Below are 57,671 nucleotides of genomic sequence, written 5' to 3'. Positions count from 1 at the left end.
TGTTCCTTTGCTTTTTCCATAATTTCCGGAATTTGTTTTGGGAAATGATCCATTCCTTCAGCCACCACTGTATCTAGCAACTCCATTCCTAAGAATCCAAGTGCTTTTCTTAAGAAACGGTCACCAAACTCAAAGTCAACCATTGGGCCAGTGGAATAAATGCCGCCACGGGTCTGAATATGAAGTGCTTTTCGGTTTGTTAACAAACCCTTCGGTCCTTCGTGTGTATTGGTAAATGTTTTATTAACTAAGAACAAATTATCAAGGAAGGCTTTTAGAATAGCTGGTGCACCAAGATTCCATAACGGTGTAACAAACACATAGTAATCAGCTGCAATGAAACGATCTGCAAGAGCATGCATGCTCAGGTATTTCGTTTGCTCAGCTTCGGATAATTCGTCAAAGGTTTTTCCCATAAAGGATAATTTTGCACGTGCATATAACAGGTCCATATCAATTTCAGGGATATCCATGTCGTACAAATGCATATGTTCAATTTCTACATCTGCCCGATGCTTCTTAAACTCTTCAAGAAACACTTCCCCAATTTGCATACCTTTTGAAAGTTTACTATCATTCTTTGGATTTACGGTAATATATAGAAGTTTTGCCATTTGCTCCCCGTCCTTTTATATTATTTTTCTCTATTTCTATATTACAACAAATCTTTTTGCTCACTAATGAACAATAAGTGAAGTTTTCGAATAAAGTGTGAACGCCTAAAATGAAAGTGAATAAAATATGACAATTCTAAATAAAACTTAACGAAACTTGATAGAACTTAACAAAAATCACTTTCATAAAGCATTAAACTCCTTTATGATTTACATATATTAGAAAGGGTGGAACCTTGGATGGATGAAAAAGCCTATACCCCCGATGAAGTCGCTCAACTTTTCCAAATCTCTAAACATACAGTATATGAACTAATAAAACGAGGCGAACTGCGGGCGTTTAAGATTGGCAATAAAATGAGAATTGAACACTCCGAGATTGAAAGATACAAAGAAAACACAAAGGCACCTTCGAAAAAAAGTCAGGCTGAACAACAGGTCCCTTCAGCTTCATTACCGATTCGACTTTCTGGAAGCCATGATTTTCTAGTAGAGCACTTTGTTAAACAAACTACGGTTCAGCTTCATCAACAAATACAACCAACATACATAGGGAGCTTAGAGGGTCTGATGATGCTTTACCGGGGACAAGCAGATATTGCAGCCATTCACTTGCTAGACCCAGCTTCACAACAATACAACCTCCCCTTTATCCATCAGTTATTTGTTTATGAAAAGATTGCTTTAGTACGCCTCGCTTCACGTGAACAAGGTTTTATTGTAGCAAAGGGTAACCCAAAGGGAATTACAAACTTTCATGATTTAAGCAGAAAAGAAATTCAATTTGTTAACCGTCAAAAAGGTGCCGGAACTAGATTCCTTCTAGACTCGATGCTTTCTAAGCACAACATTAATCCCTCTGATATTACTGGCTATGAAACTGAAGAATGGAACCATCTATCAACTGCTTCTTATATAAGTAGAGGTATGGCTGATGTAGCTTTTGGTATTCGTTCTGCTGCCAGCCATTTGGGGCTTGATTTCATTCCGGTGGCTAAAGAGCAGTTTGACCTTGTTTTCCGTTTTACAGAGGAGAATACTTCTAACTTAACGGAATTAATGACCTATTTACAGTCTCCCTTTTTTAAAAATAGTTTAGGAAACTTAGAAGGTTACGATATTAGTGATTTAGGTACAATCATTTATCAGACTAGTCAACCGGAGGAAGTCAAGTGAAGAAGAACCGAATTTTTCCTTTACTAATTGTTTTTGTCCTTCTTTTATTATCAGCTTGTGGTAATTCAAATGCAGAGTCGGCAGATGCAAAAAAAACAGTGGTAACAGACCTGATTCTTGCTACAACCACCAGTACCCAAGACAGTGGCTTATTAGATGTATTACTCCCCCTCTTTGAAGAAGAAAATAATGTAAAAGTGAAAACCATAGCTGTTGGAACAGGGCAAGCACTAGAAATGGGCAAAAAAGGTGAAGCTGACATCCTTTTAGTTCATGCCCCAAAGTCTGAAGAGGAACTGGTAAATAGCGGTGATGTCATTAATCGCAAACGAGTGATGTACAACGATTTTATCTTAGTAGGACCTAGCGATCATCCAGCAGAGGTTAGTGATGGAGATATTAAAGCGGCATTTCAAAAAATCCTCGAAGGGAAAGCCAATTTTGTTACGCGAGGGGATGACTCAGGAACTCATAAAAAAGAGCTTGGAATATGGGCGTCGATAAATGTACAACCCGTCGGTGATTCCTATATTTCAACTGGTCAGGGGATGGGTGCTTCTTTACAGGTAGCGAACGAAAAAAATGCCTATATCTTAACAGATCGTGCAACCTGGCTTGCCCAAGAGAAAAACGTAACGAATCTCAAAATCGTGGTGGAAGGTGCAGAGGATTTAATGAATATCTACCATGTTATGCAGGTTAATCCAGAAAAGCACGACATGGTAAACCATACCGATGCAGAAAAGTTTATTGAATTTATGATAAATAACAAAACACAAGCAGCCATTGAAGATTTTGGTAAAGACGATTATGGCCAGTCTTTATTCTTTAAATATACAGAATAGAAAAGGCGGTTAGGTAGAATGGAACTCATCATAGATGGTCTAAAAAAGGCAATAGAGATGATTCTCTCAGGTGATCAAGAGATATTTGATATTACTTGGCTTACTCTAAGGGTCTGCTTTACGGCCATCCTGATTAGTTCCTTAATTGGCTTGCCACTAGGAATGTTTCTTGGCTTAAAAAAATTTAAAGGCAAAAGAATCGTCCTAATTCTTATCAATATCGGAATGGGATTACCACCCGTTGTGGCAGGACTATGGATTACGATGTTCTTGTGGCGCTCAGGTCCACTTGGCCATTTACAATTACTATACTCTCCTACAGCCATTGTCATGGCTCAGGTATTGGTATCCTTACCAATTGTGACGGGATTGACAAGTTCCGCCTTTCAACAAATTGATGAGAAGCTTTTATTACAGATTAAAGCACTTGGGGCAACAAAAATACAAACTTTACTTCTTTTAGTCAAGCAAACCAAGATTGCGATTGTGGCAGCGATCATGGCTGGTTTTGGCCGAGTTATTGCAGAGGTGGGTGCAGCGATGATGGTCGGGGGAAATATAAAGGGAGATACACGAATCCTAACGACCAGCATTGTAATGGAAGTTTCAAAAGGTAATTTTGATGTCGCCTTAGCGATTTCCTTTATTCTATTAACCGTAGCACTATTCATCACGGCTTCCCTGACATTACTTCAGCAAAGGAGACACATACCTTGAGTTCATTGATTGAATTAAAAAACATTACCTATCTATCACAAAATAAGACAATATTGAAGATTCCTGAATTTCAAATTGATGCTGGTGATTTTGTTGGAATTATGGGGCCGAATGGTGCGGGAAAGAGTACGATGCTAAAGGTTATGGCCTTGCTTGAAAATAAAAGCAGTGGTGAGATTCTGTATCGTGGTCAAGTTATTCCAAGTGGTTTACCTCCTTTAGACATGCGCCGAAAATTCTCTGTCGCTCTGCAGCAATCACTGCTTTTAGACGGTACAGTATTTCATAATATTTCTATTGGATTAAAGCTTAGAAAGCTTCCCAAAGCTGTCATTAAGGAAAAGGTACACCTTTGGATGGAACAATTTCAGATTACCCATCTAGCAAAAAAAAACGCTCATTTCCTGTCAGGCGGCGAGGCTCAACGGGTAAATCTGGCAAGAGCGATGATTGTTGAACCAGAAATCTTATTTCTCGATGAACCCTTTTCTGCGCTGGATTTTCCTACAAAAATTAAATTGATGGAAGACTTCAAAAGGATCATTGAAGATGCGGGTACGACAACCGCGTTTGTAAGCCATGATCTGATGGAAATTAATTATCTAACCAGCAAACTGGCTATCATGGTAGAGGGTGAAGTAAAACAATATGGACAGACCCAAAAGGTCATTGAAAATCCAAATTCAGCAACATCCCCTTTCTTAAATGAATGGAAAAAATTCTATCCGCTTAGTTCTTAAACTGTTCCGTTTGTGGAACAGTTTTTTTAAAATTATCAAAGATTGATTAAAGGAAATTGGAACTATAAAATATAGCTATAAACACAGTATTTTAGGGAGGAAGAAAGAATAGATGAAATTTGCAATCGTTACCGGAGCATCTCGCGGTTTGGGAGAAGCCATAGCTGTAAGGCTGCTCCAAGAACAAATGACCGTGATTTCTGTTTCACGTACAGAAAATGAACAATTGAAGAAACTCGCACTCGAAAAGGGCTTTAACTATACGTACTATCATTGTAATCTTTCATTAGAGAAACAGGTTCAGGAGGTTTTTCTAGAGATTGCTCAAAGCATTCTCACTAAAAACCCTGAGGAAATCTATTTATTTAATAATGCAGGTGTAATTGAGCCGATTGAAACAGTGGGCAATTTGGATCAAACACCCATCCTGCGTAATATTCAAGTAAATTTGATTGCCCCTATCTTAATTACCAATATCTTTATCAATAAGGCTGGTCAAACGAATTCCAAAGTAATCGTTACGAATATTACTTCCGGTGCTGCCACCCGTCCAATTGAGGGTTGGAGTGTTTACTGCACTTCAAAGGCTGGCTTAAACATGTTTACCGAAACGGTTGCGATTGAACAAGCTACACAAAACACACAGAATAAAATCATTGCCTTTAGCCCAGGTGTAATGGATACAGATATGCAGACAACCATTCGGTCTTCTTCAAAAGATGCTTTTAAAGAACTTGAGAAGTTTGTAGAGTTCAAAGAAAAAAATAAGCTGTTAAGTGCTGATGTGGTAGGAAGTGCGTTAGTGGATTTCATTCTTAAAGATGATGTGGTAAGTGGTAAGGTTTATCATATTTCAGATTTAATAAGCTAAAAGGCCGTGATGGTTTAATCACGGCCTTTTGTTTTGATTAGTCTTCTTCTGGGAACCAGAGTATCATGGTTGTCCCTTTATTCAATCTGCTTTTTACTTTAATAATTCCTTTATGTGCATCCATTAATGCCTTCACAATCGAGAGACCAATTCCCACTCCACCAGTCTTACGATCTCGAGATTTATCTCCACGATAGAACCGTTCAAATATATGAGGAATATCGTCCTCAGCCATACCCGAACCTTCGTCTTCCACCTTGAAACCGACATAGCCTTCCTTTTCTGTTAAAACAGAGATGGTGACATTTTTATCTTCCGGAGTATACTTCAATGCATTATTTATAATATTTGAAAGAATTTGCATAAATCGGTCTTTATCAGCTGGGAAAAAGAGTTCCTCTTCTGGCTCTTCGATATGCAGCTGTACTCCCTTTTGCTTAAACAACGGTAAAAACATTTCCCATAGTGCTTGCAGGGCACTGCCAGCTTCTAACTCTACTTTCTCCAGACGGATTTGCGGATTCTCGGCCGCGAGCAGCTTCTCCAGTTCGTTTACGAGACGTACTAAGCGCATGAGCTCCTCATGACTTGCCTGAAGTCTATGAGCTGTCGGTTCCCATATTCCATCTTGATATGCCTCAATTTGACTTCTTAAGGTGGCTAGTGGTGTCCTTAATTCATGAGCCAGATCCCCTGTGAATTGTTTTCTAAGCATCTCTTCCTTCGCCAATGATTCTGCTAAATTATTAAAGGAGATGGCAAGATGCTTTACCTCTGTTGGTAGGCCAGACAGCGGAATCCGGATATTGAGATTATGCTTCTGCAGCTCGTTGGCTGCAAAGGAAACTTTATTTAACCCCGAAGTTAGCTTTTTCGAAAATAACATACTAAAAAGGATCGCTAACAAGATGGTTAAGCATACGGCCGCATAAATATATAATTGAATCGTTTGAATAAATGTATATTCATCATCAATCAGACCAACAGGATAGATAGCAACAAGCTTTCCAATGATTTTATTATCGACTCTCAGTGTGTAGGTGGCGGAATGCCACTCTTCTTCATTGGGTGCAGGCTCGGTTAACCCCAGACTGTTGAGCATTCCTCGAATGTTGGAGGAGTCCATTTGCAATTGCCCAAAGCGATCGTACAATTGAAAATAAAGCTGGTCAGTCATCGCATGTTCATGTAGCAAACCAAATACAGGATTACTAGTGAAATGTCCATTTTTCTTAAAGTCTTTCTCAATCTCGGTAATAATTCGATCAACCTTTTTATCACGGTTACGGTCTAAATAGCTTTTAAAGCTTTCTTCAAACCCCCACTGCATAAAAAAACTTACAAATAGAATCCCAATCATCGAGATTAGTAACAAATAAAAGAGGATTTTAGACCGTAGCGTTTGCAGCATCTAGTACCCCTCCAAATTTATACCCCATTCCAAATACAGTCAGAATAAACGTTGGCTGCCTAGAATCCAGCTCGATTTTTTTTCTAAGATTCTTAATATGGGTATCCACGCTGCGCTCATAGCCTTCATAATAGACGCCTTCGTCCTGAATTTTTTCTAGTAAATCCATCCGGCTGTATACTCTTCCTGGATTCAATGCCATATTGGTCAATAGCCTATACTCAATTGGTGTCAAAATCGTATCCTGTCCTTTGACAGTGACCTCTTTCTTAATCAGGTCAATGACCAGCTTTCGATTATTAAATTCTAGTTTCTCAACCTTTTCTGCTTTCTTAACACGCCTTAAGATCGCTTGTACTCGGACAACCACCTCGCGCGGGCTAAATGGCTTGGTTAAGTAATCATCTGCACCCATTACGATTCCATTAATCCGGTCGTCTTCAGCCGACTTTGCTGTTAGCATTAATATCGGAACCTCTGATTCTTTTCGAACTAGCCGGCACACTTCTTCTCCTGAAATATCAGGCAGCATTAAATCTAAAACAATCAAATCAGGTTGTATGTTTTTAACCTTTTTTAAGGCATCAATTCCATTATCAGCACAATGAATTTCATAGCCCTCCCGTTCGAGATAGGCTTCGAGAACTTCGACGATTCTTTTCTCATCATCTACTAGTAAGATCTTCATCGATATTCAACTCCCCTCATCTCAACTATATCATTTACGGTCTGTGATGTTTGTAACTTCACAAATTCACCACAACTTCTTCATAACATCTACAATCTTTTTCGTTAAGATGAGTTTGTAACAAGGTTTACAGGTTCCGAACCGTATAACTTCCCAAATTTTAATCTCTCTTTTTTTAACATAAGGGTGTCCCCGTGGGCACCTCTTCTTTTTTGCAAAAAAAACCTTATCAACGGTTTGATAAGGTGTTTTTTGTTAAAATTAATCTTCGGTTTTTTTAACGGTTTCGGTTAATTCCTGAATGCTGTTTTTGATATTAGCTTTACCGGCATAGCTTTCAATTAATTCTTTCACATCAATGCCACTAGAAGCCTTTAATGACTCCTGTAGTCCTGCCATTAGGTTCGTGGCATATCCAGTGATTCTATTTGCGCCGCCGTTTTCACCAGATCCACCAGTATCAACCACTGTAATTTTATCAATATTAGCTAATGGGCTTGCAACCTGCTTCGCATATTCAGGAAGCATTTTAATTATCATGTCTAAAACAGCAGCCTGACCGAATTGCTCGAAGGCTTCTGCTATTTTTTCCTTCGCTTCTGCTTCTGCTAAACCTTTCAAGCGAATAATTTCTGCCTCGGCTGTACCTTGAGCCTTTTGGGCCTCCGCTTTTGATAGACCATCTAGGCGGATTTTTTCTGCCTCTGCTTTTGCCATTGCTTCAATCCGGTATTTATTTGCTTCTGCCTCAGCAATTTGTTTCGCTTTATCCGCTGCTGCTGCCTGCTCAACGGAATATCTATCTGCATCGGCTTTTTTCTTTACTTCTGAATCGTATTGACGCTCACGGCGAAGGATTTCTTTTTCCTCTAATTCAATTTGCTTTTGTCTTTCAATAATTTTAACTTGCATTTCTTGCTCGGTTACTTCCTGCTTAGCTCTTGCACTTTCCAATTCATATGCCATATCAGCACGAGCTTTTGCACTATCCTGCTCGCGGCGGAATTCGGCAACTTTTAACTGATTAACTTTCTCTGCTTCAGCAATTTCAGTTGCTCGTTCTAATTCTGAGCGCTTCGCTTCCTTCGAAGCTTCGGCTTTCTTAATTCGTGTTTCTTTATCTGCCTCGGCTGTGGCAATATCAGCATCCCGTTTAACTTGCGCAATACGAGGTTTACCAAGAGACTCTAGATATCCATTTTTGTCACGAACATCTTTGATCGTAAAGGAAACAATCACTAATCCCATTTTAGCTAAGTCCTGAGATGCTACCCTTTGGACTTCTTGTGAAAATTTATCTCGGTTTTTATAAATTTCCTCAACAGTCATGGAACCAAGTATAGACCTTAGGTGCCCTTCTAGCACTTCCTTTGCTTCATTTTCACGGTCCTCTTTTGCCTTTCCAAGGAACTGCTCTGCAGCTGTTGCAATCTCACTGATTGAACCGCCAATCTTAATAATCGCCACACCATCTGCCATAACAGGCACGCCTTGTTCGGTATAAACTTCTGGTGTAGTGACCTCAAGCTTACTGGAAAGCAAACTAAGCGGCTTTGCTTGTTGAAAAACAGGTAAAATAAACGTACCACCCCCACGGATGATTTTTATTTTATTACCAGACTCATCCACATGAACACTGCCATTTCCTAAAAAACTTCCCGTTACGATCAGGGCTTCGTCCGGTCCGGCTGTACGATACTTCGTAATAAATACTCCAATGAGTGCAATTAAAATAAATGCTACAATCCCAATGACGACTAATACACCAAATTCCATTTACTCGACCTCCCTAAAATGTATACCTATCTTCTTGGTGGACCGTTACTTGTAGAATGCCATCCTTTACGTCAACCACCAGTACTTTTACACCATTTGCAATTTGTTGATCGTCAAAGCTGGATGCAGGCTTGGCAATCCGGCCGCTGATATTTTCAATCATGACCTCTCCATAGCCATCTAATGGAATGGCTGTTATAACCGTACCAATTCTTCCTCTTAAATCTTTTTCTCGATAAACAAGTGATTCCTCAGCAGCAGCCATTGGAACCAAAACAAAAACATTTAATAATGTAACCAAGATCAAGGCAAGTACAGCTGAAATCGCAATGATCATCAAGAAATGAATCGATGATAGTTTTTCAAAGAGATAGCTGCTGGCCGAGAAAATCGTCACGAAGGCTAGAATTAGAACGGGGTTAAGGATATCTGGTCCATCAAAGTCCAATAAATCCCCAAATAGAACATACAAAACTGTTAAAATAGCAGAAATGATTAAAGCATATAAATAGATGACTTCTAACGGTTGGTTAAATAGTTCCATTGGCATCCATCCTTAATTGGTAAGGTAAGTTTAGTGCAAACTAACCACTCCTCTTCCATAAGCATCCGTCCTTTCTATGTACACGACCATTAATACGATCACTTAATGGAAAAGTTTCACTTTTTAATTAAATTTTACCTGAATAATAAAGAAAATTCGCCGTTAGGCGAAGACAGAGGGGGAGTTGCACTTATGCGTAATAGGAAAGTATAAAATTCGGTAAAAATTTTATACTTTCCTTCCTATTAGCTAATAAACGTGTATGACTTTTGCCATAACACCTTTTACCTCATTGAATCATATTCAAAAACATCCTTGTTCGTTTTTCTTTTGGATTAGTAAAAATTTCTTCCGATTTGTTTCTTTCGACAATAACTCCTTGATCCATAAAAATTACTTCATCCGCAGCTTCCCTGGCAAAGCGCATTTCATGAGTGACTACAATCATCGTCATACCATCACCAGCAAGATCTTTCATCACCTTTAGTACCTCACCAACAAGTTCAGGATCGAGGGCAGATGTTGGTTCATCAAACAGCATGACCTTAGGTTCCATAGCTAATGCCCGGGCAATACCGACACGTTGCTGCTGACCACCCGACAACTGGGAGGGATAGAAATCCACCTTATCATCAAGACCAACCTTTTCAAGTAGTGCCATTGCTTTTTTTCGGGCTGATTCCTTGTCTTCATTTTTTACGACAACCGGCCCCTCCATCACATTTTGGATGGCTGTTTTATGAGGGAACAGATTATAGCTTTGAAAAACCATCCCTGTTAAACGCCTAAAGCTAGAAATACTTTTCTTAGAGACACCCTGCGAGAAATCCAATCGTTGATCATCAATTGAAACCAAGCCCTTAGTTGGTGTTTCCAAAACATTTAAACAACGGAGCATCGTGGTTTTACCTGATCCAGATGGTCCAATTATCACAACAACCTTACCTTTTCCTACCTCAATGTCTATACCTTTTAACACTTCTAGCTTGCCGAATTGCTTATATAAGCCTTTAATTGATATCACCGGAAACCTCTCCTACACATAGCGTTCTAGTCTTGCTTCCATCATTTGTTGGATGATAGATAACAGGAAGCATATAACCCAGTAAATAAATGCAGCCTCAGTATACACCAACAAAAACTCATAATTTCTAGATGCAATCTCCTGAGCACGGCGAAACATCTCCGTCACTAGCACTAGTGATGCAAGAGATGTATCTTTTACAAGGCTAATAAATGTATTAGAAAGGGGCGGGATTGACACCCTGGCTGCCTGTGGAAGAATAATCCTTCTTAATGCTTGAGAGTAAGACATCCCAATTGAATAGCCTGCTTCCCATTGTCCCTTTGGTATTGAAAGAATAGCTGCACGAATAACTTCAGATGCGTATGCCCCGACATTAAGTGAAAAACCGATAACTGCTGAAGTAAATGGGCCGAGAATAACCCCAACCGTAGGTAGACCATAGAAGATGATAAATAACTGGACCAAGAGTGGTGTTCCACGTATGATTGAGACATAGACCCTTGCTACTATTTGTAATATCTTTATATGAGAAATGCGGGCTAGTGCGGTTAAAACGGCTAAAATCAAACCAGCAATAAAAGAGATAATCGTTAACGGTATGGTATATAAAACAGCTCCCTCCAGCAGCGGCTGGAGGGAACTTTTCGCTATTTCAATAAGCTTTGTTGTTCTTACTGGGTCGGCAAAAATACTATTTAAGTACATCTTCGCCAAACCACTTCTCTGAAATTCTACTATAGGTGCCATCCTCAATCATTTCGTTTAACGCTTTGTTCACTTCATCAACCAGTTTCTCACTGTCTTTTCTAAACATAAATCCACTTGCAGAAGCATCTTCACTTGTAGCCACAACTTTAATCGGGGCATCCTCTCTCTGCTTTTTAAAATCTAAAAACGATAGCTTATCGTTTATTGTTACATCCACACGTTTTGAGGCAATGAGCTCTGCAGATTGATTAAAGCCCTCAACACCTACAATGTTTGCACCTAAATCTTTCGCCATGTCAGCATAGTTACTGGTAAGAGATTGTGCTGAATTTAATCCTTTTATATCTTCAAAAGCTTTTACCTCATTGTTATCGTTATGGGCAATAAGTACAGCTGCAGAGGTAATATAGGGATCCGAAAAATCATACTTTTCCTGTCGATCGGGGCGGATACCAACCTGATTTGCAATCATATCAAAGCGTTTAGCATCAAGCCCTGCGAACATGGCATCCCATTGCGTCTCCTTGAATTCTGGTTCAACACCGATACGTTTTGCAACCTCAGTGGCAATCTCGACATCAAAACCAGTTAAGTTTCCACTGGTATCATGGAAAGTAAAGGGCGGATATGTACCTTCCGTACCTATTAAAATCTTATCATCATCTTTAATTTTAGCTAATAAATCCTTGCCATCACTCTGCTCAGCTGCCTTTTCATCAGTTTTTTTATTTTTCTCTTTCTCTTTCCCTTCATCTTTTCCACATGCTGCTAAAATTAAGATAAAGCTTAGTAACAGCGCTAATAAAACCGTTAGTTTCTTCACAATTTAACCCCCAGATCCAATAATCTATTTGAGAAAAAAGATATTTCCAGCTATATATTGCCCTTTTTTACAAATTAAATGTAAAAAGCCTGCTTGGAAACCAGCAGGACTTAGAATATCGTCTACATTACTATTCGAACATTTTGATCTCTTTGTTATCAGTTTTATGAATTTTTGAAAAAAGAAAACTCAAAAAAAAGAGAGGCATATACCTCTCCTACTATTTCCACCAGCTGTCAAACATCGATGCAGGCAGCTGGCGTTTATGTTCTGTCATTCTATAGCGCTTTTCGATGATTTCAGCGACATCCTTCGATACTTCTCTTCCTTCAAGATAATCATCAATTTCATCATAAGAGATACCGAGCTCTGTTTCGTCCGCTTGTCCTGGTTTTACATCAAGCAGGTCTGCTGTTGGAACCTTTAAATAAAGCCTTTCATCAGCTCCTAGTTCTTTTAGCAGGGCTTTACCTTGACGTTTGGTCAGACCTGTTAACGGCAGGACATCTGCTCCACCGTCACCATATTTCGTAAAAAATCCAGTCACTGCTTCTGCTGCGTGGTCTGTGCCAATCACTAGGAATCCCTCCATACCACCAATCGCATATTGGGCAATCATTCTCATCCTCGCCTTCACATTACCTTTATGGTAATCGCTTAACGGTTCGCCTGTTGTCACAGTATCATACTCTTCCTGTACAGCATCAACAGCAGCCTTCACATTAAAGCTATATTCCTGATCAGCATGAATGAACCTGAGTGCAAGCTGAGCGTCTTCTTCATCCCCTTGAACCCCATACGGGAGTCGGACAGCAATAAATTTCGCCTCTCTTCCTTCCGCTCTCAGTTCCTCTACTGCCAGCTGGGCAAGGCGACCAGCAAGACTAGAATCCTGACCGCCGCTAATCCCAAGCACATACCCTTTCGCCTTTGCAACTTGCATATATCTTTTTAAAAAATCAATGCGTTTTCTAATCTCTTCCTTTGGCTGGATAGCAGGATTTACATTTAAAGCTTCCATAATTTCTTTCTGCATAGGTAACTCATAACCTCCAAACTTCTTTTACATTAAAATTACTGTATCACACACATGATAAATATTACCAACATAAAACCAGGTCCGCTTTTCTTTAGCGGACCCTTGATATACCTTTATTGTTTATTTTCAGATGAGTTCTTATTTTCCCATGTATTAATATGGTCCTCTTCATCAAATTCAATTGTCACATGCTTAACGCCTTTTTCAGCCATAATATCTGCCTGAAGCCGGTCTTTAATATCATCTGCTTGTGCAACGGTTAATTTCGGATCAATCTCAACTTCCAGCTCAACATGTACATCTTCTCCTTCTTTCACTACTACAAGCTCCTGTATATCCTTTACATCAGGGTCAGCCATTACCATCTCGCCAATTCTTGCTTCCATTTCTTCATCTGACCTACCGATCACTCCTGCAGCGTTATCTAAAAATACTCTGCCGACAACAAAGAACATCATGAATCCAATTATAATTGAAGCAGCACCCTCTACCCAGTGGATATCGGTAAAGTTTGAAATGACAACGGCACATATAGCTAATAACCCACCGCTAGTGGCTACTAGATCTTCCATAAAGACTAACTTGGTTGCGGGCTTCGCTCGATTTAAATGGGTAAAGCTAGTTACAAAAATTTTGAAGCCCCCAGCCTCAGCCCCCACTTCATGCAAAACCTCCTTCATTGCCTTATAAAGAACATATATTTCAAGGATTAAAGCAAAACCGAGTACACTTACATTTATCAAAAAACCACCTGATTCTGCCGGATGAAGGATATGATGATAGCCTTCTTTAATCGTTTCGTAGGCCATAATTCCGACAATTAATACAGCAAAAAGCAGGACTAAGTTGACAAGCCTCCCAAATCCATTTGGAAAACGCTTAGTCGGTGATTTCTTACTTAATGCTGAACCTACAAACACAAAGAACTGATTTGCAGCATCGCCTACACTATGCATCGTCTCTGCAAATAATGCCACATTTCCTGTAAAGCTATAGGCCACTCCTTTGGCAATCGCAATAATCGTATTGACAATCGCTGCAATAAGAGCAGATTTATTCCCTTTTTTCAATAAGCGAAATAATTCTCCCATCAAATTCCTTCCTTCTGTTTCATCTTTACTACTCTTAATATTTTCTAAATGGAATCAAATCATGATAAAATCCTTGCCTTATTGTTTTATTTCCTCATAAGGTATTTAAAGGAAAGGCTGTGTTAATGGATACTGTTGATTTTAGAACCTGTTGATTGGAGTGTGAGGCGCTTGACTCCTCGAAAATGAAAATCTCATTTTCTTCGTGCGATGTTTCGCTACCGTAGCCTTCCTTGTCCTGCGGGATGTACGAGCTGAGTGAGACCCCACAGGTGCGAAGCTGTAAGGAGGCTCACGGGCGAGCCCGCGGAAAGCATAGCGCCTGTAGCGTAAATCAACAGCCTAGTTTAACACAGCCAAAGGAAAAAAAAGCATAACCCCTTACTGGGATTATGCTCTCTCCATTAGACATTTCTTAAGATTAGATATAACCGGTTATTTCTAGTGTCTTTTTCCTCTTCAGCAGCTAAATCATACTTTTTCAACAAATGAAATACTTCATTTAATAAATCCTGACTGTGTTCTTTCGCAAAGAACTGTTCAAACAGAGCTTTCATATCATCGGGTAAATATGCTTCCTGTGTACTGTACTTGCTTTTTACATCCGCATGGGTATGATCAAGTTTGCATTCACTCATAAAATCACCTTTCTTCTACTAATAATGAAACCCATCCATTGCAGGATGGGTTTCAATTTATTCCTTATTATTATCTGTTACCTCTAAAACATCCAAAATAAACACAAAAACAGGAATACCAATAATTAATCCCCATACACCAAAGAAGTGCTCTGAACAAATGAGAACGATAAAGGTGTAAAAAACCGGTAAATTTGTCTTTGATGACATTAACTTTGGATTAAGGATATACGCCTCAATTGCATGAATAATCATGATCGCGATAAAAACATAAAGAACGGTCATGATTCCACCGATGCTGTATGCAATAATCGTTAAAGGAACCAACGATATAATAACCCCTGCAACAGGAATTAACCCTAAAAACAAAATCATGATCGAAAGTCCACCTAGCTGCGGGAAACCTAGTATCCACAATGCTATGGTTGTTAAGATACAATTTACAATGGCGATGATAATTTGGGCTTCAATCACCTTACCAAATGTACGGACAAATTTACTTGCAAAGAACTCAATTTCAGCATGTATGGAAGCAATCTTACTCGTTTTAAATTTTCTGGTGAATTCTATTAAACGAGGCTTTTCCAATAAGAAAAACAAGCTTAACAATAGTGCTAAAAGGATTTGTAAGGTAAAGGTACTGATGTCGGTAAAATATGTTATTAGGAAGGTAAAGCCTCTTTCTAAATAGTTAGAGATCTGAATTTCCTCAAGTCGGCTTACGATAAAATTCAATATCATATTGTCATGCTTTGAGGTATAGAAAGCCGTAATCTGTCTAATTAATTGTGTAATTTCAGTAATAATCATAGGCAAGTACTTAACGATTGCATACGATAACAAGCTGACAATCGTAGCATACGAGGTGATGACTAGTAATTTCCGGTTTAGGGGAACCTTCTTTGATAGGAAAAAGACTAAACGATCCATCAGAAAAGTAAAAATAAACGTAAATAATAGTAGATTAATCATATCGTGAAGGGCATATATAACAATTGCAATAAAGATAAAAATTAAAAGCCTCTTAAAGCCGCTGCTTTGAAATAGTTTATTTATCATCTGTAAATACCAAACCCCATTATGTATCTGATTTATTTTTCTCTTTTTATTATACCAGTTTATAGTCTATAGAAAAGGATAAACCTTTAAAAATTTATTAAAAGTTGTACGGGCATTTTGTCATGATTAACCCTTTAATAATACAAGTACGGGAGAGACATTTTCTGCTCTGACTGTTCATACATTTAAAGTGAAACTTCCATTAGTCGGGGTTTTCTTCAGTCCCCACTAATGGTTAGTTGAACTTATCGGGCTTTTACGGGCAGATATCCCCCCCACATAGAATTTCTCATTGTAACTCATAACCTTGAGGTGGGTGTCTTGCTGCCCGTTAATGCGGGATAAAAGGAATGTAATGTGCCTTATTCAACTTAAGAACGGAGGGAAACCATGTCGGGAGGCCAAAAAGTCCTTTTATACATTTTATCGTTTTTCATTCCCGTTGTTGGCATTATTTTAGGTATTGTTTGGATGAATGACCAAGATCTTGAAAAAAAGCAAATTGGAAAGAACTGCTTAGTCATTGGCATTATCAGTATTGTTCTAAGCTGCATTTGTTGGTTTGCACTTTCCGCACTCTCGATTGCACCAGCTTTTATGGTGGGATATTAATCATTCTAATAGAGTTTTTGAACCTAATTCAACTTGAATTAGGTTTTTTTAAAGAAAGGCGGAATACATTTTGTTACATTCTTTATTAGATTTTTTCGGAAAAGCAATTTGCCACCAACTTGAGGAACGTTCCTTAGTGGCTTCTGGTGAGGCGTTAGCCGTGTGTGCACGGGATACGGGGATATACATAGGGATCTTCTCGACACTTATCTACTTACACATGGTCAAAAGAAACAAAGCCATTACAATCCCTTCAATTCGAAATAGTTTCCTGCTTCTCCTACTCCTTGTTCCACTAATAGTGGATGGTGTTGGATCTTATACGCATCTATTTGAGACAAGTAATATTCGAAGATTGATAACAGGAATAGGATTCGGAATGGTCCTGCCATATTTTCTCTATCCTTTACTCCACAAAGAATCCGTTGAACAAAATTCAGAACCCGTCATTAAGGGGAGTAAAGATGTGTATATACCACTGTTTCTCAGTAGCATGATAGGAAGTATTTTTTATATAGGAATCTTTTCACATCTCCTTCTCAATAGTTTCATTATCATTACGGTAATTGCTTGGTTCAGTATTTGTGCCTCATTTTTATTTGTATCAATCAAGAAACGGTATATAAAGTGTCTTCTGTCCATTTCATTTTGTTTTGTTTTCCTAACAGCGCTTTCTGCTTTACACAGAGTGTTAATAGGTTAATACTAATATTTGCAAGTATTATAGATAGTTTGGTAAGTTTTAGGTAGAGAGATTTATGTTTTAAGGGGGCGTGCATCCTCATGAAGGATAAAGTAACAAATATGGTGAAAAATCATTTATTTCAACCCATGACTTTCATTGTGGCAATTCTTTTCATAAAATTATATGCTTTTCAGATCGTTGTTTTTGATAACCAATCAGTGCTTCACAACCTACTAATTGAATTCCCACTTTGGGCACTTTTATTACTGGTACAGATGTTCATTTTCAAAAAGCACACCTGGTCGGCTGTATGGGTCTATCACTTTAGTTTGTCCGTTCTTTTTATTGTGGTGATTTATTATACAAGGTACTTTTCAACGGTCCCTTCCTATTACGATGTCAAACAAATTTACCAATCCAACTCTGTTGGAGGTACTGTTGCACTGCTTGGGAGTCCCTTTGATTATTTATTTTTCTTGGACGTTGTTTTAATCCTGCCGCTTATATGGTTTTTTTCGAAATCAAAAAAGATTCTTAGAGCACCTATAATAAGAACCTGGGTTGTAGCCTTTACCTGTATCGGGTTGATTATGACACTTGCTGCCTTTCGACATCCATTAATTGATGTTTCTTATTTTGCCAAACAGCATGGATATATCCAATCACAGTTTGTTCAGTTGTTCGAGCGAAGTTTTGGTACTGCCTTTGCAAGCAGCGATTTTTCATCAGATCAGGAGCTTGCAAAACTTAAGGGAAATGCTTACGTTCCAAATCAGGAGCAGCCTACATATGGTGTAGCGAAAGATCGGCATGTATTTATTATTCAAGTTGAATCTTTACAAGAATTTGTGATCAACAGCCGGGTTAATGGAACCGAAATTACTCCCAATATGAATGCAATGCTAAAAGAAAGCGCCTATTTCAATCATGTATATCAACAAATTGGTGCAGGAAATACGTCCGATGCAGAATGGCTGATGCATACTTCATTATATCCAGAAGGGATGGACCCCACTGTCAATATCATTGACGGCAGTGACTTTCCTTCTCTAGTTCGTACTTTAAAAAAGAATGGCTATGGGACTTCTACCTATCATGCGGATGATATTACCTATTGGAGCCGGGATAAATTATATCCTGCCCTTGGCTTTGATTATGTTTTTACCAGTAATGAAATACCTAATGAAAAAGAAATCGGATTCGGCCCTGCTGATGAGGTATTGTTTGATTTCGTCTCAGAGCAATTGCCAAAACAGCTAGAAAATCATCGCAGGGTGTATTCCAATATTATTACGTTAACGAGTCACACCCCTTTTGAGATGCCTGAAGAGTTTGAATATCTTAACCTTCCAGAGGAATATAAAGACACCTATGTTGGTAACTATCTACAATCGGTAAGATATACAGATGAACAGATTGGCAAATTTATTGAGTCCCTTAAACAATTGGGCATTTACGAAGAATCCATTTTACTCATTTATGGAGACCATTCCGGAATTCACGGGGCACCCGTCACAGATCAAGACCAGCTTCTTTTAAAAAAACTGTTAGGCCATACATACAATCTGCATGACCGCTTTGTGGTCCCTGTATTGTTTACAGCACCAGGAATTTTCACTGGAGAGACCTATTCTCATCTCGGCGGCCAAATTGATTTGATGCCTACTTTACTTAATTTATTGGGAATTGAGCACGATGCCCAAATGATTGGACACAACTTATTTTATTACACCAGTAATTTACTTGGAATGAGATACTATATGCCAGGCGGTTCATTCATTAGTAATAACACGCTATACACAGCACCAAGTGCGAAATTACCTGCCTCCTTATATGACCGCAAAACAATGAAGAAAACAAAAAATACAAACCGACTAGAAGAAAACGTCAACAATACCATAAAACTCATGGAGTATTCAGACTTTTTACGAAAAGCACAATTAGAAAAATAATACATGCTGCAAGGGACAGTCGAAGCTGTCTCTTTTTGGACATGACTTTACTCTTTATCACATGAATAACTCTAAAATATCGATACATAATAACTATGGTTATGTTCAATTAACACTAGGAGGAGATATTATATGATGCAAAATAATCAGCAAGGACACATGCACCAAAATATGCATACTGGAATGATTCCAGCTCAAATGAACCATGGAGGGCATGAGATACTCGATGTCCAGGAAGTACTATCTGCAACTGTTGGAACAATGGATCAGTACCTTTTACTGCGCCAATACGCAAAAGATCCTGAATTAATTGATATGATGATTCGCCAATATCAGTTCATGCAGGAGGAATACAACATTACATTAGAATGCTTTAGAACTGGGCAAGATCCATCTATGCATACAAAGAAATATAAAATGAAACAGGATAATGATTTTACCTACGGGTTAAAGCAATCTCAGCCTAAAAAACCTATGCAGTCACTATCTGAGATTTCAGATGAATTCATTTCTGGATGCATGCTCGGTGCAGCAAAAGCTAGTGCAACGATGAAAACGATGGCTGCGCTTGAATCAACCAATCCTGTAGTACGCCGCGTACTAGCAGATTCTGTTCCCAACTGCATTGAAATGGCTTATGAAATCAGTATTTATCAAAACAAACACCATTACTATCAAGTTCCTCAGCTTGCACAGCAGGATATGACTCAAATGCAAAATGCCTATGCTCCAGCACAAGGTGAAATGCCAATGGCTAATATGGGCATGAACAACAACAATATGAATAACATGAATATGAACATGAGTGCAATGAACACAGACAATAGGAATCATTAACCAAAAAAGCTATCCTCTGCTGAATGAGAGGATAGCTTTTTTTAGAGTATAAATTATTCGATCTTTTTTGAGCGTTCACTTAACCATTCTGTTAATATTGCAGTGAATTTTCCTGATAACGCTAATGCCACATGACCTGTCTCAACTAGCATATACGTTTTATCTTCACTCGCTACAGCCTCCATCAGTGGAAGGCTTTGACTTTCAGGAATAAGATGATCATACTTAGCACTCACAGCCAGTAAACTCATATCGATATTTGCTAAATCTGCTTTTTTACCATGGATGGTAAAAAAGCCCTTTATAAGTTTATTTTCCTTATGAAGGTCCTCGTTCAACTGTTTCAACGCTCCACCGGTTAATGGTACATGGCCTTTTGTCCAACTATTCATTCGATGCCATTTTTCAACAAACACTTCGTCATCGGCACGGGATAATAACAAAACATATGGACTATAGTAGACGGGTGTAGTGATGGAAAGGAACATGTTTTCAACCACGTCGGCGGGAATTGTACCGTATGCGTCTACCAAGCCTTCCAATTGATTAGAACCATCGCTTCTTAAGCTTTCCGCCCATTTATCAGGCATTGCCGCCTCTGTATAATCAATCGGAACAGTTGCGACAACCAGATTCTTAATCGGCTCTTCTGCGATTGCTGCGTACATGGCCGCTAAGGTACCACCCAAACAATAGCCTACTACCGAGATTTCTTTTGCACCAGCATGACGAATTGCTCGTTTTACAGCATTTCTAATATAGTGATCCACATAATCTTCAATGGTAAGGTCTTTGTCCTCGTATTCAGGAATTCCCCAATCTAACAAGTAGACATCATAGCCGCTGTTAACTAACCCTTCAATCACACTTGAACCTGGCGCAAAGTCAAGGATATTTGGACGATTAATAAGCGAATAGACAAAAAAGACAGGAACCGCATATTTTTTGTTAACAGCTGGATAATGGTAAAGGGTTGCCTTATTCTTTTTCCAAACCGCTTGCCTTGGGGTAAAATCCTTACGTGGTTCTGGAGCATTTACTGTTTTTATAAAGTTACTCCAGCGTTTTAGTTCATTTTTATATTCCAATGTGTTTGTAGTTGCCAATTTTCATTCCTCCCCCGCCTACTTAGTTACTGCAGTAAGCTCTAATACTTCGTTTTTTTCCTTCATCAATTCTTTTAGTTCTCCAAGTTCCTCTTTTAAGCTGTAAATCTCTGCTAATTCTCTTGTCACATCATTCAGACCAGTATGAATTTCATCTAATTTCTTTTGATCAGTTTTTAGCTGCTTTGTCAGCTTAATCATGTCTCTTGCTGCATCGGCAATGATGCTAACATTTTTATTCGTTTGATCTATCTTCTCTTCTAGCTTCCAAAGCTGTTCTTCTAAGAGATCAATCTTTTCCTCTGTCTGCACCGTTAGTTTGGCTGCCTTAGCCACATCATATTTTGTAGGAATATTATAAAACTTCGCAAAGTACTCCTGATTCTTTTTAAACATTTTGAGATAGGGTTGCTGCATCATCGTACCCCACTTCATAAGCTCGACAAATTCATGATGATTCGTCCAGCGGTGGATGGTATCATTCACCTGCTTTTCCCACTGATCACTTATCTTTTTAAAGGTCTGGTATGGTTCATACGTATTACGTTCTGTCATTTTTTTATTCCTCCAGTTTATTAAAGCTTTTTTAACACATTTTTTAAAATTTTCCCTGCAGCATTCCGAGGAAGCTCCTCAACAATTTCTATCAGTCTAGGAACCTTATAATTTGCTAATCTGTCAGCAACAAAGCCCCTTATTTCTTCCACATCAATTGTTTCTTGGTTTTTTGGGACAACTACTGCTTTCACTGCCTCTCCGAAAATAGGATCTGGGATTCCAACAACCGCTGCCTCTAACACCTTCGGATGATCATAAAGGACATTTTCGACTTCAATTGAAAAAACCTTTTCACCGCCACGGTTAATTAAGTCTTTTTTGCGGTCTACTATGTAGACAAAGCCCTCTTGATCGATTTTCGCTAAATCCCCGGACCGCCAATATCCATCTAAGAAACTAGTTTGATTAGCTGCTGCATTTTCCCAATAGCCCTCCACAACCATTGGACCCTTAATTAATAACTCTCCTACTTCCCCTGGAGGACACGGTTCATCTTGGTCATTGACAACCTTCAGCTCTCCGACAGGAACTGGCATGCCAACTGAGGTAACCTTATCTTCAGGAAAACCTTGTGGCATGATCGTAGCTGGGGAGGATGTCTCTGTTGCGCCGTAGGCATTATGAAGATAGGCATTTGGAAAATACTTTTTTAATTTATAGATCGTCTCTGAAGACATTGGGGCACCACCATAGGCAATGCAGTTAATCTTTAAATAATGGTGTAAAGGAAAATCAGCATGTGCCATCATCATGATGTAGATCGTTGGGACATTGAACAAAAAGCTGATCTCTTCCTCTGCTGCTAAGCGAATGTATTCCTCTGTCTTAAATCTCCTCATAATGACAGAGGTCCCCCCCACTCTAACCATGTGTAATAATTGACCAATTAAGCCTGTTACATGAAACAGTGGGACTGCAACTAAAGTTCTAGATTCATGGTTAGTCTTTAACACATATTGATAATTCATCGAACTATGGATTGCCCCTAAATGACTTCCTACCGCTCCTTTTGGGAGACCCGTTGTTCCAGAGGTATACATAATAAATAATGGATCATCTTCCGATAAGTTGGTCTCACTAATGGAAGAACTTTGTTCTAAAATTTCGAATGGCAGATAGTCCTTCCGTTTACAGATTTGATTTCCGATTAAGAAAAAATGCTGGACCTGCTTGATGCTCTGTTCATCTCTCATGTTTTCAATTTTTTCAAGGAATTCATCATCGACAAATAAGATTTTGCTTCCCGACTGATTCAGCATATACGAAAGTTCGGTTTCTTTTAAACGTGTGTTTAATGGAACAACGATAGCTCCAAGCTTTGCGCAAGCGAAGACGAGTAGGCAAAATTCAATGTTATTTCCTAGTAGAAGTGCAACCCGATCACCCTTTTTTAAACACAAGGAATTTTGCAGATTTCCAGCAATTTGTTCTACCTTCTTCAGCATTTCACGATAGGTTAGTCGGACATTATTCAAAACAAGAGCCTCTTTATCTCCATACCTTTGAACGGTTCCTTCCAGCATTGCAAAGAGATGTTTCGGCCTATTCTCAAATACCTGTATTTCTCTATTAAAATGATTTTCTTTCATCATCTTCATTTCAAAAACCTCCTAAAGCTTTTCCTTACCTTGCCGTCCAGCCACCATCGACATGTAAGATCTGACCGGTAACATACTTTGAGGTATCAGAAGCCAAGAATACAACTGGTCCAGCAAGATCGGATGTTTCGCCAATTCTTTTAATCATGGTAGAATTTGTTATATTTCTTACTCTTTCGGGGTCTGAAAGCCATTCTTCTGTCATCGGCGTTTTTATATATCCTGGTCCGATCGCATTTACAGTAATATTAAAAGGCGCTAATTCATCCGCCCAAACCTTTGTTAACTGGTTAATGCCACCTTTACTGGCTGCATAGGATGTTTGTAACGGCAGACCGATACTACCTAAAATCGAGGAAATGTTAATAATCTTTCCGTAGTTTTGTTGGATCATCTGCTTGGCACAGGCCTGGCCTACTAAGAAAAGTCCTTTTAGATTTACATTCAGAACTTGATCCCAATCCTTTTCTTCTACTTCTACTAGAGGCTTTCGGATGTTCATTCCTGCGTTGTTTACTAAAATATCTAAAGAACCAAATTGAGTAGCAATTTTACTTACTAGCTGTTCAACCTGCTTTTTATCCGTCACATCGCACCGTATATAAGCTGCTTCGATTCCCTTTTCGATTAATTTCTTTACTGCCTTTTCCCCTTCTTCCACACCGCGGCTAGATAGTACAACTGTCGCACCGTAAGACCCTAGAGCATAGGCCATTGCAAAACCAATTCCTTTGCTTCCGCCCGTAACGAGTGCAACCTTTCCCTTCATTTCAAAAGATGGTACGTCCATTCCCTACTCACCCTTTCCTTTCTTCGTTCACCTACAGTTTTACAATGCAAGAACCATGCCAGTTAACCACAGATTCCAACTATTCGACAGACAGTACCAAATTTAGTGGGTTTCCAACATGAAAATAAGGAAAAATAGTAAGGTTTCGTATGCAATCAAAAAAGCCAACGAAGTCTGCGTTGGCTTTTTGATTCCCTTTTTCATCAAATGTTTAATTTCTGCATTTTTTTTACGAGGGCTGATTGGCTGATTCCCAATTCCTTTGCTGCACGGCGGGTTGTTTTTGATTCCGCCATTTGCTCAAGGATTATTCTTCGTTCTACATTAGCGAGTATCTCTTTTAGTTTCCATTTTTCTTGATTTATCTGGTCATTTCCTTGAACAAATCCATCAGGCAAATCATTCAATGATATCTCCTCGCTGTCAGAAGTAACCACTAATCTCTCCACTAAATTCTCTAACTCTCTAATATTTCCGGGCCATTCGTAGTTTTCAAAAAAGTTTATGATGTTAGGATGAAATCGCTTATTAAACTTATTCTTTTTATTGCTCTTATTTAAAAAGAAAAAGGCGAGTGAAACAATGTCCGTTCTCCTTTCGCGTAAGGACGGAACCTTAATGGGAACTATATTTAACCGGTAATACAGGTCCCGTCTAAATTCATTCTTCTCAACCATTTCCTCTAAATTCTTATGGGTAGCTGAAACGACTCTTACATCAATTTTTATAGTTTTTGTACCGCCAACCCGCATGATTTCAAATTCTTGCAATACCCTCAGGAGCTTAACTTGAAGGTCAATCGGCATATCGCCTATTTCATCTAAAAAAATCGTCCCTCCGCTTGCCAATTCAAAAAGTCCTGGCTTTCCTTGACTATTTGCACCTGTAAAAGCACCTTTCTCGTAGCCAAACAATTCCGACTCGAGCAGATGTTCAGGAATTGCTCCACAATTTACTTTTATCAAAGGGTACCCTGAACGATCACTTTCTTGGTGTATATAGTTGACGATGACTTCTTTTCCCACACCTGATTCCCCTAAAACTAATACCCCTGAATCTACCTTTGCTACTTTTCTCGCGAGATGAAAAACCTTCATGATTTCTTGGCTTTGGGCAACAATTCCATCTAGATGCATATGGATGAGTTCTCTTTTTTTGAAGTCTTCAATTTCACTGATATATCTCTCTGCTAACTTTTTAGACTGCCGCAGCTCGTTCTTCATTTGATTTAAATCCGAAATATCTCTTACATTTGTAACAACATAGCTAATTTCACCGTTCTTATCAAAAACAGGGCTTCCTGTCACTAATACTTCTTTCCCTCTGACATTCTGTACGATCGTATGTGGTTTTTGATCTTCAAGTACCTGCAGCGTCACTGAATCTGAAACAATTCCTTCTTGTACCACCTTTTTCATCGTCTTGCCGAGCAGCTCATGGCTCCCTACACCAGTTATCCTCGTATATGCCTGGTTGACCATGATGCCTATACCCTTTTTGTCGGCCACAAAGATACCGTCATAACTAGATTTAAAAATTGAAAGAAAAAGCTCTTCCATTTCCCCCTTTGTTACTCCATTTCTTCTCATCTCGTCAGATATATATAGATCTTTCATTAATTTCCTTGAGGCCCCCTTTTGAAAAAGATAGCTTCTAATGATTGATTCTGTTTAGAATCACTTTATTGTTGTGATTCCAAATGTAATCGCTCTCACCTAATTGATTCGCTATTTTCATAGGATTACCTTTAATTTTTTTATTTAAGTAAAACTCTCGGTAAACGGGTTACGTTGCCTTTGCAATAACTGAATTTGCAGTTAAAAATGTAAAGTAAGTTGAATTCTAGATTCACTACATTTTTTCTAAGCATAGATATATAGCAAAATTTGGAGATGCTTTTTATGGAAAGTTATTCAACCCAAAGCATAATTGTACTTGGTACGGGAATACTCCTGTTAGGTGCACTGTTGGTTTTCATTGGTGAGTATAGAAAACTGGTTGAAATGGACTAAAATATGAATATGGTGATGAAATGTTCCAGGAACGTTTAAGAAAGCTTTTAGAGGCTGAATTTAAGGAAGTTAGTGAATTTAAATCATGCGAATTAAATCAATTTGAGGTTTTTTTCATTTCTTCTTTAGTGAATATCGAGGGTGTAAACAAACTTATTCTAACATCAATTTTGAAAGGAGATAAAAGTGAAGTTAGATTCCCTGTAATTGATTCGAAAAAAGAGTACTCTATATCCAAAGCGGCAGATATGTTGTTACGTGGCGCTGTTATTGTAAGCAACAACAAGGATTCTTTTTTTCTGTCCATTAACCTTCCAGCTGAAATCGGAAGAAGTGTTGAGCCTTCTGAACAAGAAACAACTCTTTATACCTCATTGGAAAGCTTTACAGAGCAAATAGACCAAAATCTTACTCTAATTAGAAGGTTTCTTCCTACATCAAATCTAAAATCTGAAATGTTTACCATAGGAACGCTGTCAAAGAGTAGGGTTGCCCTTCTATTTTTAAAAGGTTCTGCCAAGGACAATGATGTCCAACTAGTAAAAGCAAGAATTAAAATGATTGACGAAAAATTCATCATAAATTCCCCTTTTCTGGGACGGTTATTTAGTTCGTCTAAAAGCAGCTTTCCGCAATATCAAATGACTGATAAACCAGATCTAATTAGCCTTGCTTTAGCTCAGGGTAAAGTAATTGTTTTAATTGACCAAAATCCTTTTGCAATAATTAGTCCAAGTTCTTTCTTTGATTTTTTCCTCTCTGCAGAGGACTACATACATAATAGTTGGACAGCATATTTAATCCGATTAGTGCGTCTAATAGGTTATTTAACTTCTTTACTATTAGTACCATTATATGTTGCAATAACAACCCATAACTATGAGGCATTCCCTTTGGAATTATTATTTATCGTCATTGAATCAAGGTCTGATGTCCCATTTTCTCCTTTGTGGGAATCAATCTTGATGTTACTCACTTTGGAATTTTTAAGAGAAGCTAGTAAGAGAATGCCCACTAAAACAGGTAATACCCTTGGTGTAGTAGGTGGAATAATAATTGGAGATGCTGCTGTCCAAGCAGGGATTGCCAGTAACATCTTAATTGTTATGGTCGGTATAACAGCAGTTTCTTCTTTCGTTGTTCCTAACTACATCATGGCTACTTCGTTAAAAATAATCCGCTACCTTTTTCTTATTGTATCCTATCAATTTGGTCTCTTTGGGATTGCAGCAGCTTTTTGTATTTTAATTATCCATTTAAACTCTATTAAGTCCATGAATAAACCTTATTTAATGCCCAATTTATAAAGTTAGGGAATGGTTAGTATGAAAAGTGAATTATTCTATAAAGAGTTATCCCTAATGAATAGTAATGAACCTGGTATAAATGGTATACAATTGATGTTTTTAGTAAATCGACTTCAAATTGGGTACACCGTATTATTGTTACCAACCCAACTTATCAGTGGTAGTAATTACTGGATTATAGCTACCGCTTTTTTTGTATCCCAGTTAAATTTATTTTTAATTAGTAAGTGGTTATACAATAGTAAAACTCCAAATGATAAACAATTGCAAAATCTATTTCCAAAGATCATGCTATATCCAATGGTTTCAATTGGTCTAGCTATATTAATGCTTAAATTCTCGATTATTATCATTGGTTATTCCAAAGTTATCCAGTTATATGTATTAAGAGAGGATCGGTTAATCAGTATAATAATTATATTAATTGTAGTAGTTGCTTTTTCTACTTATCAAGGCATTTTAAATGTTTCAAGATTTTCTGTATTAGCGTTTTTATTTTCCGCTTGGATTATCCTAGCTTACATAGAAGTTTTGTTATCTCCCAATTCAATTTATCGAGACTTTCTTCCTTTAGTAAATGGGTTTGAAAAAGGTCAAGATATTAAGAGGTTCTTTTATTTATTATCGTCCTTTTCAGGACCTGAATTATTATTGTTATTAAAAAGATGGATTAAACCAGAAGTGAATGTTTACAAATATACGACAGCCGGTAACTTTTTTACGTTATTAGAGTATTCCCTGTTGTTTTTCATAGCCGTTGTATTTTTTGGACCAGACTACCTTAAGAAAGTTGAATATCCCCTAGTCACCATTGCAAGGTACATACAATTACCAATAATAGATCGCTTGGAAATGATCATTATTCCATTTTTTATGTTCCCATTAATACTCTCTTTATCATTAATAAATCTTTATTTATATTCAGGGATAAAGTTCCTCTTTCAGTTCAAAGAAAACAACCTATCTTATGGATTATTTGTACTTTTTTTAGCGCTTTTATTGACATTTATTCAGCATGAATATTGGATGGAAAGAAGTCAAGAGTTTATATGGTTAAATGTCTATATTTATCTTACTGCTATATTTTATACAGCCATTCCTCTTTTGTTCTATATTATAAAGAGGGTGAAAAAAATATGAGAAGCAAATGTTTTTTTATTTTGTTGTTACCATTTATTTTAACTCTAACATCTTGTTATGGAGGAGAGAATACTATTGAAGAGATTGCTCCTTCCATTTTATACTACTACGAAAAAGGGGAAAATGAAAAATACAAAGTTACTACGATGGTGCCTCCTGTAAGAAAAGAGAAACGTGTCGTTTTAACTACTGAAGAAACCCTTTTAAAGGATATTAAAACAAAACTTAATGCACAATATTTCAGAGAAATTAAAGATGGACAGTTAAGAATAGTTATCATAAATGAAAATCTTGCAAAGGAACAAGGAATAAAGGATATTGTTACTGGATTATATATGGATACTGCCATATCTGATAGGATCTACCTAGGGATTGTTAATGGAGACTTAAAGAGGTTATTAAATTCAAACAATAGTGCGGATTATCTTATTTATAGACAATTTAAACATAATCAAACTAAAGGGGAGTTACAAGTTGTAGATTTACATATGTATTTAAAGGCAGCTAACTCAAGATTTGGAGACCCTTATGTACCACTTTTTTCAATGGTGGAAAATGAGCTGCATTATACAGGAATTGGCTTAATGAAAGATTATAAAATGATTCATGAACTTACAATAGAAGAATCAAGGATGTTTGATCTTTTAAAAAGCCAAGTAAAATATCATGATGTTCTCTCCCTAGAGACATTACAAGTAAACCTTGGACTCGTAAATTCTGATATAGATATTAAAATGAATGCCGAGGAAAAAAGGATAAAAATATCAATGCGACTTAATGGAATTATTAATGAGTATCAAGGAGACAAAGACCTTACAAATCCTATTGAGCAAAAGGAATTGCGCAACAATATTAAAAATGAAATTCAAGATAAAATGGCCAAACTATTAGAAACTTTTCAAAGCAAAAAGGTTGACCCTTTGTATTTAGGGCTATTCTCTAAAAAGTTTTTTTCCCAAGATTATAAAGATGATGAGTGGAGAGAAGAATGGCCAAAATATGATATAAATATGGATTTAGATTTAAAAATTAAGGACTATGGAACCTATCAATCAAAGGGTGAAGTATAGCTACTCGAACACTTTTATCTAAGAAAAAATGGAGTTGGTTCATTTGGATGAGATGGCAAAGGAGATAATTTCATTACAACAAAAATACGCGACTTTAGCTATTGAAAATTGGTTATCGGGTGCGGTATTAACTTGGAATTGGTGGGTTCTAGTTTTCATGTTTATATTTCCATGGTTAATTTTCCTTAAATATCTTGATAGAGAACGGTCACTTCAAATTTGGTGTTTTGGACTAATAGTAATCCTTATTACAAGTTTTACTGACGACTTAGGCAGTGAATTAAGTGTTTGGATTTACCCTATAAAGTTTGCTCCTTTTGGTCTTCTGGCATTACCGTTTGACTTTTCAATGATTCCAGTGGCGTATATGTTGATATATCAATATTTTAAATCATGGAAAACATTTTGTATTGCTCTTGTTAGTCAAGCCACCATTTTTGCATTTGTTGGTGAGCCTTTTTCTGTTTGGCTAGGATTTGTTACTTATTTAAAATGGGAATACATATATTCCTTTGTTTTTTATATAGTTACTGGACTTGCAGCTAGATTTTTTATACAAAAATTGACACCTTATTAGTTTGTTTAATTATCTTTTTTTCTTCTACTACCTTAGTTTAATACTCTTTTTATGCAAATTGTTGCTTATTCGCAGGATTTCATGCGAAATCCTGCGAATAAGTGAGTATGTGAGAGTTATCATAAATGGAAGTTCCTAAACCAATAAAGACTGACTATGAGATAGAAATGTATTTTGATAATTGTAAACCGAACCTGTTACCAATATGGTCTTTAATAGAATGTTTTAGAGAATAAGGTTAATTCGTTTATTTCCTCGATGTTAGGTTCAAAACCGATCCCTGCACCTTGGGGCAAGTGGATGTATCCCTTATTCATCTTGACTTCCGGTTGAATAATATCCGCTTTCCAATAATGTGCAGAAGGCGCGGTGTCGCCTGGTAAGCTGAAATTGGCTAGGGACGTGATGGCAAGGTTATGTGCTCTGCCAATTCCCGCCTCGAGCATTCCGCCGCACCACATCGGGATATCATTCTTCACACATACGTCATGGATTTTTAGTGATTCAGTTAAACCACCCACTCGGCCTATTTTTAGATTAATAATCTTACAGCTACCTAGTTCGATTGCTTTTCTTGCATCCTCCGCGCTATGAATACTTTCATCCAGACAGATGGGCGTTTGCAGTTTTGCCTGCAGTTTAGCATGGTCAATGATGTCATCATGTGCAAGCGGCTGCTCAATCATGGTTAAATTATATTGATCGAGTTGCTGCAGATGCTCGATATCATCAAGTGTATAGGCACAATTTGCATCCGCCATAAGCGGAATATCTGGAAACTGTCCGCGTATGAGCTTTATTAGATGAATATCCCAATCAGGTTTTATTTTCACCTTAATTCTCTTATACCCTTCAGCTAAATATCCTTCAATTTGCTTCAGCATCAGGTACTCAGACTCCTGGATGCCTACACTTACACCCACTTCAATTTTATCCTTTACACCGCCAAGAACCTTTGCTAATGGCAGGTTCTGTTCCTTTGCATAAAGATCCCATATGGCACATTCCAGAGCCGCTTTTGCATTAAAGTTTCCACGAATGGGCTTAAAGCGTTCTGCTATTTCATGAGGATGCTGGATCGGTTCTTTTAAAATTAGAGGTATTAGAAAATCACTCAACATATGCCAATTGGTTTTTGTAGTTTCTTCATTATAAATAGGTTCAATAATGGAGACAGATTCTCCCCAGCCGGATAAACCAGTCTTTGATTTCACTTCGACTAAAACAAAATCTTTATCATATTCAGTTCCTACGCTTGTTGTGAACGGATTTAAAAGATCCATTTTAATATGCCTTAACACAATGCTCTTAATTTCCACCTATGTATCCCCCTTTTATTATTTATCTAAAGGCTGTGTTAATGTACAGTGTTGATTTTTGCGAAATCCGCTCCCTTTCCGCGGGCGTTCCGGGGAGCCTCCTCGGCGCTAAAGCGCCTGCGGGGTCTCCCCCAGACCCGTAATCCCGCAGGACATTGAATAAGCTTCCTCGAATCTGCCCACGCACGAAAAAAATGCGATAGCATTTTCGAGGAGTCTCGCAGATTTCGCAAAAACCGTTCAATATCAACATTTATCTTATCTAAAAAAAGAAGCCGCCGTTTTTCACAGCGGCCTTTCCTGTATCCTTATTAAAAAATAATGTGTGCAATTGCTACTACAATCGGTAGTGTAATAATGGTACGCAGTAAGAAAATCAATACTAAATCTTTGATCGAGATTGGCAGTTTTGAACCAAGAAGCAAGCCGCCCATTTCTGACATATAAACTAGCTGTGTTACAGACACACAGGCAATAATAAAACGAGTCATTTCACTTTCAATTCCGCTTCCGATAACTGCTGGCAAGAACATATCAGCAAAGCCAACTACCATCGTTTGCGCTGCTTCTGCTGCTTCTGGAACCTGCATCAAAGCTAAGATCGGCTCAAATGGCTTACCAAGAATCGTGAACACTGGTGTATATTCAGCGATTACCAATGCAGTGGTTCCGATCGCCATAACAATTGGCAATACACCCATCCACATGTCTAAAACATTTCCAAGACCTTCTTTGACCGTTTTTGAAACACTTGTATTCTTTTGTGCTTTCTTTACCGCCAAGTTTAAGCCCCAGCGTGCTGGTGTAAACTCAGCTGGAATGTCATCTTCAACCTTAAATTCTGTACCTTCATAACCTGTATCAGGCTTTCTCGACAATGGCGGTATACGCGGCATAATGACAGCTGCCACTAAACCGGCAAAAATAATCGTCGCATAATAATGCATGAAATACTCACCTAAGTCTAGGTATTGAGCAATAACAATCGTAAAAGTTATCGATACTACAGAAAAAGTCGTTGCTACAACTGCTGCTTCACGTTTTGTGTAATAGCCATCTTCATACTGCTTCGTTGTTAATAATACTCCAATGGTTCCATCGCCCACCCATGATGCCAGACAATCTAATGAAGAACGTCCAGGTAATTTAAAAACTGGTCGCATGAACTTGATTAATAATGCTCCAACAAATTCAAGCAAGCCAAAATTCAATAGTAGCGGTAAAAGGAAACCAGCTAACAAGAAGGTGGTAAATAAAATCGGCATTAAGTCGTAAATCAAAAGTCCACCGGTATTTTCCGAATAAATCCACTCAGGACCCATTTCAAAAATCGTAATGCTAGCAAAAACTAATCCTAAAAAGCGTGCAATTAGCCAGAACAAATTAACATTCAACAGTTTATTAAGAAGTTCATTTTTGAGTATAAAGCTTGGTTTAAAAACAAATGCAATAAATGAACCTATTACCGATAGGGCGATAACTGCCAGTGTAATCGGTGGAATCAAGTCACCTAATAGACCATTGATTTGGCCTGCTAAATAGGCAACAGGGATGGTGATTCCGTCCTCAGCTTGGAACGGAATCATGAATAGTAAGACCCCAAAAAGCGATGGTATGATAAATTTCAAATAATCTACGAATGATTTCACTTCTTCTTTGTTTGCTGCTAACTCTTTTGAATTTCCATTCATGAAAGTGCCTCCTAAATTTATACGTTTTTATTCAAGAAATAATTGTAGGTCTGTATAAAACATTTCTAATTTTTTTTGCCTATTGCTTATCTTATCCTGATCCTTCTGATGGATTCCTGCAATGATGACTTCAAGCAAGGTAATCACAGAGGCAATCGAGTGATGTCCTGATTCCATAAACTCTTCTGTTGTTAAAGTTGTGTCTGACACTTGGCCAATCGGTGATAGCTGCCTGTTTGTTATGGCAATAATGTTGGCTTTTTGTTCCCTTGCAAATTTCGCTAGTTTCATAGATTCTTTCCGATAACGCGGGTATGAAAAAATAATAACGGCAGACTTTTCTGTAAGGTCTGTCATATCCTCCGTCATAAAACCAGTAGGATTACTGATATACACATGATCCCTAAGCTGCTTAAGCGAAAAATAGAACCAGTAGCCTGCACTATACGAACTGCCAAATCCACCAATAAAAACGCGGTCAGCTTTTATGATTTGATCAACAACCTTCCAAATTTGAGTTGGATCCTGCTGCTGAAATAATTGCTTAAGGATTAGCTTTTCTTTTTCAATCACTTTGGTGAACAAATGAGTGTTGTTATTTTCATTTTTGGAATTTGATATTCTCTCATCCATTTGAGTATCTTTACTCGAAAGCCACTCTTTACGCAGCTTTTCCTGCATTTGTGAAAAACCACTAAACCCCAGTGCATACGCCAGTCGAATCACGGTCGTTTCACTGACTCCTACCTTCTTTCCTACCTGAAAGGCGGTAAGCAGTGGAGCTTCGTTTTTGTGTTGGATGAAAAATTCAGCAACCTTTTTTTGGCCTGGAGAAAGTATCGTTATATTTTCTTTTATTAATTGATTCAAAGATTTCTGCCCCATAATACCTCCTTTTTCAGCAACGAAAGAAATACTTCACTATAAAGTATATAAAGTATCCCATCCTTCATGCCTAGCAAAAAAAAAATGCCTAGAGTTAGTAACAATACAATCATGTTGAATGATAAACTTCATAGATAGAATCATACAGGATAATATACTTCATAGGCAAGAGAAAAATGTATTTTTAGTTTAAAAAGTTTATATTTATGCATAAAACTGTTAACTCTTTCTATAACTATAAGGCAATCAACTAAAATCAATCAAAGGGCAGTTGATCATTATAACTAAAGACTGCACCCATGCCGGGCACACACAAACAAAGGACTGGATGCACATCCAGTCCTCTTAAACCCTTATACTTCTCCAATTACTTCTTCTGCAATATTAACTGCATGGTCACCTATTCTTTCTAAGTTACTAATAATATCAACATACACTATTCCTGCTGTTCCTGTGCATCTGCCTTCATTTAACCGTGCTATGTGTTTTTTACGAAGGTCACGTTCCATTTTATCGATCCTATCTTCCTTTTCTAGTACAGATTTTGCCTCGTCTATATTGCCTGTATCAAGAGCATGAATAGCCTGCTTAATAGTAGAAACTGTTAGGTCAAACATGTCATCTAAATCTTTGTTTGCTGATTCAGAAAACTCTACTTTGTTTGCAATTTTATGATCTACTAACTCCATAATATTCTCCATATGATCCCCAATTCGCTCTATATCACGCACTGTACTCATAAGTGCCGAATGTAGTTTGGAATCATTATCAGATAAAGAATGGGAAGAAATCTGGATTAAATACTCGGTAATTTTCCGATCTAGATTATTAATTGCATCTTCAAACTGTGGAATCATTTCACCATGTTTTTTCTTATGTGTTTTCAAATAATTCCTTGCTTCTTCAAGACCCTTTTCTGCTAAATCTGCCATTCTTATCACTTCTTTTTGCCCTTGCCCCAATGCAATAGAAGGTGACTGTCTAATAAACTCCTCGTCCAAATGAACCGCCTTATATTCTACTACTGAATCTTGACCAGGTATGAGTTTTATTACAATCCAAGCCAATACAGCTATGAAAGGAAATTGAATAATAGTATTAGAAACATTAAAAATTCCATGGGCGAAAGCGATCGTCATTTCAGGATTCAAACTCCAGGCATCTCTTATTAATTCAATTAAATACGTAAAAGGTTTTAATAATATGAGAACGAGTGCTGTACCAATAAGATTAAAAATAACATGAGTTGCAGCTGCCCTTTTGGCAGCTACTGAAGCACCTATAGCTGCTATTATAGCTGTGACAGTTGTTCCAATGTTATCACCAAATAAAACGGGAAGTGCAGCGTCTAAACTCAGTGCACCTTGGGCATATAAGGTTTGTAATAATCCAATTGCTGCAGACGAACTTTGGACCGCAATCGTAAAAATCGTTCCAATAACAACACCTAAAATTGGATTATCACTCATGCTGACAGTTAAATCAGCAAATGCCTGTACTTCTCTCAATGGTTTTAGGCCAGTACCCATTAAATCTAAACCGTAAAATAAAGCTCCAAAACCAAAGATAACCTGACCATAATTGTTAATTTTGTGATTTTTAAAAAAGAAAATAAGAAATGTTCCTACGGCAATAATCGGTAAGGCATACTTAGAAATTTTAATTCCAATGATAAATGCTGTCGCGGTTGTGCCAATATTAGCCCCAAGAATAACTCCAATGGCTTGCTTTAAACTCATAAATCCTGCATTTACTAGACCTACTGTTAAAACGGTCGTTCCTGTACTTGTCTGTAAAAGTATTGTGACTACAATCCCAGAAAGGATCCCCATAAGTGGGTTTGTTGTGAATCGGTCTAAAAGGTCCCGAAGTCCATCACCAGCAACCTTTTGAAGTCCATCACCTAAATATTTTATTCCAAATAGGAAAATACCTAATCCACCAAAGAACATAAATAATAATGTTTGTAAGTCCATTTTCCGTCATCCTTTTTAAGTCTATTTTGAACAAAAAAAAACCTCCAAACGTAAAGTTGAAGGTATCTTTTTAGAAAAATTAAGTAAAAAATGTACCTTTTTTATTTATGAAAAGCTTCTCGAAAATGTAATTCTTAATTAGGGTATATACGCTTTAATGCTTCTTTCATTTGAGGTTTCACGTTAATCTTAGGACGAGCAGTCTTAGCCATTTCTTCTGCTTCCTCAATTGTCTTAGCTTTACCTAAAGACAATAAGGTTCCAACTGCAACCGTCCCCGTACGGCCACTTCCACCACCACAATGGAAATAAATCTTTTTCCCCTCGTTATAGGCACTTACAACATCGTCTATTGACTTCTTAATAGATTCGTCCTGGTGCTCTCCATCATCAACGATGGGACTATGAATCCGATTATACTCAACTTTATTCTCAGGTGCTTCAGCTCGTAAATCAAATATAACATCCGCTTTTTCATGATCCATTACATCTTGCACATCATCGACTCCACCAATATAAATCCGGTCTTTAATTAACTCATTATAATTCTTTGTTGTCATCCTTAATCCACCTTTTAAATATGTTTCTATTTAAAGCTATTGTTTATATAGAAAATTAAATAAGCATATCCTTATATCGCATAACAATAATTGGCCAAGAGGTCAATCCTGGCTTTTAATGATCTCTTACTCCCCTGTATCTGCGAAGCGCTTGATACGTTCTCCAACATCATCACGAACTCGCTGGAAAACTGTCCATTTTTCTTCTTCTGTTCCTTCAGCCTTAGCAGGGTCGTCAAATCCCCAGTGTACTCTTTTCACTTTTGGCGGTGTAATAGGGCATTTATCTGCCGCATCACCGCACAGTGTAACCACTAAATCCGCATTATTTAAAATCTCAGGATCGATAATATCAGAGGTTTGATCGGAAATATCTATTCCAGCCTCTTTCATTGCCTTTACCGCATTCGGATTCAATCCATGGGCTTCAATTCCTGCACTGCGAACTTCCCACTCATCACCTAAATGTTTTTTTGCCCACCCTTCTGCCATTTGGCTTCGACAGGAATTACCTGTGCATAGGAAATATAATGATTTTTTTGACATTTTAAACTCTCCTTTTAATAAATAATTAACAACCAAATATATAGACCAACTAATGTAATAAATAGTGTTGGAATGGTTAATACAATACCTGTTTTAAAGTACGTTCCCCAAGAGATCTTGACCCCTTTAAGGGATAAAACATGCAACCATAATAAAGTGGCAAGTGAACCAATCGGAGTGATTTTAGGACCCAAGTCTGACCCAATCACATTGGCATAGATAAGGGATTCTCTGATTACCCCGCTAGTATCGGTATCGGCAATCGCTAATGCATCAATCATAACTGTTGGCATGTTATTCATGACAGAGGACAGAATGGCAGCGATGAATCCCATGCCGATTGTTGCAGCAAATAACCCTTTATCGGCTGTCGCTTGGATTAAGTCCGATAACACATTCGTTAAACCAACATTCCTTAATCCATATACCACGACATACATACCAATTGAGAAGAAAACAATTGCCCATGGTGCACCCTTGATAACCTTTTTCATTTCAATCGCTGGACTTCTTCTTCCCATGAAAAGGAAGAAAATAGCTACTATACTAGCTACAATGGAAACGGGAACCATTAAAAACTCACTAACGAAATACCCGACTAGAAGGATTCCTAAAACAATCCAGGACAATCGAAACATTTTTACGTCTCGAATGGCTTCTATTGGCTTTTTTAACTGTGTAAGATCATATTTTTTTGGAATGTTCTTACGGAAATATAGGAATAACACCAAGATACTTGCAACTAATGAAAAAAGGTTTGGAACAATCATTCTTGAAGCAAATTCAGCGAATCCAATCCCAAAAAAGTCAGCAGACACAATATTTACTAAGTTACTCACAACAAGTGGAAGCGAGGTTGTATCAGCAATAAATCCACTAGCAATGATGAATGGAAATACCATCTTTTCTTCAAATTTTAAGTTTCGAACCATTGCTAAAACAATTGGAGTTAAAATAAGTGCGGCACCATCATTAGCAAAAAATGCAGCAACTAGTGCACCTAATATCGAAACATACACAAACATTACAACTCCATTACCCTTTGCTGCTTTTGCCATATGAAGAGCAGCCCACTCAAAAAATCCAATTTCATCTAAGATGAGTGATATGATGATGATTGCAATAAATGCTAATGTTGCATTCCAAACAATGGATGTTACATCTAACACGTCATTAAAATCAACCACACCTGCGATAAGTGCTATGATCGCACCTCCACAAGCAGACCAGCCAATCGACAATCCTTTTGGCTGCCAAATGACTAAAATAAGTGTTAGTAAAAAAATGACGGATGCTACTATTACAGATGTCAAAATGGACTCCCCCCAATTACTCACACGAGATACGTAACCCCAGTTCTTCTAGTTCTTGTATTTTATTGTTTTGGTTAGGAAGATGCTGCAGTAGGTTTTGGATTAAGGGATTGTATTCACTATTCACATTTAATGAATAGATAATCCATTGTCCTCTTCTAGTTTCTCTTACTACCCCTGCATCTTTTAGCTTACGTATATGTTGACTAATCGCTGGTTGACTGGTTTTAAATATCTCTACAAATTCACACACGCAACAATCGTTTGTTTGTAGAATTTTCACCATGGTTAACCGTGTTTTATCACCTAACAATTTTAAAATAGATGCAGTTTTTTCAATATCTACCGTCGATACTTGCATGAATGACACCTCCTCAGTCCAAGTATTACTGTATAACCATTTACTAATATCCTTTGGTTATTTTTTAAATAAATTCATCATTTTATGCAAGTAATTAGAGATAATCGAAGGTCCCTTGTAATAACGTAAGAGAAGCATTCCAATAATTAAAACTAATAAAATAAATCCTATTGCAGGAATGGATTGGAATAACATGTTTTTCCCCCCAATGCATTATATTACATAATTGATTTACAATATAACGATTTGCTTATATATGGTATTTAATGAATATAAACAGATAATAATTTACCTATATATATTAGATAATTTTATTTAATACGTAGTTAGTTCCGTTAATTAATATATAACTATTTACTTATATGATATGTTAAACAATAAATAATTTCAATAGGTTAATTATAAAGTTAATGTAAAAAAGTAAAAACTGATAGCCGTAGCTAGCAATCCAGATGGTTACAATAGTTTTTCCATTACCATAACATCAACGAATTTACCACCTAGGATCCCCTGTTTTTGAAATACCCCGACTTCACGAAACTCCATTTTTTTATATAATCCCTGTCCTGATTGATTGAATGGAAATGTAAACAAGATGATTTTATGAAAGCCATTTTCTTTAGCAAGGGATTCAAGTCTTACCAGCAGTTTCTTTCCAACACCCTTACCTCTATACTCCCTAGATATATAAACTGATAAATCAGCGACCCCATCATATGCACACCGATTATTGTATTGATTTAAAGAAGCCCAACCAACAATTTGTCCCATTTCTTCTGCCACGATTACCTTATATCTGCCCCGATGATTTTCAAGCCAATTCCTCATGTATGTTTCATCTTTAATTTCTGTTTCTAACGTTGCAATCCTAGCCTCAATTCCTTGATTGTAGATAGTTTGAATTGACAGAATGTCCGAATCCATTGCTTCTCTTATGACTACATTTATCACGTCTTATTATCCCCTTTATTTTGTCACAAGATATTATACAAATTCCGAACGACCTCTACTTCTAGGATATGCTTTCCTTTTTGTCTCAATCAGGAATTAAAAAGTACATCATTCTTTAAAACTGTCGCTATGATTATTATATCTAATCAGAAATATAATGTTATCCCATTTATCTTTATCTATGAGGAAAAACACACTTTTTAGTAACCTCCATTTTTTATGATAGAATTAACCTAACAGTTTAAAATGGATGGAGTGAGTATATGACGTTTGGAAAAGAAAATAACATAGAAATTTTTGCACTCGGTGGTCTTGGGGAGATTGGTAAAAACACCTATGTTATAAAATATCAAGATGAAATTATTATAGTGGATGCAGGTATTAAATTCCCGGGAGATGATTTGTTTGGAATTGATTATGTTATTCCAGATTACTCTTATTTGATTGAAAATGAAGATAAAATAAAAGGTTTATTCATTACACATGGGCATGAGGATCATATCGGGGGGATTCCTTTTTTATTAAAGGAAATAAACATACCAATTTACGCTGGAAAATTGGCCATTGAGTTAATTAAGGAAAAACTAAAAGAGCATGGACTAGTGGATAAAGCAAGGTTTTATGAAATTGAAGAGGACAAAATAATTTCTTTTAAAAACTTGTCAGTAGATTTTTTTCGAACAACACATAGTATTCCCGATTCATACGGCATCGTTGTAAAAACACCGAAAGGGAATGTTGTTCATACAGGTGACTTCAAGTTTGATTTGACTCCTTTAGGTCATCCCCCCAATATTTCAAAAATGGCTGAAATCGGTAATGAAGGGGTAATCTGCCTGCTTTCGGATAGTACAAATAGTGAAATTCCCGGTTTTTCAATGTCTGAAAGGAAAATCAGTCAAACGATACACGATCTTTTTAACCATATTTCAGGGCGGATTATTTTTGCTACTTTTTCGTCCAATATGTATCGGTTTAAACAAGCAATTGATGCAGCAGTCATTAATAAAAGAAAAATTGCTGTTCTTGGAAGAAGTCTTGTAAAAGCAGTGCGAATTGGACAAGAACTTGGTTATTTAAATATTCCTGACAACACATTAATTCATGAGACTGATATTAACAAATATTCTGATAAACAAATGCTTGTCATCTGTACTGGTAGCCAAGGAGAACCTTTTGCTGCCTTATCAAGAATTGCTACTAAGAGGCACCCCCAACTATCAATAAAGAAAGAGGATACTGTCATTTTTTCTTCTTCCCCAATACCAGGTAATGTAATAGGTATTAATAAAATTATTGATCAATTAAGTCGTGCTGGTGCAAATGTAATCCATCATAAACTAACTGATATTCATACATCAGGTCACGGAGCTCAAGAAGAACTGAAACTTATGCTTCGATTGATGAAACCTACTTTTTTTGTGCCAATACACGGAGAATTCAGAATGCTAAAGAAGCATGCAGAGTTAGCACAGGAATGTGGTGTACCTATCTGCAATTCATTCTTAATGGATAATGGGAACATACTCGAAGTCAATGAAAAAACTGCCGAGGTGACTGGTAATGTACAAGCAGATCCTGTTTACGTTGACGGTGAAGGAATAGGTGACATTGGGGCAATTGTCCTTAACGATCGTAAAAAACTCTCAGAGTCTGGCATTTTAATGGCAGTTATAGCTATTGATTTTAAAAATAAAACCATCATTAGCGGTCCTGAAATTATTACGAGAGGATTTGTCTTTATGAGAGAATCTGAAGAATTATTGGGGAAAATTAGAGATGCTGCATCTACAGCTACATTAAAGGCTTTCGAAGCAGAACGACTTCAGTGGGTCACCATTAAGAAGGAGATATTAACTCAGGTTGAGCCATTAATTTATAAGGAAACCAGAAGACGACCAATGATATTACCAATTTTGATGGAAGTCTCTACAACTTAAAGTAAAATGAAAAGCTACCAATCGGTAGCTTTTTGTTTTTATTACTTTTGCTATAAGGATGAAACCAATGAGCAAATTTTTTTAAAAGTCGATAGACTTTCGGAGTCCTTCCCTAAGCCGAAGTCAGACACATTCAACTATATTATTCCTTGGTCTATAAATAAAAATGCGTTTGTTGGAGTTAAATCAATGCCCTGATACCTGTTAGTTTTTCTAATTGTAAAATTTTACATAAAGTAGTAGAATGAAATTAGAACACATGTTTCATTTAGGAGGTTTTCTAATGGAACCCTGGGAAGCTGCGTATGTAGCTGGAATTATTGACGGTGAGGGATCAATTACATTAACAACATTACATCATAATGAACACAGGCGGCCTTGTATTTCAATCGCCTCGACTGATAGAGACTTATTAGAATATGTATTATCACTTACTAGAGGTACTATCACTGATAAAAAAAATTATAAACCAGACAAACATAAAAAATCATTCTCATTGAATATCAAGAATAAGGATACAGTTCTGTCAGTATTAAAACAGATAACCCCATATCTCAGAGTAGATAAGAAAAGGAACCGTGCTCTATGGATTATCTGTAATTACGAAAGGGTAACACCAAGAAATGGTAAATATAACGGAGAATTACTAGAGCAAAAGGTAAGGTTTGAGGAGGATTTTTTTAGCATATAAAAAAACCAGCATTTCTGCTGGTTTGTTATCCACCTTATGTATGGTGGAGACGGCGGGACGTGCGTTTCCATGCTTTCGCAATGGCACTGACTATATCTTGAACCTGTTAATTTCACAGGTCCTTCGGCGTCTTATGCGAAACATATATTTTACCTCTTTAAGGAGGCAGGATTTCGCATCCTAGTACTACCATTCAATAATGGCAGCCTATGAGTCGATACACGGCTGTTGGATTACTCCACATACCGCTCGGCATTGCCTTATCGCACTTTAGCGCGACGTAGGTTTCACCGATAAAGCCGAATTTTCACTTATGTGTTACCACATAAGGCGACTAAGTTACTAATCGAACCCGCGTCCAAAGATATCGGCACTTAAGCTTCTACGAGTGTAGTCGACATATTGGCGCTTCGCTGATCCTTTTGCCTGTCGACAGGCTTCCGGTCAGCTAGTCTGGTTGTTCTCTTCCTTCGCCCTCAGACGGTGAGCTCCGGTGTAGCCTACTAAGAGTGAGTCCGCTACCCTACCACATAGGCGATGGAGGGGCGAACAGCTATGCAGTTATTAAGCTGCGAAAGCTAGGTTGTTGTTAGTTTTGCCAGTTATAGGCGTTGACGTTTTAACGAGGCCGATCCCCTCGACTCGCCACCCAAGCTCGAACTACCCCTGTCGAATCCGTAGCGCCCCCATATAAAATGTGCTGAAATCTAGTTAAAGATTTAAGCAGCAGACGTTAGGATGCTCAACAATAGTTTGAGCAAAAGTTTTCATCGCTCCTTAGCGACAAACTTATTATAACATACTGAGCGCATATTTCAATTGTAAGTATTTGTAATTACATCTTTTGTCGCTCACGGAAAGCTCGTTCGATATCTCGCTTAGCCTCTTTCTGCTTCAAGACTTCACGTTTATCATAATTCTTCTTACCTTTTGCAAGACCTAATAAAACTTTTGCAAATCCATTTTTCAAATAAATCTTTAAAGGAATAAGCGCATAGCCGGCTTCCCTTGTTTCACCAAATAATTTATGAATCTCGCGCTTGTGGAGTAATAGCTTTCTTTCTCTTAGTGGATCATGATTAAAACGATTCCCCTGCTCATAAGGGCTCACGTGCATATTAATTAAATGCATTTCACCGTTATGGATTCTAGCATATGAATCCTTTAAATTCACTTTACCAGCGCGGATTGACTTAATCTCAGTTCCTTGAAGAACAATTCCTGCTTCATACGTTTCTTCAATATAATAATCATGATTCGCTTTCTTATTTTGAGCAACCACTTTACCTACACCTTTTGGCATTCGCTACACCTCTTCTCTAGGCTTTTATTGTAGCAAAAATAAGCCTGCATCACAATTGAAAGAGAGCCTTATTAAGGCCCTCTCTTATACTATCTTCTCTTTTTGCGTTTTGTGCTTTTATTTTTAGGGACATTGTCGTAGAATTTTCGCTTCTTTCTTGGACCCTTACCATTTTCACTGCTCTCGGATTTTTGACCTTCACCTTGGCCTCGTCCTTGACCTCCAGCTTGCCCTCGTCCTTCTGTTGTCTTGTTCCGACGTGGTTTTTTCACATCACTGCCGGTTTGGAAAACTCTCGGCGTATCTGAACGCTCGCGGCGAGTTCCTTTCATTCCAACAATTTCAAAGTCGATTGACCGTTCATCTTTATTCACTTTTACCACTCGAACGGTGATTTCATCACCAATTCTAAATACATTTCCTGTTCGCTCACCAATCATTGCCAAATGTCGCTCGTCAAACCGATAGTAATCATCGGTCATATAGCTGACATGGACAAGACCTTCGATGGTATTTGGCAGCTCAACGAACATCCCAAAGTTGGTGACAGAGCTAATGATGCCATCATACTCAACACCAATCTTATCCTCCATGTATTCAGCTTTCTTTAATTCATCCGTTTCCCGTTCCGCATCAACGGCGCGACGCTCCATTTTGGAGGCATGCTGAGCAATCTCAGGCAAGCGGACATTCCACTTCTCCCTCGTCGTTGCATCTAGCTTTCCTTCTATTAAATACGTCCGGATTAAGCGATGAACGATCGTATCAGGAAAACGCCTGATCGGTGAAGTAAAATGTGTATAGAACTCAGTTGATAAACCAAAATGTCCTAAGCTTTCTGGGTCATACTTAGCCTGTTGCATCGAACGGAGCATAACGGTTGAGATAACCATCTCCTCAGGCTTCCCTTGGACCTCTTCAATAATTTCTTGAAGCGCTCTTGGATGTACCTCATTGGCCGTTCCTTTCACGATATACCCAAAGTTTGTAATGAATTCAAAAAACCTTCTCAGCTTATCTTCCTTTGGATCTTCATGGATTCGGTAAATAAACGGAACTTCCATCCAATGAAAGTGCTCTGCAACGGTTTCATTTGCTGCCAGCATGAACTCCTCAATAAGCCTTTCAGCTACTGACCGTTCCCGGAGGACAACATCCGTTGGTTTACTTTCTTCATCAACCAAAACCTTTGATTCCTTAAAATCAAAATCGATGGCACCTCGCTGCATCCTTTTATTTCTTAGAACGGAAGCCAGTTCCTCCATCAATTCAAACATCGGGACAAGCGACTCGTAACTTGCTCTTGTTTCTTCATCTTTATCAACTAAGATTTTATTAACATCAGCATAGGTCATCCGCTCTGTTGTTTTAATTACACTTTGAAAAATTTCATGATTAACAACACGACCTTCGTCATTAATCTCCATATCACATGAAAGCACTAACCGATCAACCTTGGGATTTAATGAACAAATTCCATTTGATAGACGATGCGGGATCATTGGAATAACCCTGTCTACTAAATAAACACTTGTCGCTCGGTCTTCTGCTTCTTGATCAATCGGGGTGCCTTCTTTTACATAATAACTAACATCAGCAATATGAACACCCAGCTTATAGTTACCATTCTCTAGCTTTGTAACCGTCACGGCATCATCTAAGTCCTTAGCATCGGCACCATCAATGGTTACGATGACTTCATTCCGTAAATCACGACGGTTTTCCAATTCACTCTCTTCAATCGTATCAGGTGTTTCGTTTGCCTGCTTCAATACATCCTCTGGGAACGACATTGGCAGACCATGCTTATGTATAACAGAAAGAATGTCGACGCCTGGATCATTTTTATGACCAAGTACTTCAATTACTTCACCTTCAGCACTTTTCCTGCCCTCAGGGTACGTGATGAGTTTCACTACAACCTTATGTCCTTCAACCGCTCCCTTAGAGGCAGCCTTAGGAATAAAGATATCGCCGGCAAATTTCTTATCATCTGGAATCACGAAACCAAAGCTCTTGCTTTCCACATAGGTTCCAACGATTTGCTGAACGCCTCGCTCGATAATGCGAATGATGCTTCCTTCTCTGCGCTGGCCTGAAGTTTCAGATGAAACTCGTGCGAGAACGGTATCGCCGTGCATAGCGGTATTTGTTTCGTTTGGCGGGATAAAAATATCATCCATTCCAGGTTCATCTGGAGCGACAAAGGCAAAGCCCTTGGCGTGTCCAATCAATCTTCCGCGAATTAAGTTCATTTTTTGCGGCAAACCATATCTGTTACTGCGGGTCCGAACAACCAACCCTTTTTCTTCCATTTGGACAAGAGCTTTTACAAATTCCTTAAAGTCACTCGAATCAGAAATCCCGAAAGCTTCCTCAAGTTCTTGGACTGTTAGCGGCTTATAAGCCTCGTCCCTCATATATTGTAATAGCTTATCAACATGCTGTTGAATATTTTCTTCCAACATAATCCCTCCTTAATAGGGCTATTAATCTTGCCAGTCTAATTTTTCTAAAAAACGGTAAATATCTTCATGAAGCTGGTCACGCTCTTTATCAAAGGTAATGACATGTCCTGATTCTTCATACCATTTAATTTCTTTTATCGGTGACTCTACTTCATTGTAAATAATGTTTGCACTCTCTGTGTTGATCATCTTGTCATGACGTCCTTGAACGACGAAGGTTGGAGCATAAATCAGATCAACATGGTTGCGAACATCCGAAATTACTGCTTGGAGAGCCTTTAGCGTTTTCATAGGTGTTTTTTTAAATTGTTCCATTTCCATTTCGACTTGTTCTTCTGATTTTCCTTCACGGCTTTTATAATCACGAGCATATTCAAGAATTCCTTGATACATTACCTCTTCACTTTTGATATACATGGGTGCACACATCGGTACAATACCCTTTATAGGTACAGTGTAACCCAATTTCAAGGAAAATACGCCACCTAGTGAAAGACCCGCCACTGCGATCTCTTCAAAACCCCTATTCTTTAAAAAGTGGTACCCATTCAAGGCGTCCTGCCACCAGTCTTCTGGTCCGGTATGAACAAGCTCTTCAGGCGGGACACCGTGACCTTTATATTGTGGTGCATGGCAGGTGTAGCCCTCTTTCTCAAGGTAACGTCCAAGCATCCGAACATCGGCTGAATTCCCCGTGAAGCCATGAAGTAATAAAACGGCTCTTTTTCCTCCTTCAAAGGTAAAAGGCTTTGGTTGTGCGATTTTCATATAAATAACTCCCTTATTTCAATTTCACTAATTTTAGTTTTAGCAAAGGCCGAGAGAACATGCCAGAAATAAGACTTGATGTTTACAAATTAATAAAGATGTAACAACGAAAAAACCCGACCTGCTGGCCGAGTTTGGGTATTTTTTATTAAACTTCGAAATAAGCAACTGCAATTGCAAGGATAATAAATAATACTGATAAAACGATAGTGATACGGTGTAGAATCAAATCAAGTCCACGTGCTTTTTGCTTACCAAATAATGTTTCTGCTCCACCTGAAATGGCACCAGATAATCCAGCACTTTTACCTGATTGAAGTAATACAACTAAAATAAGTCCAATGCTTACAATAACTAATAATGTTACTACGAATGCATACATGAAAGGCCACCTCCTGTTAAGTCGTACATTTCACAGTATTCTTAATGTACCATATTATTCTTCATTAAACAATACCAGTTATTGTGTCAGCTTTTAGGAGGTTTTATCCATTACCGTAATATAGAGGATGCCATTCTAACGTATGTATGTCTTTTTCCTCTGACAACGATGGAGTAGGCAGTAATATTTTCCGGAAGGGCAATCCCTACTGCACCTGCATCACCTATATGAAATAAGTCTGCCCCCGCCATTTTACTATTAAGAGCAATTTGTTTAATTGTTGCTTCATCTGAGCCTTCTTGACTAGTTCCTGTAGTAAGAATGGCAAGAGCTCCTTTTTCATGGACTATGTCTACTAATTTGGCTGTTTTTTCAACGGTAAAGCCAGGTACAGTCCCTGGAGATGGGATGAGGATAATATCCGCACCTGCTTCGATAAATGTATGCAAGGTTTCTTCCGACATTAGGCTGCTTCCCGCTTCTCCAGATACACCTGCACTGTGCATTTTACCAGATATAATCAAGCCGTCTTCACCAAAGACCCTTCTTGCAACCTGAATTGCTTTTGTGATTTCAGCGTTTGATACACCTGTTTTAGGGTTGCCCGTTAAACAGACAAAATCAAAGCCGAGTTCCTTAGCCCTTTGAAGCGACTTCTCCGTAGCAATCCTTCCCTCTGGAAGCTCAATTAGGGTTTCCATCTGTTTGGCACTCAAATCAACTGGCTCTAAATTCAACCCAATTGGCCTACCAGTAAGCTGCTTTAAGGTCCTTACGGTTGATTCAGGATCTTCAACTTTTAACCCCTCTATACTAGGGTTAGAGACGTCAAAGAAGTTTAATAATATTAGGTCTGCCCCAAATGCCGCCGCCATTTCAGCATTGGTAACTGCCGGATAATAAGGTGTAAAACTCCCAATTACCTCTGCTAAAATCGTCCTGCCCTCTGAAGCGATAATTGCCTGCTTTAACTCTTGACCATTCATCCGAGCAAAATCTGACGCCGAACAATCCAATAAACGCTTCATCAAATAGACCCCCAAGAAAATATTATTCTTCCTATATTTTACTATTTCTGGATGGTACCTGTCACTCCTCAAGGTATAGCGAACATCAGAGCAGAGTAAAAAAAACGCCCATTCGTCAATGAGCGCCTTTTTGTAAGAAATTATTTTTTTAGGTTATAGAAAGATTTTAAGCCATTATATTGTGCTGTCTCACCTAATTGGTCTTCAATGCGAAGCAATTGGTTGTATTTCGCAACACGGTCTGTACGTGAAGGAGCACCTGTTTTGATTTGACCAGCGTTTGTTGCAACTGCGATGTCAGCAATTGTATTATCTTCAGTTTCACCAGAACGGTGGGAAATAACTGCTGTATAGCCTGCACGCTTCGCCATTTCAATTGCATCAAATGTTTCAGTAAGAGTACCGATTTGGTTAACTTTGATTAGGATCGAGTTACCTATACCGTTTGCAATCCCTTCAGAAAGCTTTTTAGTGTTTGTAACAAACAAGTCGTCACCCACTAATTGAACTCTGTTACCAATCCGCTCAGTTAATAGCTTGTGGCCTTCCCAGTCGTTTTCATCTAATCCGTCTTCAATTGAAAGGATTGGATATTTAGTTGAAAGCTCTTCGTACCAATCAACCATTTCTGCAGAAGTCTTTACAACTCCTTCACCTTTAAGATGGTATTTGCCGTCTTCTTTGTTGTAGAACTCAGATGAAGCAGCATCCATTGCTAGGAAAACTTCTTCACCAGGCTTGAAGCCGGCTTTTTCGATTGCCTCAACAATTGTTTGAAGTGCTTCTTCGTTTGAACCTAGGTTTGGAGCAAATCCACCCTCGTCACCTACAGCAGTGTTAAGGCCTTTTGCTTTTAGAACCCCTTTAAGGCTGTGGAAAATTTCAGTACCCATACGAAGAGCTTCACGGAAGTTTGGTGCACCTACAGGCATAACCATGAATTCCTGAATGTCTACGTTGTTATCTGCATGCTCACCGCCGTTAACGATGTTCATCATTGGGACCGGAAGCTGCTTAGAGTTAAAGCCGCCTAGGTATTGATATAAAGGAACATCTAGGTAATCTGCAGCAGCATGTGCAACAGCCATAGATACACCAAGAATAGCATTAGCACCTAATTTACCTTTGTTTTCTGTCCCATCAAGCTCGATTAACGCATGGTCAACACCTACTTGATCAAGAACACTGAACTCTTCTTCAACAAGGAATGGAGCGATGATTTCATTTACATTACTTACAGCATTTAAAACACCTTTTCCAAGGTAACGTTCTTTGTCGCCGTCACGAAGTTCAACTGCTTCGTATTCACCAGTAGAAGCACCGCTTGGTACCATAGCGCGTCCAAAAGCACCTGATTCAGTAAATACTTCAACTTCAATTGTAGGGTTTCCACGGGAATCTAAAACTTCACGAGCATATACATCAACAATAAATGGCATTTGTATCTCTCCTTAAGATTGGGTTATTTAATTAATGTTTTTCCTGTCATCTCAACTGGCTGTTGTACATTTAAAAGGTTTAGCATGGTGGGTGCCAAATCACCTAAAATACCACCTTCACGCAATTCCACGTCCTTCTTCGTCACAATAACAGGAACAGGGTTGGTTGTATGGGCCGTCATCGGCTCACCTTCTAATGTGATTACCTCATCGGCGTTGCCATGGTCAGCAGTAATAATCGCTGTGCCACCTTTTTCAAGAATTAAGTCAACAATTTTACCTAGGCACTCATCTACCGTTTCAATTGCTTTAACGGTTGGTTCAAGCATTCCAGAATGTCCAACCATATCTGGATTCGCGAAATTTAAAAGTATCGCATCAAATTTATCGTTTTGAATTTCATTTAATAAGGCATCTGTCACTTCATACGCGCTCATTTCTGGCTGAAGATCATAGGTTGCCACCTTTGGAGAATTGATTAAGATTCGCTCTTCTCCAGGGAACTTATCCTCACGGCCGCCGCTCATAAAGAAGGTTACATGTGGATATTTTTCAGTTTCTGCAATCCGTAGCTGCTTCAAACCATTTTGCGATAAGACCTCACCAAGTGTGTTGTCAAGGTTTGATGGCTTAAACGCAACATACCCATTTACCGTTTCACTAAAATGGGTTAAGCAAACGAAGTGTAAATCTCTTGGATGCTTCTCACCACGATCAAATGCGCGGAAGTCTTCGTTTGTAAATACGTTAGATATTTGAATCGCCCGGTCAGGACGGAAATTGTAGAAGATTACAGCGTCATTATCTTGGATGGTTGCAACTGGCTGACCATCTTCTTTTGTGATAACAGATGGAATAACGAATTCATCAAAGATACCATGCTGGTAAGAATCTTCTACTACATCTAACGGATTAGAATAGGTAGGACCATCTCCATAAACCATGGAACAGTATGATTTCTCAACACGTTCCCAGCGCTTATCTCGGTCCATAGAATAGTATCGACCAGAGATCGTAGCAAATTCTCCTACGCCATACTCATTCATTTTATCCAAAGTCTGCTGAATATATGTTCTCGCAGTTTTTTGACCAACGTCACGGCCATCCAGGAAGCCGTGAATATAAACGTTCTCAACGCCCTCTTCTTTTGCCAGCTTTAATAGCGCAAACATATGGTTAATATGGCTGTGAACACCGCCATCAGAAAGTAAACCGAAAAGGTGCAGGTTTGTACCGTTCTTCTTAACATGATCCATCGCATTGCAAATGGTTTCATTTTTCACAAATTCGCCTTCACGGATGCTGATATTAACACGTGTTAAGCTTTGATAAACGATACGGCCGGCACCAATATTCAGATGTCCCACTTCTGAGTTACCCATTTGTCCTTCAGGAAGTCCTACCGCTTCACCTGATGCTATTAGATTAGAATGCGGATATTCATTCCACAAACGATCAAAATTAGGCTTTTTCGCATGATAAACTGCGTTCCCTTTTTGTTCATCCCTGCATCCAAATCCATCTAAGATGATGAGGGCAACGGGAGACTTACTCATAGCTACCTGCCTCCAATAACTGTAAGAACGATCCTGCCTCTAGGCTTGCACCGCCGACAAGAGCACCATCGATATCTGGCTGTGCCATGTATTCTTTGATGTTTTCAGGCTTTACACTGCCGCCATACTGAATTCTTACAGCATTTGCTACATCTTCGCTAAACTCTTGGGCAACAACTAGACGGATGTGAGCACACACATCATTTGCATCCTGTGAGGTAGATGATTTACCAGTTCCAATCGCCCAAATAGGCTCATAGGCAATAACGGTTTGTTTAACTTGCTCTTCGCTTAAACCAGCTAGTGCTTTTTGCACCTGTGCAGCCACTAATTCATTCGTTTCGCCATTTTCACGCTGCTCTAGCGTTTCACCACAGCAAACGATAGGTGTTAGATTGTATTTAAACGCAGCAAGTGTCTTTTTGTTAACAGCTTCATCCGTTTCATTGAACATTTCGCGGCGTTCTGAGTGGCCAAGAATAACGTATTGTACGCCAATTTCAGCAAGTGGTTTTGGGCTGATTTCCCCCGTGAAAGCACCGCTTTCTTCGAAGTGCATATTTTGTGCCCCAATTTTCACATTAGTACCTTCTACTAAGTCAACAAGTGTTTCTAAAAATAATGCCGGTGCACAAATGACTGAATCCATTTTTTCATTAGATGGAACTAGTCCCTTCACTTCTTCAGCAAAACTCTTTGCTTCCGCAAGTGTTTTGTTCATTTTCCAGTTACCTGCAATAATCGGTTTCCGCATGCTGGCACTTCCTTTCTAATAAAGCAATTTGTTGATATCGTCCTTTAATTTGTTGATATCGATGTTAAATTTGTTGATATCGCATAAAAATTTGTTGATATCGATGTTTATTTTGTTGATATCGCACAAAAATTTATTGATATACCGCAAAAAGTTCTATTTATCGTTCAAAGCAACTACACCTGGGAGTGTTTTACCTTCCATAAACTCAAGAGAGGCACCGCCACCTGTTGAGATATGGCTCATTTTATCTGCTAAATTGAACTTTTCAACTGCTGCTGCTGAATCTCCGCCGCCAATGACTGAATATGTACCTTCTGATTCTGCAAGTGCTTCAGCAACTGCCTTAGTGCCGTTAGCAAATGTGTCGATCTCGAACACGCCCATTGGTCCGTTCCAGATGACTAGCTTAGAATTTCGGATAACATCACTGTAGATTTCTCTTGTTTTAGGTCCAATATCAAGTGCTTCCCAATCTGCAGGAATTGCATCAATCGCAACCACTTGAGTATTTGCATCCGCTGAAAAATCATCAGCAACGATTACATCGACGGGTATATAGAAATTAACACCCTTCTCTTTTGCCTTTTCAATAAATGAATTTGCTAAATCAATTTTATCCGCCTCAAGCAATGACTTACCCACTTCATGTCCCTGCGCTTTTACAAAAGTATAAGCAAGACCTCCGCCAATAATCAGGTTATCAACTTTCTCTAAAAGATTTTCGATAACACCAATTTTATCCTTTACTTTCGCTCCACCGATAATCGCAGTAAATGGACGCTCTGGATTAGAAAGTGCCTTGCCTAAAACATCAAGTTCTTTTTCCATTAATAGACCTGAAACTGCTGGTAGGTGATGTGCAATCCCTTCAGTTGATGCGTGTGCTCTGTGCGCTGCACCAAATGCATCGTTCACATAAACATCAGCTAGTTCAGCGAAGGCTTTTGCTAATTCAGGATCATTCTTTTCTTCACCTGGATAGAAACGAACATTCTCAAGAAGAACGACATCTCCCTCAGACATGTCAGCAATCAAAGCTTTCACTGTGTCTCCGTATGCTTCATCTGCATTTTTCACTTCTTTACCAAGAAGCTCAGCAAGTCTAACACCAACTGGAGCTAAGCGCATTTCTTCAACCACTGTTCCTTTTGGACGGCCGAAGTGACTAGCTAAGATTACCTTTGCACCTTGTTCAATTAAATATTGAATCGTTGGCAGTGCTGCACGAATACGCGTTTCATCGGTAATTTTTCCATTCTGCATCGGAACGTTAAAATCCACCCGGCAAAATACGCGTTTTCCTTTTACATCAATATCTTTTAATGTCTTTTTGTTCATAGAAAAAGCCTCCTAAGGAATAATCACTCGATACTAGTAATGCTTTTTGCTCAAAAAAAGGGAAGGGGGAATGTTCCCCGTCCCCTTTGACCTGCCATAACATTAAGCTTGATTACTAATTGTTATTAAAGACCTTTAGACGCGATGTAATCAATAAGGTCAACAACACGGCTAGAGTAACCAACTTCATTGTCGTACCAAGATAATACTTTAACCATGTTATCTTCAAGAACCATTGTTGATAATGCATCAATAGAAGAAGATGCCGGGCTTCCGTTATAGTCTGTAGAAACTAATGGAAGGTCGCTGTAGTGAAGAATTCCTTTTAATGGACCTTCTGCTGCTGTTTTAAGTGCTGCATTTACTTCTTCAGCTGTAACATTTCTCTCTAATTCTGCAACTAAATCAACAATAGAAACGTTTGGAGTTGGAACACGTACTGCCATACCGTTTAATTTACCTTTTAGCTCAGGAAGAACTAAAGAAACCGCTTTTGCTGCACCTGTTGATGTTGGAATCATGTTTTCAGCTGCTGCACGTGCACGACGGTAGTCTTTGTGTGGCAAATCAAGAATTTGTTGATCATTTGTATAAGAGTGAATGGTAGTCATCATTCCACGCTTAATTCCAAAGTTATCATTTAGAACCTTCGCAAAAGGAGCTAGACAGTTAGTTGTACAAGATGCATTTGACAATACATGGTGGTTAGCTGCATCGTACTGATCTTCGTTAACACCCATAACGATTGTAATATCTTCGTTATCTGCTGGAGCAGAGATGATAACTTTCTTAGCACCTGCTTCAAGGTGCTTCGCTGCATCTTCACGCTTTGTGAAACGGCCAGTTGATTCAACAACTACATCAACACCAAGGTCACCCCAGCCAAGTTGTGCAGGATCGCGCTCAGCAAGAACCTTCACCTTTTGACCACCAACGATTAAGTATTGACCATCAACAGTAACCTCTTGTTGTAGAGTACCGTGAACAGTATCATATTTTAAAAGATGCGCAAGCATATTAGCATCTGTTAAATCGTTAATTGCCACAATCTCAACATTTGAATTGTTTAATGCTGCACGGAAAACGTTACGTCCAATACGACCAAATCCATTAATACCAACTTTTACTGCCATAATAATTTCCTCCTTATTTGGAAAAAGCTTATTTTTTTATTTAAAAAGGAATTAACCTTTTAATAACCTTCTTGCGGCACCTTCATCTGTAATCAATATGGTTGATGATGGTGCTTGTTTCATATACGACCTAATAGCCTTTGCCTTAGATGTCCCTCCAGCAACCGCGATGATATTAGGAATCTTCGCAAGATCGTCAAGCTGGAGTCCAATCGTTAATACCTTATGAACAATATCGCCTTTTTCATTGAAATAATAGCCAAAGGCTTCCCCAACTGCAATACTATTTTCTAGTTTTTCCATCACCTCAGGGCTAGTCTTTCTTCGTTCAGCCATTGTGATAGCATCTCCAATACCGTGAAGAACCATGCTTGCTGATTTAATTAAATCTAAAACTGCATGAATTTCAGGTTCTTTAATGAGTGATGCATAGATTTCAGGACTAACCTGGTCTGGAACATAAAAGACGCGATGTCGTGAATGGGTGTTTTTTGACATAATTGAACTAATTGTATTTGCTTGGTTGTGAACATCCTCACCGATGCCCCCTCTTGCTGGAACAAACAGTAATTCCTCATTTGTTAACTCAGGTGTTAATGCATCTGCGACAGCAGCCATTGTAGAACCGCCAGTTACTGCGATAATATTTTTTCCGTTGAGTAACTTTTTCATGCAAGCGGCACAGGCTTTACTTAACTCATTTTTCACTAGCGGAGATTCATCACTGTCACCTGGAACAATCACTGCCTTGTGAATACCAAGACGGTGCTTTAGTTCTAACTCCATTACATCCATACCCTTTAGCTCCCGCATTAAACCTTCGAGGTCTTCTAGTAAATTTTTTCCTTCAACCGTTAAACTCATCCCAATGTTGTTGGCAATAATGAGGTTTTGTTCTTTTAGGAAATCAACTTCACTTCGCAGGACTCTCTCAGTAAACCCAAGGCTTGTAGCAAGGCTCCTTCTTCCTACCGGCTGCATAAAACCGATATGTCTCAGGATCGTATATCTTTTATGTAATACTTGAAGAAGATCGGGTAATAATCTTTTTTGGATATCAATGAATGACTGCATGATGAGCAAGCTCCTTTATAAATAGTAGTTGGTCAAAAAATGTCCACCATAGACAAATTATGTCCCACTACAACTAAAAAAAATCACCCCTGCTAACAATTTACATTCTAACAGGAGTAAAAACCTATTTCAACTTATAAATTTAAGGTTTTTTCTTGTAAACGGTTACTTATGTCAAATTTGTTAATAATCCCAAAACCAATTTCTTCTCCGTTCAAAAGAACAACAGGAATCATCATTCCATATCGCTCGGTTAGCTCATCACTTTTGGCGATATCGATTTCCGCTAGTGTAAAAGGATAGGAATCTTTTAGTTCTAAAATTTGTGCCTTTGCTTTATCACATAAGGTACAGCCTTTCCTTGTATAAAAAGTAATAATATTCTCGGACATCGGTTCGTTCCTTTCAATCAAATCTTTTTCTCTTTGAAGAGGACAGGATCCCCAGCTGTTCACGATATTTTGCTACCGTTCTCCTTGAGACCACCATTCCTTCTTGGTTCTTTAAATGTTCTGCAATTTCTTGGTCCGAAAGCGGCTTTTGCTTATTCTCTCTTTCTATTAAGGAGTGGATTGCATTCTTCACCTGGGAAGAGGAAGTACTCTCATTGGAAACTGTTTGAATTGTACTAGTAAAGAAATATTTTAAAGGGAAAGTTCCCATTGGAGTTTGGACATATTTCTCCCTTACTGCACGACTTACCGTCGATTCATGAATATCAAGTTCACTTGATAGGTCCTTCATAGTCATAGGCAATAAGTAGTTTGGCCCTTTTTCAAAAAACATAGTCTGTCTTTCTACAATCTTGGTAACTACCTTTATTAATGTTTCCTTCCTTTGTTCAATACTTTTCATAATCCATTGAAAGTCCTGCTGTTTTTCTTGTAAAAACTTCCCTAGCTGAGCATCCTTTTTGGATGAAAATTGTTTATAGTATGAGGCGTTAAACCTAATCCTAGGCAGGAGGTCATCACATAACCTAATAGAAAATTGCATATCTGACTTTTCAACAATAGCATCTGGAATGATATATTTCGTTTCGTCCTGTTCCAAGCATGCACCTGGACGCGGATTAAGCTTCTGAATCCAATCAGAAACCTCTTGGATTTCCTGTAATGTTACGTGAAGCTCCTTTGTGATCTGTTTCCATTTCTTCTCAGCAAACGGAACAAAGTAATTCGTTAAAATCGTCTGTGCCAAGTCATTAGCTGAATTTTCCCGTTCAATCTGTATCAATAAACATTCTTGAAGATTTCGTGCACCAATACCAGCAGGTTCGAGAGTCTGAATGGCGATCAAGCAATCTTCTACTAGTTCAACAGAAAGTTTCATCTTCTCCGCTATTTGTTCAAGGGTTTCAGTGATGTAACCGTTTCCATCCATTGTTTGAATTATGTAACGAATAACCTGTAATTGCTTTGATGAGAATGCATTTATATTTAACTGAGACATCAGTTGCTCTTCTATCGTTGTTGACTTCGAGGCAATTTGTTCAATCCACTTGGTCTCTGTATTTTTTATGTTACTACGGGTCCGATTTCGGTTGCGATCAACCAATGGATTAATTGGTTTAATATTTTGATGATCTATTTCCAAAAGGGGATTTTCTAATGCTTTACTATCTAAAAACTCAGTCAGTTCTTGAGATGAATACTGGAGAAGCGCAATTGCTTGCGTTAGCTCTTGAGTCATCGCTAATTTTAATGTCTGCTGCTGCCATAACCCCGCCTTTAAATCCATTACATCTCCCCCCTTTTTCTATTTTACATGAAGGAGACGATTTATTGTATTGAAAAATTTATGCTGGACGTGTTGATTGGAGCAGAAGGCGCGAGACTCCTGTAGGAGCAAGGGGCAGGGGAGACCCCGCAGGCGCTTTAGTGAGGGCACTGAAAAAGTCCTTTGTTTTGAGGCAGTTGAAGGTTGATTTTATCAACCCTTCAACTGCTTTTTATTTTATAATTAAGGTAACAAGACTTTAAAGGTGGTACCGAAATGATTTCCTTTCAAGATTCATTTAATCTTAGCCCATATATAGGAATTTATGATCTCATTGTTCCAAAAGATAATATGCTTCGCCAAATTAAAAAACTAGTCGACTTTTCATTCATAATTGAAGAATTAAAAGATAAATATTGTCTGGATAACGGTCGCAATGCCGTGCCACCAATTCGAATGTTT

At 38.2% G+C, this 57,671-nt stretch carries 55 protein-coding genes and 1 other RNA gene (1 of these 56 running past the window's edge); 16 read left to right on the top strand and 40 right to left on the bottom strand.

Annotated features, from left to right (window positions below):
* Positions 1-614 carry the 5' portion of an FMN-dependent NADH-azoreductase gene (locus BTR25_RS20170; protein ID WP_075689824.1) on the bottom strand. Its footprint begins 49 nt before the window's first position, so 614 of the gene's 663 nt are visible here — the first part of the coding sequence; its start codon is at positions 612-614; its stop codon lies off the left edge, out of view.
* A 240-nt stretch (positions 615-854) separates the two neighbouring features.
* Here BTR25_RS20170 and BTR25_RS20165 point away from each other — a divergent pair, with 240 nt between their 5' ends.
* The 5 genes from BTR25_RS20165 to BTR25_RS20145 all read left to right on the top strand — a co-directional run bounded on the left by BTR25_RS20165 (position 855) and on the right by BTR25_RS20145 (position 4,963).
* A complete protein-coding gene (locus BTR25_RS20165; RefSeq protein ID WP_075689823.1) occupies positions 855-1,790 on the top strand; it encodes a substrate-binding domain-containing protein in 936 nt (311 codons plus the stop codon).
* Positions 1,787-2,635, top strand: coding sequence for an ABC transporter substrate-binding protein (locus tag BTR25_RS20160; RefSeq protein ID WP_075689822.1), 849 nt, complete (start codon positions 1,787-1,789; stop codon positions 2,633-2,635). Before BTR25_RS20165 ends, BTR25_RS20160 begins: the two co-directional genes overlap by 4 nt.
* An 18-nt stretch (positions 2,636-2,653) precedes the next feature.
* Positions 2,654-3,352 (top strand): ABC transporter permease, encoded by a 699-nt coding sequence (locus BTR25_RS20155; RefSeq protein ID WP_075689821.1) that lies wholly within the window; start codon positions 2,654-2,656, stop codon positions 3,350-3,352.
* Positions 3,349-4,092, top strand: a complete 744-nt coding sequence (locus BTR25_RS20150; RefSeq protein WP_083652486.1) for an ATP-binding cassette domain-containing protein — start codon at positions 3,349-3,351, stop codon at positions 4,090-4,092. The genes BTR25_RS20155 and BTR25_RS20150 overlap by 4 nt, the downstream gene beginning before the upstream one ends.
* A gap of 112 nt (positions 4,093-4,204) precedes the next feature.
* A complete protein-coding gene (locus BTR25_RS20145; protein WP_075689820.1) occupies positions 4,205-4,963 on the top strand; it encodes a (S)-benzoin forming benzil reductase in 759 nt (252 codons plus the stop codon).
* A gap of 37 nt (positions 4,964-5,000) precedes the next feature.
* Here the strand turns inward: BTR25_RS20145 and BTR25_RS20140 are convergent, their stop codons facing one another.
* From BTR25_RS20140 to BTR25_RS20090, 11 genes are all read right to left on the bottom strand, one after another.
* Positions 5,001-6,374, bottom strand: coding sequence for a HAMP domain-containing sensor histidine kinase (locus BTR25_RS20140; protein ID WP_075689819.1), 1,374 nt, complete (start codon positions 6,372-6,374; stop codon positions 5,001-5,003).
* Complete coding sequence (locus tag BTR25_RS20135) at positions 6,352-7,062, bottom strand: response regulator transcription factor (RefSeq protein WP_075689818.1); 711 nt, start codon at positions 7,060-7,062, stop codon at positions 6,352-6,354. The genes BTR25_RS20140 and BTR25_RS20135 overlap by 23 nt, the downstream gene beginning before the upstream one ends.
* A gap of 261 nt (positions 7,063-7,323) precedes the next feature.
* Positions 7,324-8,838, bottom strand: coding sequence for a flotillin lipid rafts scaffold protein FloT (locus BTR25_RS20130; RefSeq protein WP_075689817.1), 1,515 nt, complete (start codon positions 8,836-8,838; stop codon positions 7,324-7,326).
* Positions 8,839-8,851: 13 nt separating this feature from the next.
* Positions 8,852-9,382, bottom strand: coding sequence for an NfeD family membrane protein (locus BTR25_RS20125; protein ID WP_075689816.1), 531 nt, complete (start codon positions 9,380-9,382; stop codon positions 8,852-8,854).
* A 289-nt stretch (positions 9,383-9,671) separates the two neighbouring features.
* The gene (locus BTR25_RS20120) at positions 9,672-10,406 is read right to left on the bottom strand and encodes an amino acid ABC transporter ATP-binding protein (protein ID WP_075689815.1); all 735 of its coding nucleotides are present in this window, start codon (positions 10,404-10,406) and stop codon (positions 9,672-9,674) included.
* Positions 10,407-10,418: 12 nt separating this feature from the next.
* Positions 10,419-11,114: an amino acid ABC transporter permease gene (locus BTR25_RS20115; RefSeq protein ID WP_083652485.1), complete on the bottom strand. Its 696-nt coding sequence runs from the start codon at positions 11,112-11,114 to the stop codon at positions 10,419-10,421.
* Positions 11,101-11,940: an amino acid ABC transporter substrate-binding protein gene (locus tag BTR25_RS20110; protein WP_075689813.1), complete on the bottom strand. Its 840-nt coding sequence runs from the start codon at positions 11,938-11,940 to the stop codon at positions 11,101-11,103. The genes BTR25_RS20115 and BTR25_RS20110 overlap by 14 nt, the downstream gene beginning before the upstream one ends.
* A gap of 220 nt (positions 11,941-12,160) precedes the next feature.
* Positions 12,161-12,976 (bottom strand): ammonia-dependent NAD(+) synthetase, encoded by an 816-nt coding sequence (gene nadE, locus BTR25_RS20105; protein ID WP_075689812.1) that lies wholly within the window; start codon positions 12,974-12,976, stop codon positions 12,161-12,163.
* A gap of 116 nt (positions 12,977-13,092) precedes the next feature.
* On the bottom strand, positions 13,093-14,070 hold the full coding sequence (locus tag BTR25_RS20100; RefSeq protein WP_075689811.1) for a cation diffusion facilitator family transporter: 978 nt from the start codon (positions 14,068-14,070) through the stop codon (positions 13,093-13,095).
* A gap of 404 nt (positions 14,071-14,474) precedes the next feature.
* Positions 14,475-14,708 (bottom strand): group-specific protein, encoded by a 234-nt coding sequence (locus tag BTR25_RS20095; protein ID WP_075689810.1) that lies wholly within the window; start codon positions 14,706-14,708, stop codon positions 14,475-14,477.
* 57 nt (positions 14,709-14,765) lie between these two features.
* Positions 14,766-15,767, bottom strand: coding sequence for an AI-2E family transporter (locus BTR25_RS20090; RefSeq protein ID WP_075689809.1), 1,002 nt, complete (start codon positions 15,765-15,767; stop codon positions 14,766-14,768).
* A 390-nt stretch (positions 15,768-16,157) separates the two neighbouring features.
* On the opposite strand from BTR25_RS20090, the gene BTR25_RS20085 reads away from it, so the two are divergent.
* The 4 genes from BTR25_RS20085 to BTR25_RS20070 all read left to right on the top strand — a co-directional run bounded on the left by BTR25_RS20085 (position 16,158) and on the right by BTR25_RS20070 (position 19,853).
* Positions 16,158-16,379 carry a hypothetical protein gene (locus BTR25_RS20085; RefSeq protein ID WP_075689808.1) on the top strand — a complete coding sequence of 74 codons (222 nt, stop codon included), beginning with the start codon at positions 16,158-16,160 and terminating at the stop codon, positions 16,377-16,379.
* A gap of 136 nt (positions 16,380-16,515) precedes the next feature.
* Positions 16,516-17,082 carry a DUF2085 domain-containing protein gene (locus BTR25_RS28665; RefSeq protein WP_368483006.1) on the top strand — a complete coding sequence of 189 codons (567 nt, stop codon included), beginning with the start codon at positions 16,516-16,518 and terminating at the stop codon, positions 17,080-17,082.
* Positions 17,083-17,162: 80 nt separating this feature from the next.
* Entirely contained in the window at positions 17,163-19,016 is a 1,854-nt protein-coding gene (locus BTR25_RS20075) for an LTA synthase family protein (RefSeq protein WP_254842757.1), read from the top strand.
* A 135-nt stretch (positions 19,017-19,151) separates the two neighbouring features.
* The gene (locus tag BTR25_RS20070; RefSeq protein ID WP_075689837.1) at positions 19,152-19,853 is read left to right on the top strand and encodes a spore coat protein; all 702 of its coding nucleotides are present in this window, start codon (positions 19,152-19,154) and stop codon (positions 19,851-19,853) included.
* A gap of 53 nt (positions 19,854-19,906) precedes the next feature.
* Here BTR25_RS20070 and BTR25_RS20065 read toward each other — a convergent pair whose 3' ends face one another.
* The 5 genes from BTR25_RS20065 to BTR25_RS20045 all read right to left on the bottom strand — a co-directional run bounded on the left by BTR25_RS20065 (position 19,907) and on the right by BTR25_RS20045 (position 25,521).
* Positions 19,907-20,959: an alpha/beta fold hydrolase gene (locus BTR25_RS20065; RefSeq protein ID WP_139311294.1), complete on the bottom strand. Its 1,053-nt coding sequence runs from the start codon at positions 20,957-20,959 to the stop codon at positions 19,907-19,909.
* Positions 20,960-20,977: 18 nt separating this feature from the next.
* Positions 20,978-21,514: a hypothetical protein gene (locus BTR25_RS20060; protein WP_075689806.1), complete on the bottom strand. Its 537-nt coding sequence runs from the start codon at positions 21,512-21,514 to the stop codon at positions 20,978-20,980.
* 20 nt (positions 21,515-21,534) lie between these two features.
* Entirely contained in the window at positions 21,535-23,115 is a 1,581-nt protein-coding gene (locus BTR25_RS20055) for a class I adenylate-forming enzyme family protein (protein ID WP_075689805.1), read from the bottom strand.
* 25 nt (positions 23,116-23,140) lie between these two features.
* Positions 23,141-23,905, bottom strand: a complete 765-nt coding sequence (locus BTR25_RS20050; RefSeq protein WP_075689804.1) for an SDR family NAD(P)-dependent oxidoreductase — start codon at positions 23,903-23,905, stop codon at positions 23,141-23,143.
* A gap of 203 nt (positions 23,906-24,108) precedes the next feature.
* Entirely contained in the window at positions 24,109-25,521 is a 1,413-nt protein-coding gene (locus BTR25_RS20045) for a sigma-54 interaction domain-containing protein (RefSeq protein WP_254842756.1), read from the bottom strand.
* Between the two features lie 416 nt (positions 25,522-25,937).
* On the opposite strand from BTR25_RS20045, the gene BTR25_RS20040 reads away from it, so the two are divergent.
* From BTR25_RS20040 to BTR25_RS20025, 4 genes are read left to right on the top strand one after another with little or no spacing between them, the layout of a single operon-like run.
* Positions 25,938-27,224 carry a spore germination protein gene (locus BTR25_RS20040; protein ID WP_075689803.1) on the top strand — a complete coding sequence of 429 codons (1,287 nt, stop codon included), beginning with the start codon at positions 25,938-25,940 and terminating at the stop codon, positions 27,222-27,224.
* Between the two features lie 54 nt (positions 27,225-27,278).
* Entirely contained in the window at positions 27,279-28,364 is a 1,086-nt protein-coding gene (locus BTR25_RS20035) for a GerAB/ArcD/ProY family transporter (RefSeq protein WP_175596838.1), read from the top strand.
* Complete coding sequence (locus BTR25_RS20030; RefSeq protein WP_075689801.1) at positions 28,361-29,434, top strand: Ger(x)C family spore germination protein; 1,074 nt, start codon at positions 28,361-28,363, stop codon at positions 29,432-29,434. Before BTR25_RS20035 ends, BTR25_RS20030 begins: the two co-directional genes overlap by 4 nt.
* Before the next feature lie 52 nt (positions 29,435-29,486).
* The gene (locus tag BTR25_RS20025; protein WP_303046855.1) at positions 29,487-30,011 is read left to right on the top strand and encodes a CBO0543 family protein; all 525 of its coding nucleotides are present in this window, start codon (positions 29,487-29,489) and stop codon (positions 30,009-30,011) included.
* Positions 30,012-30,223: 212 nt separating this feature from the next.
* On the opposite strand, the gene menC is transcribed toward BTR25_RS20025, so the two are convergent.
* From menC to BTR25_RS19980, 9 genes are all read right to left on the bottom strand, one after another.
* Positions 30,224-31,330 (bottom strand): o-succinylbenzoate synthase, encoded by a 1,107-nt coding sequence (gene menC / locus BTR25_RS20020; protein ID WP_075689799.1) that lies wholly within the window; start codon positions 31,328-31,330, stop codon positions 30,224-30,226.
* A 311-nt stretch (positions 31,331-31,641) separates the two neighbouring features.
* Positions 31,642-33,021, bottom strand: a complete 1,380-nt coding sequence (locus BTR25_RS20015) for a YjiH family protein (RefSeq protein ID WP_075689798.1) — start codon at positions 33,019-33,021, stop codon at positions 31,642-31,644.
* Positions 33,022-33,048: 27 nt separating this feature from the next.
* A complete protein-coding gene (locus tag BTR25_RS20010) occupies positions 33,049-33,906 on the bottom strand; it encodes a MurR/RpiR family transcriptional regulator (protein ID WP_075689797.1) in 858 nt (285 codons plus the stop codon).
* 353 nt (positions 33,907-34,259) lie between these two features.
* On the bottom strand, positions 34,260-35,882 hold the full coding sequence (locus BTR25_RS20005) for a Na/Pi cotransporter family protein (protein WP_075689796.1): 1,623 nt from the start codon (positions 35,880-35,882) through the stop codon (positions 34,260-34,262).
* Between the two features lie 134 nt (positions 35,883-36,016).
* A complete protein-coding gene (locus BTR25_RS20000) occupies positions 36,017-36,442 on the bottom strand; it encodes a protein-tyrosine phosphatase family protein (protein ID WP_075689795.1) in 426 nt (141 codons plus the stop codon).
* Positions 36,443-36,568: 126 nt separating this feature from the next.
* Complete coding sequence (gene arsC / locus BTR25_RS19995; protein ID WP_075689794.1) at positions 36,569-36,988, bottom strand: arsenate reductase (thioredoxin); 420 nt, start codon at positions 36,986-36,988, stop codon at positions 36,569-36,571.
* A 14-nt stretch (positions 36,989-37,002) separates the two neighbouring features.
* Complete coding sequence (locus tag BTR25_RS19990; RefSeq protein ID WP_075689793.1) at positions 37,003-38,301, bottom strand: arsenic transporter; 1,299 nt, start codon at positions 38,299-38,301, stop codon at positions 37,003-37,005.
* A 16-nt stretch (positions 38,302-38,317) separates the two neighbouring features.
* On the bottom strand, positions 38,318-38,662 hold the full coding sequence (locus BTR25_RS19985) for an ArsR/SmtB family transcription factor (RefSeq protein ID WP_075689792.1): 345 nt from the start codon (positions 38,660-38,662) through the stop codon (positions 38,318-38,320).
* A gap of 456 nt (positions 38,663-39,118) precedes the next feature.
* On the bottom strand, positions 39,119-39,613 hold the full coding sequence (locus BTR25_RS19980) for an arsinothricin resistance N-acetyltransferase ArsN1 family A (protein ID WP_075689791.1): 495 nt from the start codon (positions 39,611-39,613) through the stop codon (positions 39,119-39,121).
* Positions 39,614-39,876: 263 nt separating this feature from the next.
* Between BTR25_RS19980 and rnjA the strand changes: the two genes are divergently transcribed.
* The gene (gene rnjA / locus BTR25_RS19975; RefSeq protein ID WP_075689790.1) at positions 39,877-41,553 is read left to right on the top strand and encodes a ribonuclease J1; all 1,677 of its coding nucleotides are present in this window, start codon (positions 39,877-39,879) and stop codon (positions 41,551-41,553) included.
* Positions 41,554-41,836: 283 nt separating this feature from the next.
* Positions 41,837-42,244 carry an LAGLIDADG family homing endonuclease gene (locus BTR25_RS19970; RefSeq protein ID WP_075689789.1) on the top strand — a complete coding sequence of 136 codons (408 nt, stop codon included), beginning with the start codon at positions 41,837-41,839 and terminating at the stop codon, positions 42,242-42,244.
* A 343-nt stretch (positions 42,245-42,587) separates the two neighbouring features.
* On the opposite strand, the gene ssrA is transcribed toward BTR25_RS19970, so the two are convergent.
* From ssrA to rpoN, 14 genes are all read right to left on the bottom strand, one after another.
* Positions 42,588-42,924, bottom strand: a transfer-messenger RNA (tmRNA) gene (gene ssrA / locus BTR25_RS19965).
* 155 nt (positions 42,925-43,079) lie between these two features.
* Entirely contained in the window at positions 43,080-43,547 is a 468-nt protein-coding gene (gene smpB / locus BTR25_RS19960; RefSeq protein WP_075689788.1) for an SsrA-binding protein SmpB, read from the bottom strand.
* A gap of 89 nt (positions 43,548-43,636) precedes the next feature.
* Positions 43,637-46,012 (bottom strand): ribonuclease R, encoded by a 2,376-nt coding sequence (gene rnr, locus BTR25_RS19955; RefSeq protein ID WP_075689787.1) that lies wholly within the window; start codon positions 46,010-46,012, stop codon positions 43,637-43,639.
* Between the two features lie 24 nt (positions 46,013-46,036).
* Positions 46,037-46,783: an alpha/beta hydrolase gene (locus BTR25_RS19950; RefSeq protein ID WP_075689786.1), complete on the bottom strand. Its 747-nt coding sequence runs from the start codon at positions 46,781-46,783 to the stop codon at positions 46,037-46,039.
* A gap of 148 nt (positions 46,784-46,931) precedes the next feature.
* Positions 46,932-47,165: a preprotein translocase subunit SecG gene (gene secG, locus BTR25_RS19945; RefSeq protein WP_075689785.1), complete on the bottom strand. Its 234-nt coding sequence runs from the start codon at positions 47,163-47,165 to the stop codon at positions 46,932-46,934.
* 110 nt (positions 47,166-47,275) lie between these two features.
* Positions 47,276-48,193, bottom strand: coding sequence for a DUF7916 family protein (locus BTR25_RS19940; protein ID WP_075689784.1), 918 nt, complete (start codon positions 48,191-48,193; stop codon positions 47,276-47,278).
* Between the two features lie 140 nt (positions 48,194-48,333).
* The gene (gene eno / locus BTR25_RS19935) at positions 48,334-49,632 is read right to left on the bottom strand and encodes a phosphopyruvate hydratase (RefSeq protein WP_075689783.1); all 1,299 of its coding nucleotides are present in this window, start codon (positions 49,630-49,632) and stop codon (positions 48,334-48,336) included.
* A 23-nt stretch (positions 49,633-49,655) separates the two neighbouring features.
* Positions 49,656-51,188 (bottom strand): 2,3-bisphosphoglycerate-independent phosphoglycerate mutase, encoded by a 1,533-nt coding sequence (gene gpmI, locus BTR25_RS19930; RefSeq protein WP_075689782.1) that lies wholly within the window; start codon positions 51,186-51,188, stop codon positions 49,656-49,658.
* Positions 51,181-51,942, bottom strand: coding sequence for a triose-phosphate isomerase (gene tpiA, locus BTR25_RS19925; RefSeq protein WP_075689781.1), 762 nt, complete (start codon positions 51,940-51,942; stop codon positions 51,181-51,183). The genes gpmI and tpiA overlap by 8 nt, the downstream gene beginning before the upstream one ends.
* A gap of 156 nt (positions 51,943-52,098) precedes the next feature.
* Positions 52,099-53,283, bottom strand: coding sequence for a phosphoglycerate kinase (locus BTR25_RS19920; protein ID WP_075689780.1), 1,185 nt, complete (start codon positions 53,281-53,283; stop codon positions 52,099-52,101).
* A 125-nt stretch (positions 53,284-53,408) separates the two neighbouring features.
* Positions 53,409-54,416 carry a type I glyceraldehyde-3-phosphate dehydrogenase gene (gene gap, locus BTR25_RS19915; RefSeq protein WP_075689779.1) on the bottom strand — a complete coding sequence of 336 codons (1,008 nt, stop codon included), beginning with the start codon at positions 54,414-54,416 and terminating at the stop codon, positions 53,409-53,411.
* A 51-nt stretch (positions 54,417-54,467) separates the two neighbouring features.
* The gene (locus BTR25_RS19910) at positions 54,468-55,490 is read right to left on the bottom strand and encodes a sugar-binding transcriptional regulator (RefSeq protein ID WP_075689778.1); all 1,023 of its coding nucleotides are present in this window, start codon (positions 55,488-55,490) and stop codon (positions 54,468-54,470) included.
* Between the two features lie 134 nt (positions 55,491-55,624).
* Positions 55,625-55,882, bottom strand: coding sequence for a glutaredoxin family protein (locus BTR25_RS19905; RefSeq protein WP_075689834.1), 258 nt, complete (start codon positions 55,880-55,882; stop codon positions 55,625-55,627).
* Positions 55,883-55,895: 13 nt separating this feature from the next.
* A complete protein-coding gene (rpoN, locus tag BTR25_RS19900) occupies positions 55,896-57,230 on the bottom strand; it encodes an RNA polymerase factor sigma-54 (protein WP_075689777.1) in 1,335 nt (444 codons plus the stop codon).
* Positions 57,231-57,485: 255 nt separating this feature from the next.
* Between rpoN and BTR25_RS19895 the strand changes: the two genes are divergently transcribed.
* Positions 57,486-57,671, top strand: a 186-nt coding sequence (locus BTR25_RS19895) for a transposase (RefSeq protein ID WP_483295275.1), incomplete at its 3' end; no start/stop codon positions are given.

The organism is Bacillus sp. MRMR6 (assembly GCF_001940785.1).
Lineage (GTDB): Bacteria > Bacillota > Bacilli > Bacillales > Cytobacillaceae > Neobacillus.
Note: the sequence above shows the minus strand (reverse complement) of the source record. Positions and strands in the feature narration are given on the sequence as shown.

Excerpts from the sequence above, each read along its gene's own strand:
- BTR25_RS20155 (WP_075689821.1), top strand. The coding sequence starts at position 2,654 with ATGGAACTCATCATAGATGGTCTAAAAAAGGCAATAGAGATGATTCTC.
- eno (WP_075689783.1), bottom strand. The coding sequence starts at position 49,632 with ATGCCATTTATTGTTGATGTATATGCTCGTGAAGTTTTAGATTCCCGT.
- rpoN (WP_075689777.1), bottom strand. The coding sequence starts at position 57,230 with ATGGATTTAAAGGCGGGGTTATGGCAGCAGCAGACATTAAAATTAGCG.
- BTR25_RS20040 (WP_075689803.1), top strand. The coding sequence starts at position 25,938 with ATGTTCCAGGAACGTTTAAGAAAGCTTTTAGAGGCTGAATTTAAGGAA.
- BTR25_RS20045 (WP_254842756.1), bottom strand. The coding sequence starts at position 25,521 with ATGAAAGATCTATATATATCTGACGAGATGAGAAGAAATGGAGTAACA.
- gap (WP_075689779.1), bottom strand. The coding sequence starts at position 54,416 with ATGGCAGTAAAAGTTGGTATTAATGGATTTGGTCGTATTGGACGTAAC.
- rnjA (WP_075689790.1), top strand. The coding sequence starts at position 39,877 with ATGACGTTTGGAAAAGAAAATAACATAGAAATTTTTGCACTCGGTGGT.
- BTR25_RS20060 (WP_075689806.1), bottom strand. The coding sequence starts at position 21,514 with ATGACAGAACGTAATACGTATGAACCATACCAGACCTTTAAAAAGATA.
- smpB (WP_075689788.1), bottom strand. The coding sequence starts at position 43,547 with ATGCCAAAAGGTGTAGGTAAAGTGGTTGCTCAAAATAAGAAAGCGAAT.
- BTR25_RS20070 (WP_075689837.1), top strand. The coding sequence starts at position 19,152 with ATGCAAAATAATCAGCAAGGACACATGCACCAAAATATGCATACTGGA.
- BTR25_RS20085 (WP_075689808.1), top strand. The coding sequence starts at position 16,158 with ATGTCGGGAGGCCAAAAAGTCCTTTTATACATTTTATCGTTTTTCATT.
- BTR25_RS20005 (WP_075689796.1), bottom strand. The coding sequence starts at position 35,882 with ATGGACTTACAAACATTATTATTTATGTTCTTTGGTGGATTAGGTATT.
- BTR25_RS20130 (WP_075689817.1), bottom strand. The coding sequence starts at position 8,838 with ATGGAATTTGGTGTATTAGTCGTCATTGGGATTGTAGCATTTATTTTA.
- BTR25_RS20025 (WP_303046855.1), top strand. The coding sequence starts at position 29,487 with ATGGCAAAGGAGATAATTTCATTACAACAAAAATACGCGACTTTAGCT.
- BTR25_RS20035 (WP_175596838.1), top strand. The coding sequence starts at position 27,279 with ATGAATAGTAATGAACCTGGTATAAATGGTATACAATTGATGTTTTTA.
- BTR25_RS20125 (WP_075689816.1), bottom strand. The coding sequence starts at position 9,382 with ATGGAACTATTTAACCAACCGTTAGAAGTCATCTATTTATATGCTTTA.
- BTR25_RS20165 (WP_075689823.1), top strand. The coding sequence starts at position 855 with ATGGATGAAAAAGCCTATACCCCCGATGAAGTCGCTCAACTTTTCCAA.
- BTR25_RS20010 (WP_075689797.1), bottom strand. The coding sequence starts at position 33,906 with ATGGGGCAGAAATCTTTGAATCAATTAATAAAAGAAAATATAACGATA.
- arsC (WP_075689794.1), bottom strand. The coding sequence starts at position 36,988 with ATGTCAAAAAAATCATTATATTTCCTATGCACAGGTAATTCCTGTCGA.
- nadE (WP_075689812.1), bottom strand. The coding sequence starts at position 12,976 with ATGCAGAAAGAAATTATGGAAGCTTTAAATGTAAATCCTGCTATCCAG.
- tpiA (WP_075689781.1), bottom strand. The coding sequence starts at position 51,942 with ATGCGGAAACCGATTATTGCAGGTAACTGGAAAATGAACAAAACACTT.
- BTR25_RS19970 (WP_075689789.1), top strand. The coding sequence starts at position 41,837 with ATGGAACCCTGGGAAGCTGCGTATGTAGCTGGAATTATTGACGGTGAG.
- BTR25_RS20050 (WP_075689804.1), bottom strand. The coding sequence starts at position 23,905 with ATGGACGTACCATCTTTTGAAATGAAGGGAAAGGTTGCACTCGTTACG.
- BTR25_RS20145 (WP_075689820.1), top strand. The coding sequence starts at position 4,205 with ATGAAATTTGCAATCGTTACCGGAGCATCTCGCGGTTTGGGAGAAGCC.
- BTR25_RS20115 (WP_083652485.1), bottom strand. The coding sequence starts at position 11,114 with ATGTACTTAAATAGTATTTTTGCCGACCCAGTAAGAACAACAAAGCTT.
- BTR25_RS20095 (WP_075689810.1), bottom strand. The coding sequence starts at position 14,708 with ATGAGTGAATGCAAACTTGATCATACCCATGCGGATGTAAAAAGCAAG.
- BTR25_RS20075 (WP_254842757.1), top strand. The coding sequence starts at position 17,163 with ATGAAGGATAAAGTAACAAATATGGTGAAAAATCATTTATTTCAACCC.
- BTR25_RS19920 (WP_075689780.1), bottom strand. The coding sequence starts at position 53,283 with ATGAACAAAAAGACATTAAAAGATATTGATGTAAAAGGAAAACGCGTA.
- BTR25_RS20000 (WP_075689795.1), bottom strand. The coding sequence starts at position 36,442 with ATGACAACAAAGAATTATAATGAGTTAATTAAAGACCGGATTTATATT.
- BTR25_RS20100 (WP_075689811.1), bottom strand. The coding sequence starts at position 14,070 with ATGGGAGAATTATTTCGCTTATTGAAAAAAGGGAATAAATCTGCTCTT.
- BTR25_RS20140 (WP_075689819.1), bottom strand. The coding sequence starts at position 6,374 with ATGCTGCAAACGCTACGGTCTAAAATCCTCTTTTATTTGTTACTAATC.
- gpmI (WP_075689782.1), bottom strand. The coding sequence starts at position 51,188 with ATGAGTAAGTCTCCCGTTGCCCTCATCATCTTAGATGGATTTGGATGC.
- BTR25_RS19950 (WP_075689786.1), bottom strand. The coding sequence starts at position 46,783 with ATGAAAATCGCACAACCAAAGCCTTTTACCTTTGAAGGAGGAAAAAGA.
- BTR25_RS19940 (WP_075689784.1), bottom strand. The coding sequence starts at position 48,193 with ATGAAGCGTTTATTGGATTGTTCGGCGTCAGATTTTGCTCGGATGAAT.
- secG (WP_075689785.1), bottom strand. The coding sequence starts at position 47,165 with ATGTATGCATTCGTAGTAACATTATTAGTTATTGTAAGCATTGGACTT.
- BTR25_RS20015 (WP_075689798.1), bottom strand. The coding sequence starts at position 33,021 with ATGAATGGAAATTCAAAAGAGTTAGCAGCAAACAAAGAAGAAGTGAAA.
- BTR25_RS19910 (WP_075689778.1), bottom strand. The coding sequence starts at position 55,490 with ATGCAGTCATTCATTGATATCCAAAAAAGATTATTACCCGATCTTCTT.
- BTR25_RS20135 (WP_075689818.1), bottom strand. The coding sequence starts at position 7,062 with ATGAAGATCTTACTAGTAGATGATGAGAAAAGAATCGTCGAAGTTCTC.
- BTR25_RS19985 (WP_075689792.1), bottom strand. The coding sequence starts at position 38,662 with ATGCAAGTATCGACGGTAGATATTGAAAAAACTGCATCTATTTTAAAA.
- BTR25_RS20055 (WP_075689805.1), bottom strand. The coding sequence starts at position 23,115 with ATGAAGATGATGAAAGAAAATCATTTTAATAGAGAAATACAGGTATTT.
- BTR25_RS20030 (WP_075689801.1), top strand. The coding sequence starts at position 28,361 with ATGAGAAGCAAATGTTTTTTTATTTTGTTGTTACCATTTATTTTAACT.
- BTR25_RS19905 (WP_075689834.1), bottom strand. The coding sequence starts at position 55,882 with ATGTCCGAGAATATTATTACTTTTTATACAAGGAAAGGCTGTACCTTA.
- BTR25_RS20090 (WP_075689809.1), bottom strand. The coding sequence starts at position 15,767 with ATGATAAATAAACTATTTCAAAGCAGCGGCTTTAAGAGGCTTTTAATT.